We start from the raw sequence: 57,009 nt of genomic DNA on the forward strand, positions 1-57,009 counted from the left end.
GCGCGACGTCAACGCCGTCCAGCTGAACCGCCTGTGGGACGGCGAGATCCTCGGCACCGACACCCCGCAGGCGCGGCGGGTGAAGTCCGACGAGCGCATGGCGGCCGTGCTGCGGCGACGCGTCGAGAGCGCCTGCCGCCCCGAGGCACTCGACGACCTCACCACCGCACCCTCCTACGAGGGCGACGAGCCGTCCGTCGTCGTCACCGCCGGCAGTACGACGCTGCGCGTGCCGAAGTCCGAGGTCCTCGCGTTCCTCGACGAGGCACGCGGTGGCGACGGGCCCTACCGGCAGCGCCGCGACCGCTTCCGCAGCCTGTTCGTCGACCGTCTCCTGCAGGAACTGACCGCCGTCGCCCCGCGCCGCGGCCAGGACGGCACGATCCGCCGCGACCTCGAACGCAACCGCCGCGTCGAGCGGCTCGTCGAACGCCTCTGGCCGTCGCCCGGTGCGAGGGAGGCCCTGCGCAGCCTCTACGACTCGCCCGACCTCCTGCGCGCCTGCGCGGACGGCATCCTCGACGGCGACGAGCAGGCAGCACTCCACCGGCCACGAGCCGCCACCGCCGACGCCGATCCCTGGACCCTCGACGACCGCGTCTGCCTCGAAGAGCTCCGGTTCCTCATCGACGGGGAGACGCCCCGGCGCTACGGGCACATCGTCGTCGACGAGGCCCAGGACCTCACCCCGCTGCAGGCCCGCGCGCTGCGCCGCCGCTGCGCCGTCGGCGGCTCCATGACCGTCCTCGGCGACCTCGCCCAGGCCACCGGCCCTCACACCCACCTCAGCTGGGACCCTCTCGGCACCCTTCTGTCCGACCACGGGGACTGGCGGGTCGCCGAGCTGAACACCAGCTACCGGGTGCCGGCCGAGATCATGGAATTCGTCGCGCCCCTCGCCCGCGCGGTCGCTCCCGGACTGCCGTACCCGCAGGCCGTGCGAGAGGCGGGCGAGGACGCCGTACGGACCGTGGCGACCGAGCCGTGGAAGCTCCTCGACGACACCGTCGCCCACGCGACCCGCCTGGCCGGCACCAGCGACGGGAGCACCCGGCGCTCCGTCGCCGTCATCGTCCCCGACGACTCGCACTGGCTCGACGAGATCAGCCGCCACCTCGAGCAGGGCGACGACAGCACGGGCACCGACCGCGAATCGGTGTCCGTCCTGGCCGCCGCCCAGGCCAAGGGCATGGAGTACGACCACGTCCTGGTCATCGAGCCCGCCGTCATCGCCGACCGAGGCCCGGCCGGCCTGCGGCAGCTCTACGTCGCGCTGACCCGCAGCACACAGAGCCTGACCGTGCTGCACACCTCGCCGCTCCCGGAGGTGCTCACGAACACGGACACCGTCCCCCGACCCCCCTCCACCGAGACAGGATCCGGCACGGATGCGGACGACGTCCCCGAGATCGGCGCCGACATCCGCGTCCGGGTCCTCGGCCCCGGCCCGGGCGGCCGCTACAAGGTGAAGGCGCTCTCTCCGGAGACCGACCGCCCGCTCGTCCTGACCGTCAGGCACGGTTCCGCTCCTCCCCGCCCGGGCGACGAACTCGACTGCTGGGTCTTCGCCAACGAGACCGGCCACAGCGTGCTCACCGCCGACCGGCGGGGCCGCCAGCCCGTCTCGCCGAGGATGGCCGAACGCTACGCGGCAGCGCTCGGCGTACTCGACGACCTGGTGACCGGCGACGAAGACGTACTCGACGGCGCCCGCGCCCGGCTGTCGGACCTTCAGGGCATGGCCCACCGCGTCCTCCGCCGCGAGCTGGCGGACTGGGTGGACGTCCACCGCCTCCTCGGCTCCCCGGACCGGCAACGCCTCGGCATACTGCGCGACCTCGCGTCCCGCACCCACCGTGCGCTCAAGGACAGCACCCTGGACACCGGCCGGCTGCGGACCGAACTCGCGGAATCCGGCTGGACCGAGGCTCTGGCCGAAGCACGGCAGACGCTTCGCACCCGCCTCGCCGACGCCGCGGAAGAGGCCCCCGAGAACCCCACCGACCCCGCCGTCCATGAGCCCGAGCAGCCCGAGCACTTCGAGCAGAAGGAAACCGAACCCGTGACCACCGTCGAAGAAGCACCCGCCGGACCGGCCGTGACCACGAAGGAAGGCTTCCTGCGCGCCCTGGAGGCCTCGGCCGCCACCGACCGCACCTGCAAGAAGCACGAGGCGGTGCGCCACGCACTGAAGTCGGAGCTGCTGTGGGCGGACCTCCAGCCGGCCGACTCCCCGGTCGTCGACGTCTCCTGCGACACGGACCGAGGCCTGTTCGTCTACGAGGTCCTGGGCGCCGGCCGCTCCACCTACGAGGACCTCCGCTCGGGGGCGACCCGCCTCCTCGAGATCAAGCACACACTGTCCGCGCCGGCCCGCAGCCTCTACCTGGTCCTGTGCGAGCCGCCTGCCGAGGACTGGGCCGCCGACACCGTACGCGACGTCTTCGGCGTCCGTGTCCTGTGGCGGACTCCCGGCAGCTGGGGCGGCGACGACCCCGACACCGCCCTGGGCCGCCGCCCGGAGTGAGCACCTTCCGTCGTCCCCACGGGCGTGGGGTCAGTTCGTGGCGCCGTCCTTCGCCGCGAGCACGATCTGGGTCTGGGTGGTCTGTCCCACCAGTCGGTCCTCGTCGTCCCGCAGGTCGGTCTGCACGACGACGAGGGTGCCGCCGACGTGCAGGGGGCGGGCCGTGGCGTGGACCCGCCCGGAGGCCACTCCCCGCAGGAAGTTGGTCTTGGACTCGACCGTGGACGTCCCGGCGCCCGGCGGGAGGTTGAGGTAGGCGCAGACCGCGCCGACGGAGTCGGCCAGCGCCATCAGGGCTCCGCCATGCAGGACTCCGCCCGCGGTACAGGTTTCCGGAGACCAGGGCAGACTGCCTGTGGTCCGTTCGGGGGTGGCCTCGTGGAGTTCGATGCCCAGCTGCGTCGCGAAGGGCATGGCCGCCAGGAGGATGGCGGGGCTGAGGGCTGCCGTCTCGGAAGGGGGCATGGCGTGCTGCCTTTCGGGATCGGGGGAGTGCTCTCGGACACACGGTGAAGATCGTGCGACGTGCCAACCGTCAGTGTTACAGCATGCGTTGGGAAAACTGAACCAACGGACGAGGACGGGCCACGTCCGCGCCGCGGGCACCTCGTCCACCGCGCCCGGCCGGGGTGTTCCCCGTCCGGTCATACCCGGGCGCTCGCCAGGACGGCATTCCGACCTCCGAATCCGCAGGAGTTGCTGAGCGCCAGATCGAGAACGTTTTTCTTGGGCGACCGTGCCATCTCTCGGAGTAGCCCACCCACTCATGCTGAGGTGTCTCCGCCAGGTACATCAAGCCGTCGATTCCGGCGTGATCGTACTGACGCAAGGGCATCAGCTGGATCTCTACGTTCCGTCGAACGCTTTCCTTCAGCAGGTGGTCCAGCAGCTGACGCGCGACCTCTGGCCCGCCCATGTGCCGTTCAAGAAGAGCCTGTTCGATGACAAAGCTGAAGGCTGTGTTCGGCCGCTCGGTCAGAAGCTGTTGCCGTTCCAGGCGTGCGGTGACCTGGCGTTCGATCTGATCCTCCGCGAGGGGTGGCAGCCGCCGCTCGAAGATGGCCCTGATGTAGGGCTCAGGCTGCAACAGCCCCGGAATCGCCCGGCACTCGTACGCATACAGCGAGATGGCCTCCTCCTCGATCCCCGCCCACTGCCGGAACCAGGACGCCAGTCCCGCCCTGCGGGTCAAGCTCCGTGCCGATGCCGCCAGTACGCGTGCCGCAGTTGCGCCCAGGATCTCCTCCGACCGGTCCAGCAGGTCCCTGGGCGGGAAGCGCTTCCCCTGTTCGATCTTGGCGATGTACGCGGCGGAGTACCGCACCAACGGCGCGAACTGCTCCTGTGTCAGGCGGGCTTCCTCACGCAGGGCCTTGAGTACCGCGCCGAAGGTCTTCAAGCTGTCCGAGAGTTCCGGCTCGCAGTTCCCGCCTGCCGCCCCGCCGCCGTTGTCCGTCGCCATCGCAGTCGCCTTCCCCTGTGCCGCCGGGCCGTGTCCGTGCCGGGCCCGCACGCGTGCCGTGCCGTGTGCCGGGCGCGCTGCGCCACGCTCGGCACACTCATCGTCACGTACAGCGACCGATTCAGTCCAGCGCGTGAACCGATACAGCGTGAGCTGTATCGGCGGCGGGACTGCCGACGGGCCGTCAGCACCCAGCAGGCTGACCCCCATGTCAGCTCCTCACACTCCAACCCCGACCCCGGCCCGCTCCTTCGTGCAGCGCTTCTCCGCCACCCGGCGCGGTGCGCGCCTCGCACGGCTGCTCGCCGCGCGCCAACTCGCCGAGTGGGGCCTCCCGCACGGCACCGAAGCACACGACGCCGTCGTCCTCGTCGTCGGGGAGCTCGCCGCGAACGCGGTTCTGCACGGCCGCGTTCCGGGGCGGGACTTCGCCCTCCGTCTCGTCCGTGACGGTGGCAGGGCTCTGATCCGGGTCGAGGCGTCCGACACCCGTCCCGCCCTGCCGGCGCGCAGGGCCCCCGGCGAGGACGGAAGTCGTGGGCTGGTTCTCGTCGACGCGCTTGCCGTCGACTGGGGTGTACGCGACCGCCCGGGACCCGGAAAGACGGTATGGGCCGAGTGCGCGACGACACCCCGGAGTCTCACGTGGCTCTCGGCGCCTTACCCGGGGCCGCCGCGGGAAGGGGGGCCGGCTGGAGTGAGGGGAGGGTCAGGTGCCACCAGTCGGTGAGGCGGTCGGGGACGGTGGCCGCGCCCTCGAGCGCCTCGGTCAGGGAGCAGAGACCGAAGAACGCGCGGACCAGGGTGCGGGCGGTGCTGGCGGGGCGGACGTGGGGCGCCAGGTGGCCGGCGCTGCGCGCCTGGGCGAGGAGGCGGGTGGTGGCGGCGGTCCACAGGAGGAAGGGGTCGGGGAGCGCGGTGTTGACGGTCTCGCGTTCGGCCCACAGGCGTGCGCCCGCGCGCGTGACGGGGTCCCCGGCGAGGGCGTGGGCGATGTCGTAGCTCAGGGCGACGAGGCGGTCCAGCGGTGGGACCGTCTCGTCCGTGTACCGTGCGGCGAGGTCCGGCCAGGTGGCGAAACGGTCCTGGACCACGGCGAGGGCGATGCCCTCCTTGCTGGCGTAGTGGAAGTAGACCGAGCCGCTGGTCCGTCCCGACCTGGTGCTTATGTCGTTGACGCTGGTGCCCGTGTAACCGCGTTCGGCGAAGAGGGAGGCGGCTGCTTCCAGGAGTGTTCTGCGGGTTGCTCTGGCCCGTTCCTGCAACGTCCTGTCCACCTTCGCTCAATTTCTCCGACAACGACGAATGTAGTGCGCCCGCGTACGCCGGGAGCAAATAAGGGTCACGCTCACGCGGTAATTACGCATTTCTTTCGAGGGTGAACGCTGGCGAGTGGTAATGGGGCCGATTCGCCGTTGTCCCGGCCTCGCGCGGCGGGCGAGGGGGTCGGCTCCGCCGGAGCGGGTTGCCCAGTGAATATGACTCAACTTCCTTACGATGCAACCACGTTGATGGATCGTACTTCTGGCCGGCCCGGTCGGCGTCCCAGGGGCCATACACCCCGGCCACCCTTACCGTCGATAACTCCTTGCGGTCATTGCCGCACTCTCCGGAGCGTAAATAACGTAACGGTCGTGATGTTTCCGTTTGTTGCCGAACGTCGGGAATGCGCGCAATTCCGTATTCCGGTTGTGCCCTGACGTGCGCCGGCCTGCGGCGCGCCCGGCACGAGACACCGCCAGACCCGGTTCGCGGTCATGCCGCGTGTGACCGCCCGCCCCTTCAGGAGGCCGCTGTGACCACTCCGGTACACCCTCTGCTCGACTGGTCCCCCGAAGCAGTCGTCTTCGACTGCGACGGCACGCTGATGGACAGCGAACGCCACTGGCAGGAAGCCCGCCGCCTGGCCTTCCGGGGCTTCGGGCTCCAGGCCCCGCCGGGGTTCGCGGAGCAGGCCAAGGGCGTGCACTACGCCGACTGCGGGCGGCTGATGGCGGAGTCGGTGCGCAAGCCCGAGCTGACGGCCGACCTGACCGCGTCGCTCCTCGCGAACTTCCTGTCCCTCGTCGCCGACGACCCGGTGACGATGCCGGGCGCCGTCGAACTGGTGCGGCTGCTCTCCGGCCGGCTGCCCCTGGCGGTGGCCAGCAACTGCCCGCTGGAGGTGGTCGAGGAGAGCCTCGCCCGGGCCGGACTGCGGGAACGCTTCCGGCACGTCGTCGTTCCGTCCGGGACGCCGCGGGAGGCGGGCGGCCCGGGCGGGGCGCCCGCGGCGGAGGCGGTGCGGCCCAAGCCGTGGCCCGACGTCTACGCCGAGGCGGTCCGGCTGTGCGGGGTCCGCCCCGAGCGGGCGCTGGCGGTCGAGGACTCCCTGACCGGTGTGGAGGCGGCCCGCCGGGCCGGACTGCGGGTGCTCGGCGTCGGCCCCCGACCGGACGACGGGGACGAGGACGGAGCCGACCTGTGGGTGACCTCCCTGGACGACCCCGAGCTCCTGACGTGGGCCCGAACCTGGGTGACCGGGCCGGACCCGGAGACGGGAAGGGGGCAGGGTCCGTCGTGAAGGCCCCGTCCGACCCACGACGTCCGGCGAGGGGCCTCAGTCGGTGAGGCCCAGGGCGCCCGCCGCCTGGACGGCGAGCCACACCTCCGTCAGGGCGCCGGTGGAGGACAGGTCGCGGCCGGAGAGGACGCCGAAGCGGCGCAGGCGGTAGGCGAGCGTGTTCGGGTGGATGTGCAGCGCCGCCGCGGCGGTCTCGGTGCGGCGGTCGCGCTCCATCCAGGTGCGGACGGAGAGCAGCAGCTGGGAATCGTGGGCCGCGTCGTAGCGCAGCACCTCGCCGAGCACGTGGTCGACCAGCGCGTTCAGCACCGCGGGGTCCTCGGGCAGCCAGCGGCCCGTCGCGTCGGCGCCGTACCGGACCAGTGGGCGGGCCGACTCGACCGCCTTCGCCACCGCCCACAGGGCCTCGCGCTGGGCGACCTTCAGGGCCGCGCCCGGACGGAAGGGGCGGCTCATCCCGGCCGCCACGGCCGGCAGCCCGCCGATGGCGTCGGCCAGCTCCGGGGCGCCGAGCACGTAGCGGTCGCCGCCGCGGGTGAGCAGCAGGTGGGGGTGGTCCTCGAGGCAGTGCAGCAGCGCCTCGTCAGGTGCGTGCCGGACGACGAACAGGGCGGCGTCGCCCTCGATGGCGTGCCGGGCGAGCCTGCGGCGGGCGGCCGCCGGGTCGAGCACCTCCTGGAGCAGCTCCGCCAGGGTCTCGGCGCCCTCGCGGCGCAGCGTCTCGCGCTCGTTGCGCACCATCGCCACCCGCAGCGCCGCCACCGTGGCGATGTGCTGGACGACCGCCAGACCGGCGGGCTGGGCGCCCTGCCGCTCGTACGCCACCAGGAAGCCCGCCGGGCCGCCGGGCGCCGGCACGGGCAGGACGAAGCCGCCGGGGACGGTCGGCGGGGCGTCCACCGAGGAGGGCAGGACGCCCGGGTCGGGGGTGGGCACCCCGGGCAGCAGCGGGCGGCCCTGCGGGGTGCAGAGGTACACGTCGTACCCGGACAGACGCTCGAGGCGGCGCAGGAGCGACGGCGTGTCGAGGTCCTCGGCGACCAGCCAGCGCAGTGAGCCGAAGACCTGCAGCTGTGCGCCCAGCCGGTGCCGCGCGTCGTCCTGCACCGCGGCGGCGACCTCCTGGGAGACCGCGATGAACGGAACGGCGAGCGGCACCTCCAGCACCGGGAAGTCCCGTTCCTCGGCCGTCCGGAAGAACGCCTCGTGCAGCGGGGGCGTGTGCAACTGCGCCGACAGGGCCAGCGCGGAGACCCCGGCGTCGTCCAGCAGCTCCAGGAAGCGGCGCTGCCCGGCGGCGCTCCGGGGGATCGCGAGCCCCGTCGTCATGATGACCTCGGCCCCCAGCAGCCAGGGCGTCGGGTCGTCCAACTCGCATACGTGCGCCCAGGATACGGAGCGGCCGAGGCCGTTGCGGCCCGCCTTCACCGACAGCTGGAGGGCGGGGAAGGAGAGCAGATCCTCGACGGTGAGTTTGTTGGTGGCCACATATATGAGGCTATCTCTCTGTGATTGCCACCATTGTCGCCGGTCGGGGAGGGGCCCACACTGTGGAGCCGTCCCCGGTACGAACGGCAGGTGAAGAGCCCATGGCGACCTCGGTCACCGAAATCGAGACTCATGGTGTCGAGCAGATCCCGGACGAGGACCGTACGGCCCGTCCGCTCGACCTGTTCCGGCTCGCTTTCGGCGGCGCCAACACCTTCGCGACGTGCGTGCTGGGCTCCTTCCCCATCCTGTTCGGCCTCTCCTTCTGGCAAGGGCTCGCGGCCACCGTGCTCGGCCTGGTGGCGGGCGCCCTGCTGCTCGCGCCGATGGCGCTCTTCGGCCCCACCAACGGCACCAGCAACTCCGTCTCCTCCTCCGCCCACCTGGGGGTGCACGGAAGAGTCGTCGGCTCCTTCCTCGCGCTGCTCACCGCGGTCGCCTTCTTCTCGATCTCGGTGTGGTCCTCCGGCGACGCCCTGGTCGGCGGTGCGCACCGGATGCTGGGGGTGCCCGAGTCGACGCTGACGTACGCCGCGGCGTACGCGGTCTTCGCCGGCCTGGTGCTCGTGGTCTGCATCTACGGCTTCCGCTTCATGCTGCTGGTCAACAAGATCGCCGTGGTGGCGGCCTCGGCCCTGTTCGTGCTGGGCGCCTTCGCCTTCGCCGGCGACTTCGACCCCGGCTACGCGGGCGCCTTCGCCTCGACCGCCGACCCGCTGTTCTGGCCGTCGTTCATCGGCTCCGCGCTGATCGTGCTCTCCAACCCGGTCTCCTTCGGCGCGTTCCTCGGCGACTGGTCCCGCTACATCCCGGCCGCGACGCCCCGCCGGCGGGTGATGGGCGCCGCGTTCCTGGCCCAGATCGCCACCCTGCTGCCGTTCGTCTTCGGTCTGGCCACCGCGTCGGTCATCGCCACCCAGGCCGGGAAGTACTTCGACCCGGACGCGCCCAACTACGTCGGCGGCCTGCTCGCGATCGCGCCCGGCTGGTACTTCCTGCCGCTCTGCCTCATCGCGCTGATCGGCGGCCTGTCCACCGGCACGACCGCGCTGTACGGCACCGGACTGGACTTCTGCAGCGTCTTCACCCGCTTCAGCCGCGTCCAGGCGACGGTCCTCATCGGCGTCCTGTCCATCGGGTTCATCTTCGCCGGCCGGTTCTGGCTGAACCTCACGCAGTCGATCTCCACCTTCGCCACCCTGATCATCACCTGCACCGCGCCGTGGATGATCGTGATGGCCCTCGGCTACGTCACCCGCCGGGGCTGGTACGACCCGAAGGCGCTCCAGGTCTTCAACCAGCGCCGCACGGGCGGGCGCTACTGGTTCGACCACGGCTGGAACTGGCGCGGCCTGGCCACCTGGCTGGTCTCCGCCACGGTGGCCCTGCTCTTCACCAACCTGCCCGGCCAGTTCGTCGGACCGCTCGGCAACCTGGCCGACGGCATGGACATCTCGCTCCCGGTCGGCCTGGTCCTCGCGGCGGTGCTCTACCTGGCCCTCCTCACCCTGTTCCCCGAGCCGCGCGGGGTGTACGGGCCGGAGGGACCCCGCCTCGTGCGGGCCTCCGACGCCGAGGTCCTGCCGATCAGCGGCGACCCGCAGGAAACGCCGGAGACGCCGGAGGCTACGGCGGAGCCGGCGCCGGCCGGCTGACCCGTCCGGCAGCCTTCGGCGGTCTCTCCGACCGGCTGAGTCCCCGCACCGTGGATCACGGGGCGGGCCCGCGCGACGCGGGTCCGCCCCGTCGGCGTTCCGCGCGGCAGGCACGCCGCGGGCCGGCGGTTCACGGACGAGCGGCGGGAACGAGCCATCGAACCATCAGGGTCGAACAAACCCCGACAGCGTCATTGCTCGGATTGTGTTCGAGTCCTAGGGTGTCCCTGGCTCAGAGTTCACCCGCGTCACCTCCGTCATCACTCGTTGTGATCCGTTCCGACAGCGACGCACCCTCCGTCACGGTGTGCTGAGGGCCGGCCCCGAGGTGCCCTCGGTCCGCGCCCCGTCCGGGCATCCGTGCATCCCTGCCCCCGTGCGCGTGCGGCGGTGCGCTGTCGAACCGAGGAAGGCCACGGTCATGCCGCACTCCCACGTGTCTCCCACCGACCGGTCCGCCCACCCCGGCACCCGGCCGCCCGTCAGCCGTCGCCGGTTGCTGGAGGGGGGAGCCGCCCTCCTCGGAGCGTTCGCCCTGTCCGCGGCGCCCGCCGGCGCGCACGCCGCCGGACGGAGAGCCGCAGCCGACGGCGCGCCGGACGGCAGCCCGAGCGCGGACGCCGGACCGGAGTGGAACGGCAACATCGCCGTCTTCCGGGTCGGCACCGAGCCCCCGCACACCACCCTCATGCCGTACGCGGACCTGAAACAGGCCCTCGCCGCCGACCGCACCCGCTCGCCGTACCGTCTCAGCCTCGACGGCACCTGGAAGTTCGCCCACGCCGACCGCCCCGGCGACCGCGACCCCGACTTCCACCGCACCGACCTCGACGACAGCTCCTGGGACACCCTCCCCGTCCCCTCCTGCTGGCAACTCCACGGTCACGACAGCCCCGTCTACGTCAACATCACCTACCCCTGGTGGGGCCCCAACGGCCTGGGCGAGGACGCGCAGCCGCCCGCGGCCCCGACCCGCTACAACCCCGTCGGCCAGTACCGGCGCACCTTCACCGTGCCCCGCCACTGGGCGGGGCGGCGCACCTTCCTGCACTTCGAGGGCGTCAAGTCCGCCCACTACGTATGGATCAACGGCACGCTCGTGGGCTACCACGAGGACTCCTACACCCCCGCCGAGTACGACATCACCGAGCACCTGAAGCCCGGCGCCAACCAGATCGCCGTGGAGGTCTACCGCTACTCCGACGGCGACTGGCTGGAGGACCAGGACATGATCCGGCTGAGCGGCATCTTCCGCTCGGTCCACCTGTACTCCACCCCGGCCGTCCACCTGCGCGACTTCAAGCTGGACACCCCGCTCGGCGACGACCACAGGACCGCCGCGCTGAAGGTCACCGCCCAGGTGCGGGACTACTCGGGCGGAGCGGGCGCCGGGCGGTACACCGTCGAGACCCAGCTCTACGACGCCCGCGGGCAGGCCGTCTGGCGCCGGCCGCTGCAGCGCGGCGCCGACCTCGGCTCCGTACCGGCCGGCGAGGACGTGACCGTCGAGGCGTCCGCGGCCGTGCCCGATCCGAAGCTGTGGTCGGCCGAACACCCCTACCTCTACACCGCCGTGCTGCGGCTGCGCGACCCGTCCGGCACCGTGACCGAGACCCTCTCGCACCGGGTCGGCCTGCGCGAGTTCGCCCTCAGGGACGGTCTGATGCGCATCAACGGCCGCCCGGTCTCCTTCCGCGGCACCAACCGCCACGAGATGCACCCCGACCGCGGCATGGCGCTCACCCGCGCGGACATGGTGAAGGACATCGAGACCGTCAAGCGGCTGAACATCAACACCGTCCGCACCTCCCACTACCCCAACAACCCGCTCTGGCTGGAACTCGCCGACGCCTACGGCCTGTACCTCGTCGACGAGACCAACCTCGAGACCCACGCCATCCGCGGCGAGTACCCCGGGAACCACGCCGACTGGACCGAGGCGTGCGTGGCCCGCGCGCAGAACATGGTGCACCGGGACAAGAACCACCCCTCGGTGGTCATCTGGTCCCTGGGCAACGAGGCGGGCGGCGGCACCACCTTCAACGCCATGCACGACTGGATCCGCTCCTACGACCCCACCCGGGTCGTCCAGTACGAGGGCGACGACCGGCCCGGGATCAGTGACATCCGCTCCAAGATGTACGAGAGCCCCTCCCGCGTCGAGGCGAGAGCCGGGGACACCGGCGACACCCGGCCGTACGTGATGATCGAGTACTCGCACGCGATGGGGAACTCGTGCGGCAACTTCAAGAAGTACTGGGACGCCGTCCGACGCCACGACGTGCTCCAGGGCGGCTGGGTCTGGGACTTCGCCGACCAGGCCCTGCGATGGCCCACCCCCGCCCGCACGCTGCTCACCGAGTCCGGCCCCGCCGGGCTGCGCGGCGAGATCGTCAACCCCAGCGGCACCTTCAGCCGCACCGAGGGGATCTCCGGCGGCACCGTCTTCGCCCGGGACGACCGCCTCGACCTCACCGGGTCGCTGACCCTGGAGGCCTGGATCACCCCCGGGGTGACGGGCTACCACCAGCCGGTCATCGCCAAGGGCGACACCCAGTACGCGCTCAAACAGACCGACCACAGCCTCGAGTTCTTCATCCACGGCGGCGGCCAGTGGATCGCGGCGAGCTGGGGGCTGCCGGACGACTGGACCGGACGCGAGCACCATGTCGCCGGCGTCTTCGACGCGGACGCGGGAACACTGACCCTGTACGTCGACGGCACGGTGAGGGCCACCCGGAGCACCACCCGCCGCCCCGACGCCGTCACCGCGCCGCTGGCCCTCGCCACCGACGTCGACAACCCGACCCGGGAGTTCAGCGGCACCATCCGGCGCGCCCGGGTGTACGCGCGCGCCCTGAGCGCCGCCGAACTCGCCTCCGGCGGCCGCGGACCCGACGGTGACGGGGTGCGGTTCTGGTTCGACGCGGCCGACGCGGACGTCACCGAGGTGAAGCCCCGGGAGAAGACCTTCCTCGCCTACGGCGGGGACTGGGGCGACAACCCCAACGACGGCGCCTTCTCCGGGGACGGCATCGTCACCGCCGACCGCGCCCACACCGGAAAAGCCGCGGAGATCAAGCGGATCCACCAGGCGATCCACGCCACCCCGGCCTCCGGCGACACGCCCACCTCGGGACGCGTCACCCTCACCAACGAGTACCTGTTCACCAACCTCCGTGAGTTCGACGGCCATTGGTCCCTGGTCCTCGACGGCGAGGTCGTCCGGCGAGGCCGCCTCACCGGAGACCAACTGGACGTGCCCCCGCTGTCCGCCAAGGACGTCACCCTCCCGGTGCGGCTCCCGCGCGACCCGGCGCCCGGCAGCGAGTACTTCCTGCACCTCTCCTTCACCACCAGGGAACGCACGAAGTGGGCCGAGGCCGGCTTCGAGGTGGCCGCGCAGCAGCTCCCCGTCGACGTCGGCAGCGCGGCCCCGGCCCCCGTCCCGCTGGAGCGCGTCCCGGCGCTGCTGCGCCACGAGGACGGCGAAAGGGCCGTGACGGTCAAGGGCAGGGGCTTCTCGGTCACCGTGGACAAGGGCAGCGGCACCATCACCTCCTACGAGGCCGGCGGCCTGCGCCTGATCACCTCCGGCCCCGTACCGAACTTCTGGCGGGCCCCCACCGACAACGACCGGGGCAACGGCCAGCACCTCCGCAACCAGACCTGGCGCGACGCCGGCGCCCGGCGCACGGTGACCGGCGTACGGGTGCGCGCCCTGCGGGACCGTGCCGTCGAGATCACGGTCACCGGCACGCTGCCCACCACCACCGAGTCCGCGTACAGCATCACGTACACGGTCTTCGGCAACGGCGAGATCAAGGTCGGCAACACCCTGCGCCCGGGCGCGCCGAACCTGCCGTACCTTCCGGAGGTGGGCACCCTGCTGTTCCTGCCGCGCCGCCTGGACCGGCTGCACTACTACGGCCGGGGCCCCGAGGAGAACCAGTGGGACCGCAACCACGGCACCGACGTGGGCCGGTACACCGGGACCGTCTCCGGTCAGTGGAGCGGCTACCTGCGCCCGCAGGAGAACGGCAACAAGACGGACGTGCGCTGGGTCGCCCTGACCGACGGCGGCGGGCGCGGCCTGCTCGCCTGCGGCGAACCGCTCCTGGAGGTGAACGCCTCGCACTTCACCCCCGAGGACCTGTCGGCCGGAGCACGGCACGACTACCAGCTCACCCCGCGCGACGCGGTCGTGCTGCGGCTGAGCCACCGGCAGATGGGCGTGGGCGGTGACGACAGCTGGGGCGCGCACACCCACGACGAGTTCAAGCTCCTCGCCGACCGCGACTACGCGTACACCTACCGGCTGCGCCCACTGACCGACGTGGACGAGGCGACGGCCCTCTCACGGAGGCCCACGGCGGGGGAGTGATCCGCCGGGGCGGGGAGCGACGCCGACGGGACGTCACTCGGCGGCGTCGCTGATCCCCGGCCGCAGCTGCTCCACGTGGTACACGGCCCGGTCGAGCGGCTCGGCGGCATGGTGGTCGTGGAGCGCGTACACGACGCGGCGGCCCCGGCGTTCACCCACCACCAGGCCGAGGTTGCGCAGCAGCCGCAGCCGGTGCGAGCACGCCGACTGCTCCATGCCCACCTCCGTGGCCACCGCCGTGGCCGGCAGCGCTCCTTCGCGCAGCCGGGCCAGGATCAGCAGCCGGGACGGGGTGGACAGGGCCTGAAGCGTGGTGGCGACCTTCGCGACGTTGTCCGCGTCCAGACGGACGCGCTCGACGTCGCCCTGCGCGGGGACGACGGCTCCATGACCCACGCGGACATCCTGCTCAGCACACATGTGGACATGAACGAGTCTTCATGTGTCCCTGTGTGGTGCTGCGCGTGTCCGTGGCTCTCGTTCCCCCGCCCTGCCGGAGACCCGCTGGGCACCGACCGCGCTCCACGCCTTCCTGCTCGGCCTCGCACCCGATCTCGGCGGTGCGCCGGTCCGGGCGGGGGGACTCCCGTGCGCGGTCGCCCACGGGCGCGGCGGCCGGGCGCCGGCCCCCGAAGGAACCCGGGCGCCGCGCGAGTCGGCATGGCGGACCGGGGCGGCACGGACCGACCGAGGCCCACGGAGGTCCATGTCGGATTCCTGCGAGCCCTCGCCCGTCCCGTCCCCGATGCTGGACCCATGCAGAAGGGGATGCACACCGACACCGAACGCTGCGTGCGGGCCGTCCGGTCCAGGGACGCGCGGTTCGACGGCTGGTTCTTCACCGCCGTGCTGACCACCGGTATCTACTGCCGGCCCAGCTGCCCGGCGGTACCGCCCAAACCCGAGAACATGGTCTTCCAGCCGAGCGCGGCGGCCTGCCGGCAGGCGGGGTTCCGGGCCTGCAAGCGGTGCCGCCCCGACAGCAGCCCCGGATCCCCGGAGTGGAACCAGCGCGCCGACGCCGTGGCCCGCGCCATGCGGCTGATCGCCGACGGGACCGTGGACCGGGAGGGCGTGTCCGGCCTCGCCGCCCGGCTCGGCTACAGCACCCGGCAGGTGGAACGCCAACTGCTCGCCGAACTGGGCGCCGGCCCCCTCGCCCTCGCCCGGGCGCAGCGCGCCCAGACCGCGCGGCTGCTCATCGAGACGACGGCCCTGCCGATGACGGAGATCGCCTTCGCCGCCGGGTTCTCCTCCGTCCGCTCCTTCAACGGCACGGTGCGCGAGGTCTTCGCCCTCGCCCCGAGCGACCTGCGCGCCCGCGCGCCGCGGCAGACTCCCGGGACCCCCGCGAGCACCTCCGGCGGCACTCCCGGCGCGCTGTCCCTGCGCCTGCCGTTCCGCGCCCCGCTCAACCCCGACAACCTCTTCGGCCACCTCGCCGCGACCGCCGTACCCGGCGTGGAGGAGTGGCGGGACGGCGCCTACCGGCGCACACTGCGGCTGCCGTACGGGCACGGCGTCGTGGCCCTGGCCCCACGGCCCGACCACATCGCCTGCCGCCTCACCCTCACCGACCCGCGCGATCTCGCCGTCGCCATCAGCCGCTGCCGTCGGCTGCTCGACCTGGACGCCGACCCGGTGGCCGTCGACGACCGGCTGCGCACCGACCCGGTGCTCGCCCCGCTGGTCGACAAGGCGCCCGGCCGCCGGGTCCCGCGTACGGTCGACGAGGCGGAGTTCGCCGTGAGGGCCGTGCTCGGCCAGCAGGTCTCCACGGCCGCCGCCCGCACCCACGCGGCCCGCCTGGTCGCCGCGCACGGCGAGCCGGTGGACGACCCGGACCCCGAGGGCGGCCTCACCCACCTCTTCCCGTCCCCCGAGGCGCTCGCCGACCTGGACCCCGAGACCTTGGCCATGCCCCGCACCCGCAGGACCACCTTCACCACCCTGGCCCGCCGGCTCGCCGACGGCGACCTCCGGCTGGACGTCGGGAGCGACTGGCCCGAGACCCGCGAGAAGCTCCTGGCCCTCCCCGGCTTCGGCCCCTGGACGGCCGACGTCATCGCCATGCGCGCCCTGGGCGACCCCGACGCCTTCCTCCCCACCGACCTCGGCGTCCGCCGCGCCGCCCGCGACCTCGGCCTGCCGTCCACCCCGGCCGCGCTCACCGCACGCGCGGCGGCCTGGCGGCCCTGGCGGGCGTACGCGGTCCAGTACCTGTGGGCGACGGACAGCCACCCGATCAACTTCCTGCCGAGCTGAGGAAACCCTGAAGAACCTGAGGAAACCCCGAGGAAACCCCGAGGAAACCCCGAGGAAATCCCGAGGAAGAGGAAACAGAGAGTCACCGCCGATGAAACAGCACACCGTGACCGACAGCCCCTACGGCCCCCTGACGCTCGTCGCCGAGGACGGCGTCCTGTGCGGCCTCTACATGACCGACCAGCGCCACCGCCCCCAGGAGGAGACCTTCGGAGACCGCGACGACACCCTCTGCCCCGCGGCGAAGGAACAGCTGAACGCCTACTTCGCAGGCGAGTCGAAGGAGTTCACCCTCGAACTGCGCCTGCACGGCACCCCGTTCCAGCGCCGCGTCTGGGAGCAGCTGACGCGCATCCCGTACGGCGAGACCCGCTCCTACGGCCAGCTCGCCGACGCCCTCGGCACCCCCCGGGCATCCCGCGCGGTCGGCCTCGCCAACGGCCGCAACCCGATCGGCATCATCGTCCCCTGCCACCGCGTCATCGGCGCGAGCGGAAGCCTCACCGGCTACGGCGGCGGCCTGGCCCGCAAGCAGCGCCTGCTGGACTTCGAGCGGGGCACGGCCCTGTTCTGAACGGAGGTCCGGGCTATGCCGCGATCCGGCCGAGCAGCGCGGGCAGGGCCGTGCCGATCGGCTCCCGGATGATCTCGTCGGCGCGGTCGTCGTACGGCGTCGGCTCGGCGTTGACGATGACGAGCCGGGCGCCGTGGTCGGCGGCGACGCCCGCGAGGCCGGCGGCGGGATGGACCTGGAGGCTGGTGCCGACGGCGATGAAGACGGTGCAGGCCTTGCTGATCGAGAGCGCCTCACCGAGCACCACGGGGTCGAGCCGCTCGCCGAACATCACCGTCGCCGACTTGAGGATCCCGCCGCACACCAGGCACGGCGGATCCTCCTCACCGGCCTCGACCCGGGCGAGCGCGTCCTCCATGGGGCTTCGGGCACGGCACTCCGTGCACACCACACTGCGCACCGTGCCGTGCAGCTCGAGCACCTTGCGGGCCGGCATCCCGGCGAGCTGGTGCAGCCCGTCCACGTTCTGCGTGATCACCCGCACCGGCACCCCGGACCGCTCCAGCTCGGCCACGGCCCGGTGCGCGGCGTTCGGCTCGGCCGTGAGCGCGCGGTTCTTGCGCCGCATCTGCCAGGACCGGCGGCGGATGTCCGGGTCGCCCATGTAGTACGCGTACGTCACGAGCTTCTCGGCCTCCGGGTCCCGCCGCCACAGCCCGTTCGGGCCTCGGTAGTCGGGGATGCCGGAGTCGGTGCTGACGCCGGCACCGCTGAGAAGGGCGACGAGGGGCTTGCTCATGCAGCCGAGGGTAGGGGCCGCCGGCCGTGGCGGCGAGCCGATATCGGCGGGTGGGGCGGCGGGTGGGGTGGCGGGCGGGCACGGGTCAGTTCACCCGGTGTCCGTTCTCCAGCTCCGCGGTCTCCGAGCCCTCGGCGAGAACGTCCAGGGCGGCCGGCACCCGGCGTCCCAGGGCGCCCTGGAGATACTCGGCCAGCTCCTCGCGCGGCACGAGCCGCCAGGACAGCAGCTCCTCCTCCTGCAACCGGATCGCCGCGAGGTCGTCCGCGTCGAGCACCCCGCCGTCGTACAGGTACGCCGCCATCGGGGCCTGCCCGGGCCACTGCACCCAGTCCACCGCGAGCAGCCGCCCGAGCGGCCGGTCGAGCCCGATCTCCTCGGCCGTCTCGCGCCGCGCGCCCTGCCGCGGGGTCTCCCCGTCGTCCGACTCGATCGTGCCGCCGGGCAGCGTCCACCCCTCCCGGTAGTTCGGCTCGACGAGCAGCACCCGGCCCTCGCCGTCCCGGAAGAGGGCGGCCGCGCCGGCGAAGATCCGGGGGAGGGAGGCGAGGTAGGCGGCGAAATCCTGGGCTTCCTGCGTGGTGGTCATACCGGCAGGGTAATGGCGCCGGGGAACGCCGCCGTGGCCGACGGAGCGGCCCGGTCAGGGCGCACGGCAGCACACCCCGGTCCCGGGACCGGCACCGGACGGCGCACGCGCCGGGGCACACGAGCCACCGGCCGCACCACCCGTATCCCTTGTCCCTTGTTCCTTGTCCCCTGTCTCTGTTTCCCGTCCCGGCCTTCCGGAGCCGGGATCAGGCCGCCGTCCGCGCCAGCCGCAGGGTGCGCTCCGCCAGCTCGCTGATCCGCGCCCCGTCGAAGCCGAGGACCGCGCTGCGCACCGTGTCCTGGAGCGGGTCCTTCCACTGCCCCGGGACGGCCGACGCGCCGCACAGGACGCCGGCCACCGAGCCCGCCGTCGCCCCGTTGGAGTCGGTGTCCAGGCCGCCGCGGACGGTCAGGGCGACGGTGCGGGTGAAGTCACCGTCGCCGTACAGCAGACCGGCGGTGAGGACGGCGGCGTTCGGGACGGTGTGGATCCAGCCGAGGCCCCTCGTCTCCTCCTCGACGGTGGCGAGCGTCTCCTCCCAGGCCAGCCCGGTGTCGTGCAGGGCGCACACCCTGCGCACGGTGCGGGCCAGGCGGCAGCCCGCCGGGATCACCGCCAGCGCCTCGTCCACGGCACGGCGCACCGTGGACGCCGTGAACGCCGCCGAGATCAGCGCCGCCGCCCACATCGCGCCGTAGACCCTGTTGCCGGTGTGCGACAGCACCGCGTCCCGGCGGGCCAGCGAGGCCGCGCGGCGGGGGGCGCCGGGGGAGGTCCAGCCGTGGATGTCGGCGCGGATCAGGGCGCCGATCCACTCCTGGTACGGGTTGTCGTAGGTGGCCGTCAGCGGCGGCCTGCGGCCGTTCGCGAGGTTCCGGTACGCCACGCGTTCCGCGGTGAACGTCTGCAGGTACGGCAGCCGCAGCAGCCACAGGTCGCCCACCTGCTCGGTGCTGAAGCCGAAGCCGTGGGTCTCCAGCAGGTGCAGGCCGAGGATCGCGTAGTCGACGTCGTCGTCCCGGCAGCTGCCGTGGACGCGGCCGCGGACACAGGACCGCCACTCGGGACGCAGGTCGCGGCGGTCGCTCTCGGTGAGCGGTCCGGGCAGGTAGTCGTCGAGGGGGAGGGCCGCCGCCCGGCGCAGGTAGCGGTCGATGCGCTCACGGGTCCACACCTCGCCCTGCTCGACCGGCTTGCCCAGCATGTTGCCCGCGATCCGGCCCAGCCAGCCCCCGAGGACGCGGTCGGCGAGCCCCGGTTCCGTCTCCACAGCGGTCATGGGTCCGGTCTACCCGATTCCGGCCGCGACCGCGCCCTTCCCGGCCGGGTGTCCGCCGGTCCGGGGGGCGACGCCGCGGGCGCCCGCCGGTTAGGGTCGCAGGGGCGCGCGACCGGCCCCGACACGGGTACGGGATCCGGGGAATCCGGAGAACCCGGAGAGCAAGGGGATTGCGGAAGTGGCGGACGCTGCAGTGAGCGGTACTCGAACAGCACGGTCAGCACGGTCGGCGCGGCGGGTGCTCGTCGCCGCGGACAAGTTCAAGGGGTCGCTGACGGCCGTGCAGGTCGCCGAGCGGGTGACGGCCGGACTGCGCAGGGTGGTGCGGGACCTCGAGGTCGAGGCGCTGCCCGTGGCCGACGGCGGTGACGGCACGGTGGCGGCGGCGATCGCGGCCGGTTTCGACCGGCAGGAGGTACGGGTCACCGGCCCCGTCGGCGACGAGGTGACGGCGGTGTTCGCGCTGCGCGGCGACACCGCCGTGGTGGAGATGGCGGAGGCCAGCGGGCTCCAGCGGCTTCCGGGCGGAGTGCTCGCACCGCTGACGGCGTCCACGTACGGGTCCGGCGAGCTGCTGCGGGCCGCGCTGGACGCGGGCGCGCGGACCCTGGTGTTCGGGGTCGGGGGCAGCGCCACCACGGACGGCGGCGCCGGCATGCTGGCCGCGCTGGGCGCCCGCTTCCTGAAGGCCGACGGTGAGCCGGTGGCGCCGGGCGGCGGCGGTCTCGCCGAACTGGCCTCGGCCGACCTGTCGGGCCTGGACCCGCGTCTGGGCCGGGTCGGGTTCGTGCTCGCCAGCGACGTCGACAACCCGCTGACCGGCCCGAAGGGCGCCCCGGCGGTCTACGGGCCGCAGAAGGGCGCCTCGCCGCAGGACGTGGAGCGGCTGGACGCGGCGCTCGGGCACTTCGTGCGGGTGCTGGAGGAGTCGGCCGGGGTGGGGGCCGCCGCGGAGCTCGCCGGTTCGGCGGGCGCGGGTGCGGCCGGCGGCATCGGGTTCGGCGCCCTGCTCCTCGGGGCCGGGTTCCGGCCCGGTATCGAGGTGATGCTGGACGTCCTCGGTTTCGCGCCCGCGCTGGAGCGGGCCGACCTGGTGATCACCGGAGAGGGCTCGCTGGACGAGCAGACCCTGCACGGCAAGGCCCCGGCGGGCGTCGCCACCGCGGCACGCGCCGCCGGCAAGGAGGTCGTCGCGGTGTGCGGGCGGCTCACCCTGCCGCCGGAGGCGCTGGGGCGGGCGGGGATCCGGCGGGCGTACGCGCTGACGGACCTCGAGCCGGACGTGGCGACGTGCATCGCGCAGGCGGGGCCGATCCTGGAGCGGACCGCGGAGCGGATCGCCCGGGACTTCCTGAGCTGAGACCGCCCGGTCGCGCCGAAAAGCGAAGGGCCCCGAACCCGGCTTCGGGTTCGGGGCCCTTCGCGGCACCGTCACGACTGCGCGGCTCGCGCCTCGCGGCGGTTGTCGCGGAAGTTGTTCACCCGGCGGGCCGTGGCGAACAGCGGGATCACCGCGCCCAGCACCAGCTGCAGCGCGCACCCCGTCTGCAGCAGCAGCTGGCCGCTGGGGGCGTCGAAGGCCCACGCCGTCAGCATCCCCATGGTCAGCACGATCCAGGTCAGCATCGCCACCGCGAGGGGCCCCCGCGGCTTCGGGTACTCGACCCGGCTCACCATCAGCCAGGCGGTGCCCAGGATCGCCAGTACCGTCGCCACGAACGGCAGCTCCAGCAGCACGATCGAGACGACGGTCAGCGCGCCGAACGGCGACGGCATGCCCTGGAAGGTGCCGTCCTTGACCGTGACGCAGGAGAACCTCGCCAGCCTCAGCACCACCGCCAGCAGCACCACGATCGCGCCGACCGCGGCCACTCTCTGGTGCGCGTCGTCCGCGACCATGCCGTACACGAGGACGAAGTACGCCGGCGCCAGACCGAAGCTGATCAGGTCCGAGAGGTTGTCCAGTTCCGCGCCCATCGGGGAGGAGCGCAGCTTCCGGGCCACCAGGCCGTCGAACAGGTCGAAGACGGCCGCGCACAGCATCAGGATCACGGCGGTGGCCGCGCTGTGACGGGCCATGCCGGACTCCTGGCTGCCCGTGAGGTGCGGGATCAGGATGCCGGTGGTGGTGAAGTACACGGCCATGAAGCCGCAGGTGGCGTTGCCGAGGGTGAGGGTGTCCGCTATCGACAGGCGGAGCGAGAGAGGCATCTCCTCCTCGTCGTCCTCCTCGTCGGCGTCGGGCACCCAGCCGGCCTGTGTCTCAGGATCAATCACGGTCAATTCGAGTCACCCCTGCCACGGTCTTCTGACCCACCTCGACGTCGATCTCGACGCCCTCGGGCAGGTAGAGGTCGACCCGGGAGCCGAACCGGATGAGACCGATCCGCTCGCCCTGCTCGACCTTGGTGCCCTCGGGCACGTAGGGCACGATGCGGCGGGCCACCGCGCCGGCGATCTGGATCATCTCGATGTCGCCGAGCTCGGTGTCGAAGTGCCAGACCACCCGCTCGTTGTTCTCGCTCTCCTTGTTGAAGGCGGGAACGAAGCCACCGGGGACGTGCTCGACCGACGTCACCGTGCCGGCCAGCGGCGCCCGGTTGACATGGACGTTGAGCGGGCTCATGAAGATCGCGACACGGGTCCGGCCGTCCTTCCACGGCATGATGCTCTGCACCACACCGTCGGCGGGCGAGATGACCCGGCCCCGGGTGATCTCGCGCTCGGGGTCGCGGAAGAACCACAGCATCCCCGCCGCGAGAGCGGTGGCGGGGACGGCTACGGCCTTGGCGGCACCCGAGCGGCGGGCGCGGACCAGGCTGACGGCTGCGGTGGCGACGGTCGGCAGAAGCCACGGCGACGCTCCGCGCGCGAGGCGTACACCGGAGAGGCTGTCGCGAGATGCAGAGGTTTTGCTGTGGGGCATGGATGACCTTCGTAGCGGATAGTGCCGCGCACTGACGGGGGACGGCGGCTTTCCGGCGATCGTAGCGGCTCCGGGTGACAACTGGGTAAGCCAGGCAGTCGAGTCGACAGCCGGAGAGTGTTGACGGGGTGTGATCCACTATTCCGAGAAAACACCCCGTATCCGGACATTCAGCCCTGGAATCGATACTCTTCGAGCAGTCGACGGCCGATGATCATTTTCTGGATCTCGGCGGTGCCCTCTCCGATCAGCAGCATCGGGGCCTCCCGGTAGAGGCGCTCGATCTCGTACTCCTTGGAGAAGCCGTATCCGCCGTGGATCCGGAAGGCGTCCTCGACGACCTCCTTGCAGTACTCGGACGCGAGGTACTTGGCCATCCCCGCTTCCAGGTCGTTTCGTTCGCCGGAGTCCTTTTTGCGTGCGGCGTTCACCATCATCGCATGCGCGGCCTCCACCTTGGTGGCCATCTCCGCGAGCTTGAACTGAATGGCCTGATGCTGGGCGATCTGCTTGCCGAAAGTGTGACGCTGCTGGGCGTACCGGACACCGAGTTCGAAGGCACGCTGGGCGACGCCGCAGCCACGCGCCGCCACATTGACGCGGCCGACCTCCACGCCGTCCATCATTTGGTAAAAACCGCGGCCGGTGACCCCGCCGAGCACCCGGTCCGCCGGAATCCGCAGGCCGTCCATGATGAGCTCGGTGGTGTCGACCCCCTTGTAGCCCATCTTGTCGATCTTGCCGGGGACGGTGAGCCCGGGGCGGACCTCGCCGAAGCCGGGCTCCTTCTCCACCAGGAAGGTCGTCATCGACTTGTGGGGGGCCGTTCCCTCGGGGTGTCCTTCGTCACTCCGGACCAGAACCGCCACCAGGGACGACGTACCGCCGTTGGTCAGCCACATCTTCTGGCCGTTCAGGACGTACGAGTCGCCGTCCTTGACCGCCTTCGAGGTGATCGCCGACACGTCCGAGCCCAGGGCCGGCTCCGACATGGAGAAGGCGCCGCGGATGTCGCCGGCCGCCATGCGCGGCAGGAAGTGGTCCTTCTGCTCCTGCGTGCCGTGCTGCTTGAGCATGTACGCCACGATGAAGTGCGTGTTGATGATGCCGGACACCGACATCCAGCCGCGGGCGATCTCCTCCACGCACAGCGCGTAGGTCAGCAGCGACTCGCCCAGACCCCCGTACTCCTCGGGGATCATCAGTCCGAACAGGCCGAGTTCCTTCAGGCCGTCGACGATCTGCTGCGGGTACTCGTCGCGGTGCTCCAGCTCGGTGGCGACCGGGATGATCTCCTTGTCCACGAAGTCGCGGACGGTGGAGAGGATCTCCTGCTGGACGTCGGTCAGACCGGCGGTCTGGGCGAGACGGCTCATCTACTTCCCCTGTTCCTTCAGCTCGGGGCGGCCCGGCTGCTCGCCGCCGCGCTTCTTGATGTACGTCTCGGTCGGCACCATCACCTTGCGGCGGAAGACGCAGACGAGGGTGCCGTCCTGCTTGTAGCCCTTGGTCTCGACGTGCACGATCCCGCGGTCGTTCTTCGACTTCGACGGCCACTTGTCGAGCACGGTCGTCTCGCCGTAGATCGTGTCGCCGTGGAAGGTCGGCGCCACGTGCCTGAGCGACTCGATCTCCAGGTTGGCGATCGCCTTGCCGGAGACGTCCGGGACGGACATGCCGAGCAGCAGCGAGTAGACGTAGTTGCCGACCACCACGTTCTTGCCGAAGTCCGTCGTCCTCTCGGCGTAGTTGGCGTCCATGTGGAGCGGGTGGTGGTTCATGGTGAGCAGGCAGAACAGGTGGTCGTCGTACTCGGTGACCGTCTTGCCCGGCCAGTGCCTGTACACCGCGCCGACCTCGAACTCCTCGTAGGTGCGTCCGAACTGCATGGCCGTCACGCCTCCGGGATCTCGAACGTGCTGGTGCGCTGCATGCCGGCGGCGCGTCCCTTGCCGGAGATGACCAGGGCCATCTTGCGGCTGGCCTCGTCGATCATCTCGTCGCCGAGCATCGCGGAGCCCTTCTTGCCGCCCGCCTCGGAGGTGTAGTAGTCGTACGCGTCCAGGATCAGCTCGGCGTGGTCGTAGTCCTCCTGGGAGGGCGAGAAGATCTCGTTGGACGCCTCGACCTGGCCCGGGTGCAGCACCCACTTGCCGTCGAAGCCGAGGGCGGCGGCGCGCTGCGCGACCTCGCGGTAGCCGTCCACGTTGCGGATCTGCAGGTAGGGGCCGTCGATCGCCTGGAGGTTGTTGGCGCGGGCGGCCATCAGGATCTTCATCAGGATGTAGTGGTAGGCGTCCGCCGGGTAGCCGGGCGGCTGCTCGCCCACGACCAGCGACTTCATGTTGATCGACGCCATGAAGTCGGCCGGGCCGAAGATGATCGTCTCCACGCGCGGGGACGCCTGCGCGATCTCGTTGACGTTGTTCAGGCCCTGCGCGTTCTCGATCTGCGCCTCGATGCCGATGCGGCCGACCTCGAAGCCCATCGTCTTCTCGATCTGGGTGAGCAGCAGGTCCAGGGCCACGACCTGCTGCGCGTCCTGCACCTTCGGCAGCATGATGCAGTCCAGGTTCGGGCCCGCGCCCTCGACGACGGTGACGACGTCCCGGTACGTCCACTCGGTCGTCCAGTCGTTGACGCGCACGACGCGGGTCTTGCCGGTCCAGTCGCCCTCGTTGAGGAACTTGACGATGGTGTGCCGCGCCTCGGGCTTGGCCAGCGGCGCGCACGCGTCCTCCAGGTCCAGGAAGACCTGGTCGGCCGGGAGGCCCTGGGCCTTCTCCAGGAAGCGTGGGTTCGAGCCCGGTACGGCCAGGCAGGAGCGCCGGGGGCGAAGGCGGTTGACCGTGGTCATGCGGGGACCTCCAGGGGGTCGAGCTTGTTCGCGTTCCGGATCTCGTCGACGATCCGGCCGATGATGCCGGTGATGTCGAAGTCCTTCGGGGTGAAGACCGCGGCGACTCCCGCGGCCCGCAGTTCTTCGGCGTCACCGTTCGGGATGATGCCACCGGCGATCACCGGTATATCTGTGGCACCGGCCACACGGAGGCGTTCCAGCACGTCCGGGACGAGCTGGGCGTGCGAGCCGGACAGGATGGACAGGCCCACCGCGTGCACGTCCTCGGCGAGGGCGGCGTCCACGATCTGCTCCGGGGTGAGCCGGATGCCCTGGTAGACCACCTCGAACCCGGCGTCGCGGGCCCGCACCGCGATCTGCTCGGCGCCGTTGGAGTGGCCGTCCAGGCCGGGCTTGCCGACCAGGAAGCGCAGCTTGCCGACGCCGAGGTCCTCGGCCGTCAGTTCCACCTTGCGGCGGACCTCCGACAGGGGCGAGCCGGCCTCGGCGGCGACCGCCACCGGGGCGGACGAGACACCGGTCGGCGCGCGGAACTCGCCGAACACCTCGCGCAGGGCACCGGCCCACTCGCCGGTCGTGGCGCCGGCGCGGGCGCACTCCAGGGTGGCCTCCATGAGGTTGGCGTCGGTGGCGGCTGCCTCACGCAGCCGCCCCAACGCCCTGCATCGCCGCGAATGGTTGAAGGGCGGCTGTTGGCTTCCTCGCTCGTCCGAAGGCGGGCGATTCCGGTCCGTACCTCGGCTGGGTACCACCTTGGGTTCCTGCTTCACGGGCTTCTGCCGCTCCCCGAAGGGCGCGGTCTTACACAAGCCTCCACAGGCGTCACTTTCCGCCTGCCCGGCGGTAGGCCCGCCAACTCCGTTGTCGGACAAGGCGACTTTATCAGCATTGCGACGCCATTCGTGCAGGGCTTGCACAACCTGTGCCTCCACCGCCGGGTCGACCGTCTGGATCGCGGTGTCCAGGTCGGCGGTCAGCGGGTTCGGCTCGGTGCCCTCGAAGGCGTTGACGCCGATGATCTTCTCCTGGCCCGACTCGATCCGGGCCCGGCGCTCGGCGTGCGAGGCGACCAGCTGCGACTTCAGGTAGCCGGACTCGACGGCGGCCATCGCGCCGCCCATCTCCTGGATGCGCTCGATCTCCGCGAACGCCGACTCGACCAGCTCGCCGACCTTCGCCTCGATCACCTTCGAGCCCTCGAAGATGTCCTCGTACTCCAGCAGGTCGCTCTCGTGCGCCAGCACCTGCTGGATGCGCAGCGACCACTGCTGGTCCCAGGGCCGGGGCAGGCCCAGCGCCTCGTTCCAGGCCGGCAGCTGCACGGCACGCGCGCGGGCGTCCTTGGAGAGGGTGACCGCCAGCATCTCCAGCACGATCCGCTGGACGTTGTTCTCCGGCTGCGCCTCGGTCAGGCCCAGGGAGTTGACCTGGACGCCGTAGCGGAAGCGGCGGTGCTTGGGGTTCTCGATGCCGTACCGCTCACGGGTGATGCGGTCCCAGATCCGGCCGAAGGCGCGCATCTTGCACATCTCCTCGACGAAGCGGACGCCCGCGTTCACGAAGAAGGAGATGCGGCCGACGACGTCGCCCATGCGCTCCTGCGGCACCTGGCCGCTGTCGCGCACCGCGTCCAGCACGGCGATCGCGGTGGACATCGCGTACGCGATCTCCTGCACCGGCGTGGCGCCCGCCTCCTGCAGGTGGTAGCTGCAGATGTTGATCGGGTTCCACTTGGGCATGTGGGAGACCGTGTACGCGATCATGTCCGTCGTCAGGCGGAGCGAGGGCCCGGGCGGGAAGACGTGCGTCCCCCGGGACAGGTACTCCTTGACGATGTCGTTCTGGGTCGTGCCCTGGAGCTTGCTGACGTCCGCGCCCTGCTCCTCCGCGACGACCTGGTAGAGCGCCAGCAGCCACATGGCCGTGGCGTTGATCGTCATCGAGGTGTTCATCTGCTCCAGGGGGATGTCCTGGAACAGCCGGCGCATGTCACCGAGGTGGGCGATCGGCACGCCGACCCGGCCGACCTCGCCGCGGGCGAGGACGTGGTCGGAGTCGTACCCGGTCTGGGTCGGCAGGTCGAAGGCGACCGACAGGCCCGTCTGCCCCTTGGCGAGGTTGCGCCGGTACAGCTCGTTGGACGCCTCGGCCGTGGAGTGACCGGCGTACGTGCGCATGAGCCACGGCCGGTCCCGTTCCCTTCGCGCCTGCGGCGCGCTCTGACGCTCTGTCATCCGACGGCCCTCAGACGTTCCGGAAGCGGTTGATGGCGTCGACGTGCCGCGCGCGCATCTCCTCGTCGCGCACGCCCAGGCCCTCCTCGGGGGCCAGGCACAGCACGCCGACCTTGCCCTGGTGCAGGTTGCGGTGCACGTCGTACGCGGCCTGGCCGGTGTCCTCCAGGGAGTACACCTTGGAGAGCGTCGGGTGGATCTTGCCCTTGGCGATGAGGCGGTTGGCCTCCCAGGCCTCGCGGTAGTTGGCGAAGTGGGAGCCGATGATCCGCTTCAGCGACATCCACAGGTAGCGGTTGTCGTACTGGTGGTCGTAGCCGGAGGTCGACGCGCAGGTGACGATGGTGCCGCCCTTGCGCGTGACGTACACGGAGGCGCCGAAGGTCTCGCGGCCCGGGTGCTCGAAGACGATGTCGACGTCCTCGCCGCCGGTGAGTTCGCGGATGCGCTTGCCGAGGCGCTTCCACTCGCGCGGGTTCTGGGTGTGCTCGTCCGACCAGAACTTGTAGTCCTCGGCGCTGCGGTCGATGATCAGCTCGGCGCCCATCCTCCGGCAGATCTCGGCCTTCTGCTCGCTGGAGACGACGCAGATCGGGGTGGCGCCGCCGGCCAGCGCGAACTGGGTGGCGTACGAGCCCAGGCCGCCGCTCGCGCCCCAGATCAGCACGTTGTCGCCCTGCTTCATCTGGGCGCCGTTGCGGGAGACCAGCTGGCGGTAGGCGGTGGAGTTGACCAGGCCCGGGGCGGCGGCCTCCTCCCAGCTGAGGTGGCCCGGCTTGGGCATCAGCTGGTTGGACTTGACCAGGGCGATCTCGGCGAGGCCGCCGAAGTTGGTCTCGAAGCCCCAGATGCGCTGCTCGGGGTCGAGCATCGTGTCGTTGTGTCCGTCGGAGGACTCCAGCTCGACGGAGAGGCAGTGCGCGACGACCTCGTCGCCGGGCCGCCAGGCGTTGACGCCGGGGCCGGTGCGCAGGACGACGCCCGCGAGGTCGGAGCCGATGACGTGGTACGGCAGGTCGTGGCGCCTGGTGAGCTCGCTGACCTTGCCGTAGCGCTCCAGGAAGCCGAACGTCGACATCGGCTCGAAGATCGAGGTCCACACCGAGTTGTAGTTGACCGAGGAGGCCATGACGGCCACCAGGGCCTCACCCGGGCCGAGTTCGGGCACGGGCACGTCGTCGAGGTGGATCGACTTGCGGGGGTCCTTGTCGCGGGTGGCGAGCCCGGAGAACATCTCCGTCTCGTCCTTGTGCACGGTGATCGCACGGTACGACTCGGGCAGCGGCAGGGCGGCGAAGTCCTCCGACGTGGAGTCGGGCGACTGGATCGCGGCCAGGATGTCCTTGACGGTCACGGTGTTGCCTCCGGCGATGAGCGGCCCTGTTGAGGGAGGGGGCGCTGAGGGTTACGTCGGTGCTGCTGAGGGTTCGAGGGGGTGCCGTCGGTTCGGCGGGGGTGGTGCTTCGACAGCGCTTTGTGGCGCGGGAGGTGCCTGTGACGCAGGCGTCCGGGCGGGCAGGCCTGGGAGAGGCTTGCTGGGACAGCCGGCGCACGTATGGTCTCTGCGCGCCGGCCGCCCGGACACCTTCAACGTATGGCACGGCGTGACAGGGCGCAAGGCACTGGGTGCCAGTAATCGGTCTCAGATGAAATCTTTACGTGACAAATGAGCGATGATCGATCGAATGGTGTGCGGAGGGGACGTCAAAAGGGGCTCCGACATGGCAAAACGGCCACCCCGTGGGGTGGCCGTCATCACAAGCGGAGAGAGGCGCTCAGCGGGCGCCGCGGGGCCCTCGGCGCCCGCTCGGTGCTCCCTCAGTGCTCCTTCAGGGCCTGTTCGATGGTCCGCATCACCTCGTCGAGAGGGGCGTCGGTACGGGCGACCGTCACCAGCACCTCACCCCGGTCGGAGACCGACGCGGCGGGCGGCTTCGGCGGCGCGGCGCGGCGGCCCGCCAGGATCCCGCTCCCGAACGTCCTGCGCACGATCGAGAAGGCGTGGTCGAGCTCCGCCTCCACATCGCCCTGGCCGTCCGCCCTGAGCCAGCGCCGGAGCACGTGGTTGTGCGCGGTGACCACGGCGGACGCCGCGACCTCCGCCAACAGCGGCTCGTCGCCGGTGTCCTCGTCGTTCGCGTGCTCGTCGAAGTGGCCGAGCAGATAGCGGGTGAAGAGACGCTCGTAACGGGCCACCGAGGCGATCTCGGCCTCGCGCAGCGTGGGCACCTCGCGCGTCAACCGGTAGCGGGCGACCGAGATCTCCGGCCGCGCCGCGTACATCCGCATGACCTCCTTGATGCCGCGGCACACCGTGTCGAGCGGATGCTCGTGGGCCGGCGCGGCGTTGAGCACCGCCTCGGCGCGCACCAGGGTGTCGTCGTGGTCCGGGAAGATCGCCTCTTCCTTGGAGCGGAAGTGCCGGAAGAAGGTGCGGCGGGCGACCCCGGCCGCGGCCGCGATCTCGTCGACGGTGGTGGCCTCGTACCCCTTGGTCGCGAACAGCTCCATCGCGGCGGCCGCCAGTTCCCGGCGCATCTTGAGCCGCTGGGCGGCTGCGCGACTGCCTGCGGAACGCTCCGGCGGCTCGGTCGTGGCTGGTGTACGGGCGGACTTGGCGGGCTGGGACATGCCCCGAACGTACTGCATGGGCGCGGCCCCGCGCGCGGGACCTGCGGCTTCCCCGCCCTTCGGGGGCGGGGAAGCCGTGCGGCCCGTGGGCCGCGCGAACCGGCCGGGATCCAGCAGCCCGCCCCACTGGGCGGCACCGCGGAACCAGTCGTCCAGGCGGGGCTGCTCAGCGCTTGGCATGTTCGCGGAAGCCTCGGCCGGTCTTGCGGCCGAGGCAGCCCGCGGCCACCAGGTGCTCCAGCAGCGGCGCCGGGGCGAGCCCCGGGTCGCGGAACTCGCGGTGCAGGACCTTCTCGATCGCGAGCGAGACGTCCAGCCCGACGACGTCCAGCAGCTCGAAGGGGCCCATCGGATAGCCGCCGCCCAGCTTCATCGCGGCGTCGATGTCGTCCAGGGAGGCGTAGTGCTCCTGCACCATCTTGACCGCGTTGTTGAGATACGGGAACAGCAGCGCGTTGACGATGAACCCGGCCCGGTCGCCGCAGTCCACGGCGTGTTTGCGGATCGTCCGGCAGACCTCGTGCACCGTCGCGTGGACGTCGTCGGCGGTCAGCACCGTGCGGACCACCTCGACCAGCTTCATGGCCGGCGCCGGGTTGAAGAAGTGCATGCCGATCACGTCCTGCGGACGCGAGGTGGCCCGGGCACAGGCGATCACGGGCAGGGACGAGGTGGTGGTGGCGAGCACCGCGCCCGGCTTGCAGACCTTGTCCAGCGCGGCGAACAGCTGCTGCTTGACCTCCAGTTCCTCGGCGACCGCCTCGACCGCCAGGTCCACGTCGGCGAAGTCGTCGTAGGTGCCCGTCGGCCGGATGCGCTCGAGGGCCCGGGCGGCGGCCTCGGCGGTCATCCGCCCCTTGTCGACGGAGCGCGCCAGGGACGTGCCGACACGCGCCTTGGCACCCTGTGCCTTCTCGTCGCTGCGGGCGGCCAGGACCACCTCGTAACCGGCCTTCGCGAACACCTCGGCGATACCGGAGGCCATGGTGCCCGAACCCGCCACCCCCACCGAGCGGACCGGCCGGCCCGCGACGGGGGAACCGCCCGTCAGGGGGGTCAGCGCGTCCCGCACGACGACGGCACTGCCCGGTTCCTCGTACGTGTAGAAACCGCGCCCGGCCTTGCGGCCCGTCAGCCCCGCCTCGCTCAGCTGCTTGAGGATCGGGGCCGGTGCGTGCAACCGGTCGTGGGACTCCGCGTACATGGCCTCCAGGACCGTACGCGCGGTGTCCACGCCGATCAGGTCGAGCAGCGCCAGCGGACCCATGGGCAGACCGCAGCCCAGCCGCATCGCCGCGTCGATGTCCTCGCGGGAGGCGTAGTGCGCCTCGTACATCGTGGCGGCCTGGTTGAGATAGCCGAACAGCAGCCCGTCGGCGACGAATCCGGGCCGGTCGCCCACCGCGACGGGCTCCTTGCCCAGGTCCAGCGCGAGGTCGGTGACCGCGGTGACCGCCTCCGGCGCGGTCAGCACCGAGGAGACGACCTCCACCAGCTTCATCGCCGGGGCGGGGTTGAAGAAGTGCAGGCCCAGCACCCGCTCGGGGCGGGCCGATTCGGCGGCCAGGCGGGTGACCGACAGGGCGTTGGTGCCGGTCGCCAGAATCGTCTCCGGCCGCACGACGGCGTCGAGTTCACGGAAGACCTGCTGCTTGATCCCGTACGACTCCGGCACCACCTCGATCACCAGGTCGGCGTCGGCCGCCGCGGTGAGGTCGGTCGAGGTGGTCACGCGGGCGAGGAGGTCCGTGCGCTCCTGCGCGGTGAGCCGTCCGCGCTCCACGGCGCGGGCGGTCGAGGACTCCAGTGCGGCGACGCACCGCGCGGCCTGGGCCGCACTGATGTCGACGCCGACGACCGTACGGCCGGTCTTGGCCAGGACCTCGGCGATGCCGGTGCCCATGGTGCCGAGGCCGACGACGGCGACGGTGCTGAACGGGGACGCGGGAGCGCCGGAACGGGGGGACAGGGGAGTGGCCATCGAGGGACTCCAGAAAAGAGGGTGACGACGGAAACCGCGCCCGGATGCGCCGAGGGCGCACGGGGTGCGTGCGGAGTGCGGGTGATGCCGGGCTGCTGGCGCACACGCCCGGTGCCGTCGCGGCGGGCGCGTGCACGCCCGGAAACGGCGGTCCGACCGGCCCTGTCCCGGGGCCGAGCCGTACTGCGGTACACGAGTACCGAACCGACTGCGCTCACCGTGGCCGCGTCACCGGACCACCGTGAGGAGAAACAGAAACACGAGCGGGTCACTCGCTCTTCTGAGCTTAACTTGCGGGTAACGAGCGCGCCAGCCCCCGGTGTTTGTGATGTACGTCCCGGCCGGCCCTCCCGACCCCTAACCTCTGGTGCATGGACGAAGAGTTGCGTTCGCTCACGGAGCGCTTACGGGCCGAGGCGTCCGGCCCGGCGGCCCTCGACCGGCTCCTGGCGGTCGAGGACCCCGACGCCCTGGCCGCCGTGCTCACCGAACCCGGACAACCGCTGTGGACCAGGGAACTGGCCGCCTTCCGGCTGGGGTTGGCGGGGGACCGGCGGGCCTTCGAGTCCCTGGTGCTCCTCCTCAACCACCGCGACCCCCCGCGCTGCGCCACCGCCGCGTACGCGCTGGCCCGGCTCGGCGATCCGCGCACCGCCCGCGCCGCCGCCGCGCTCGCCACCAACGAACTCCGTGTCGCCTACGCCCTGCACCCGGTACGCCTGCTGGTCGAACTGCGCGCCCCGGAGGCGGTGCCCGCCCTGATCACCACCCTGCGGCGCCGGCTGCGCCCCCACGACCCGTACCGCCGGGTCGCCCTCGCGTGTGTGGACGGACTGGGCGAACTCGGCGACGCCCGCGCCGAACCCGTCCTGAACGAGGCCCTCGCCCACCCGGCGCTGGCCGAGGCGGCGGTCCACGCCCTGGCCCGGATCCCCCGGCGGCGCCGGGCCCCCGGACCGCGCATTCCCGGCCAGGGGTAGCGGGCCGACCGAGGGGCGCCGACATCGACGCGGCCCGGCCCGGTCGGCCCGTCGGCTGCTCGTCTGCTCCGCGGCTCTGCGACTCCGCGGCTCAGCGATTCTGCGGCTCAGCGGCTCAGCGGCTCAGCGGCGGAAGCCGAGCAGGCCGTGCAGGGTCGCTCCGCGTGCCGTGCTCGGCGTCGCCTTCGACGTCCGCGGCGTCGGATCGGGCAGGGCGGCGCACACCGCGTCGGCCCGACCGGAACCGCGTGGCACGGTCCCGTCGGTCAGATACGCCGCCAGATGCCCGTCGAGGCAGGCGCTGCCGCTCAGCGTGATGCCGTGGTTGCCGCCGCCCTCCTCGACCACCAGGCTGGAACGGGCGAGCAGCCGGTGGACCGTCGCACCGCCCCGGTACGGGGTGGCCGCGTCGTCGGTGGCCTGGAACAGCAGCGCCGGGGGCAGCTTCCCGTTGGCGATGTCCACCGGCCGCAGCGACCCGGCCGGCCAGAACGCGCACGGTGCGTTGTACCAGGCGTTGTTCCAGGTCATGAACGGCGCCTCCTCGTGCACTTCCCAGGTGTCCTTGCGCCACTGCCGCCAGTCCCGCGGCCAGGACGCGTCCCGGCACTCGACCGCCGTGTAGACGCTGTAGCCGTTGTCGCCGGCGGCGTCGACCGCGCCGAAGGCCTCGTGGGTCCGGATCAGCGGCTCGGCGTCGCCCTCGTTCGCATACGCCGCGAACGCCTCCGCCAGGTAGGGCCAGTAGCCGTTGTAGTAGCCGCCCGGGAGGAAGGTGTCCTCCAGCTCGGCGGCGCCCACCTTGCCGTCGGCGGGTTCCTCGGCCAGGGCCGCGCGCATCGCGTACCACTCGGCCTCGATCTTCCGCGCGTCGGTGCCGAGCCCGTACGTGGCGTCGTGCTCGGCGATCCAGTCCATGAGGGCGCGGTGGCGCTCGTCGAAGGCGCGGTCCTGGTTCAGGTTGGAGTCGTACCACACCTCGGTGGGGTCGACGATCGAGTCCAGGACCAGGCGCCGCACCCGCTCCGGGAACAGCTTGGCGTACACGGCGCCCAGGTAGGTGCCGTAGGAGTAGCCGAAGTAACTGATCTGCTGCGCGTCCAGCGCCTGACGGATCACGTCCAGGTCGCGGGCCGCGCTGACCGTGTTCACGTGCGGCAGCAGATCCGCGTGCTTCTTGCCGCAGGCGTCGGCGAACGACTTCACGCGCTCGAGGTTGGCCAGCTCCACCGCGGGTGTGCTCGGCACCGGGTTCGGCCGCACCGGGCCGAAGTGGCCCGGCGCGCAGTCCAGCGCGGGCTCGCTCGCTCCCACACCGCGCGGGTCGAAGCCGATCACGTCGTACTGGGCGGCCACCTCCTTCGGCAGCGAGGCCGCGACGAACCCGGCGAGCGTCAGCCCGCTGCCGCCGGGGCCGCCCGGGTTCACCAGGAGAGGCCCCTGGTACGTCTTCGCGGTGTGCGGTACGCGGGACAGCGCGAGCGTGATCCTCCGCCCGTCGGGGCGGGCGTGGTCGAGCGGCACTTCGACGGACGCGCACTGCAGCGTCGGATGGCTCTTGGTGCCGCACTCCTTCCACACCGGCTTCACCGCGCGGAACGCGTCGGCGCCGCTCGGTGCGGCCGCTTCGGCGGGCAGGGCCGTCAGGCTCCCGGCCACGACGGCGGCGGCACTGCACAGCACTGCTGCGCGCTTCCTCATGGGGCCTCCCAGGGCGGGGGGTCGGTGGACCGCGGACTCGCGGTCCACGCGGCATCGTCCCGGAATGCGCCCCCGGATGAACGCGTTCTCCCGACTCCTGACCCGATCGGGTTGCCCGATGCCCTCGAACGCGTCTGAAGGAGGGAGAGTCGGGTCGGGCCGGTCCCGGGGGAGCCGGGGAGCGGCGGTTCGGCCGTCCCGGTGGGCCGGACGCGGTGGGGCAGCTCCGTGCGGGCGGGGCCGATGCCGTACTCCCGGGCCAGGTCGTGCAGCTGACGGGTGACCCGGCGCTGGTACCACTTCGGGGCGTAGGCGCCCGCCGCGTACAGCCGCTCGTACCGGCTCACCAGGTGCGGGTGGTGCTGCCCGAGCCAGGACGTGAACCACTCGCGGGCGCCCGGCCGCAGGTGCAGCACCAGCGGTGTGACGGCGGTGGCGCCCGACGCGGCGATCGCCCGCACGGTGGCCCGCAGTTGCTCCGGGCGGTCACCCAGGAACGGGATCACCGGCGCCATCAGGACCCCGCAGCCGATACCGTGCACGGTGAGCGTCCGCACGACCTCCAGCCTGCGTTCCGGTGCGGGCGTGCCCGGCTCCACCGTGCGCCACAGCTCGGCGTCGGTGAAGCCCACGGAGACCGGGACGCCGATGTCGGTGGCCCGGGCCGCCTGCCGCAGCAGCTCCAGGTCGCGCAGCGCGGCGAGGATGCCCGGCATCAGCCGGTAACGGCCCTCCGCGCGCTGGTAGCAGTCGACGTTCGTGCCCATCGCTATGGGCTCGCCCTGCCGGCGCCGGGCGGCGAGCCGGCGGCGCAGCACCTCGGGCGCGTTCACCTTGACCACGATCTGGCTGTCGAAGCCGACGCCCGTGTCGAGGTCCGGATAGCTGTGTGACGTGCGCGCGAAGCAGTACACGCACGTGCATGCGAGCCAGGAGGGGGTGCGCGGTCCGTTCGAAGGGCACGCGGGAGGCTCCGGGCACCCGGTTGAGGACCGAGCGGGCGCGGATCTCGTGGAACGTGATCCCGGCGAACTCCGGTGTGTCGAAGGGACGGGTGGTCACCGCCTCCGCGCCGAACAGCGCGGCGCCGGCCCGGCCGTCCCCGGAGCCCGGTGCGAGGTTCTCCCGGCGCATGACGCCTCCTCGGTAGCACTGGCCCACGAAATGGAGCAAGTGTTCCCTTGATCGGGTGAGTGACATCTTCGGTCACCCTCCCGATCAGTTCCGGACTTCCGATTTGGGGGGCCGGGTGAGGGGGTGATTGGCTTGCCCCGACCCTTTGAGCACCCTGAGAACTCATGTCCTGGAGGAAATCGATGGCGCAGGTCGAAGCCACTACGGAGCGGATCGTCGGGGCGGACGCGGAGACGGTGTTCGACGCCATCGCCGACTACAGCGGCACGCGCGCGAGGCTGCTGCCCGAGCAGTTCAGCGAGTACGAGGTCCGGGAGGGCGGCGACGGGGAGGGCAGCCTTGTCCACTGGAAGCTCCAGGCCACCAGCAAGCGTGTCCGCGACTGCCTCCTGGAGGTCACCGAGCCGAGCGACGGCGAGCTGGTCGAGAAGGACCGCAACTCCTCCATGGTCACCGTCTGGCGCGTCACCCCGGCCGGAGAGGGCAGGTCCCGGGTCGTCGTGACCACCACCTGGACGGGTGCGGGCGGCATCGGCGGCTTCTTCGAGAGGACCTTCGCGCCCAAGGGACTCGGACGCATCTACGACGCGCTGCTCGCCAAGCTGGCCGCCGAGGTCGAGAAGTAGCCGTCGCTCCAAGAAGCCGGTGGTGAGGGGAGGTTGGCTCCCGAGGCGCTCTCCTCACCGGTTCGGGTGATCTCCGCGCCGGCCCTCCGTGTGCCGTAACTCGTCGCGCTTGCTCGTAGTTGTCGCTTTTACGCGGGAATCGTGGGGCAGCGCGACGAGGGGAGCGGCACGTGGGCGGTACCGGCGGGATCACTCTGACGCAGGACGAACCGGTCGCGGCGGCGATCCCGTCGGCCGAGCGCCCGCCTCCGGAGCGGGCCCACGGGCCGGGCCCGGAGCCGGCCGTGGAGTACGGCGCGGACCACGGCGCGGACCACGGTCCGGAGTACAGCGCGGAGCACGGCCCGGACGACGACGCGGCACCCGGTGCAAAGCCCGAACAGGGTTCGGCGGGAACGGCGTTGAGTCGGCGCAGGGTGCGGCTGGTGTTCTTCGCGCTGATGTCGGCGCTGCTGCTCGCCGCCCTCGAGCAGATGATCGTCGCCACCGCCCTGCCGAAGATCGTCGGCGAACTGCACGGCCTGGACCGGATGTCCTGGGCGATCACCGCCTATCTGCTCACCGCCACCATCGGACTGCCGATCTACGGCAAACTCGGCGACCTGTTCGGCCGCAAGGGCGTCTTCCAGTTCGCGATCGTCGTCTTCGTCGTCGGCTCCGCGCTCGCGGGCCGGGCACAGACCATGGACCAGCTGATCGCCTGCCGCGCGGTGCAGGGCGTCGGCGCGGGCGGACTGATGATCGGCGTCCAGACGATCATCGCGGACATCGTGCCAGCACGGGAACGCGGCCGGTTCATGGGCCTGATCGGCGCCGCCTTCGGCCTCGCCTCGGTCGCCGGGCCGCTGCTCGGCGGCTACTTCACCGACCATCTGTCATGGCGCTGGTGCTTCTACTTCAACGTGCCCTTCGGCGCGCTGACCCTGCTCGTCGTCGCCCTGGTGCTGAAACTCCCCAAGCCCTCCGTCAGGCCCCGGCTGGACGTCCTCGGCGCACTGCTGCTGGCCGCGGCCTCCACCTGCCTGGTGCTGCTCACCAGTTGGGGCGGGACCGAGTACGCCTGGGACTCGCGCGTCGTCCTCGGCCTCGGCGCGGGCGGCGCGGCGGCCACCGTGCTCTTCCTCGTCGTCGAGCGCTTCACCGCCGAACCCCTCATCCCGCTCCGGCTGTTCAAGGACTCCGTCTTCAACGTCACCGCCCTGGTGGGGCTGGTGATCGGCGTCGCCCTGTTCGGCGCGGCCAGCTACCTGCCGACGTACCTGCAGATGGTCGACGGGGCCACGGCCACCGAGTCGGGCCTGCTGATGCTGCCCATGATGGCCGGCATCGTCGGCGCCTCCATCGTCTCGGGGCAGCTCATCAGCCGGACCGGCCGCTACCGGAGCCACCCCCTGCTCGGCGGCGTCCTCTCCATCGCCGGCATGTGGCTGCTGTCCCGCCTCGAACCCGACACGCCCCGGCTGCACTACAGCATCTGGATGGCCGTCCTCGGCGCCGGCATCGGCATGGTGATGCCCGTACTGGTCCTCGCCGTGCAGAACTCCGTGCGCCCCGGCGACCTCGGCACCGCCACCAGCGCCAACAACTACTTCCGGCAGATCGGCGGCAGCGTCGGCGCCGCGGTCTTCGGCACCCTCTTCGCCGGCCGGCTCACCGACGCGCTCGCCGAGCGGCTCCCGGCGGGGGAGGGGGCGGGGCTGCCCGACGCCGAGTCGATCACCCCGCAGCTCGTGCACGCGCTGCCGCCCGCCCTGCGCGACCTCTACGTCCAGGCCTACGCCGACGCCATGCCGCGCATCTTCCTCTACCTGGTGCCGGTGCTCGTCCTCGGTCTGTTCATCACCTTCTTCCTCAAGGAGAAACCCCTGGTGTCCCACTACGCCCCCACCGCCGACCCGACAGTGCAAGCGCCGCACACGACGGCGCCGGTACCGCCGGCCAGGTCGCCGCACGCCGCGGGCATCGCCGTCTGCGGCACCGTCCAGCATCCGGACGGGACCGTGGTGCCGCGCGCCGCGCTCACCCTCATCGACGTCGCCGGGCAGCAGATCGGGCGGGGCGCGAGCGGCGCCGACGGACGGTACGCGCTGGCCACCCCAGGCCCGGGCGCGTACGTCCTGATCGCCGCGGCGGGCGGGCACCAGCCGCAGGCGGTCTCGGTGACCGTCGGCGAACGGCCCGTCGAGCTGGACGTCGTCCTCGGCGGCGCGGGCCGCCTCGCCGGCTGTGTGCTCACCGCCGACGGTTCACCCGTGCGGGACGCCATCGTGACCCTGACCAACGTCCACGGCGAGGTCGTCGCCACCACCCGCAGCGGCCGGGAGGGCGGCTACGAGATCACCGAGCTGGTGGCCGGTGAGTACACCCTCGCCGCGAGTGCGCCCGCGTTCCGCCCGGCCGCCCTCCCCGTCACCGTCCAGGCCGCCCGGGAGACCCGTCAGGACGTCGAACTGGCCGGTGGCGCCGTGCTGCGCGGCACCGTGCGGGCCGGCGGCGGACGGGCCGTGGAGGACGCGCGCGTGACCCTGCTGGACGCGGCGGGCAACGTGGTCGACACCCTCACCACCGGGCCGGACGGAACCTTCCGCTTCGTCGACCTGTCGTCCGGCGAGTACACCGTCATCGCCGCCGGCTATCCGCCGGTCGCCACCGTGCTCCAGGTCGCCGGCGGCGGCCGCACCGAACGGGACCTGCAACTGGGCCACGAGGACTGACAGTGAGGGCTGACCACGAGGGCTGACCACGAGGGCTGACCACGGGCCGTGGCACCGAGCGGGGCGACGGATTCCCGTTCCGCCATTGGTCTGGCCCGGTGAGAGTTTTCCACAGGCCTGGCTGCGCTTCGGCACCACGACGTAGCGTGAGCGCATGAAGATCCTCATCAGCGCGGACATGGAGGGCGCCACCGGCGTCACCTGGCCCGCCGACGTGCTGCCGGGCACACCGCAGTGGGAGCGCTGCCGGGCCATGTTCACCTCCGACGTCGACGCCGCCGTGCGGGGCTTCTTCGACGGCGGCGCCGACGAGGTGCTGATCAACGAGGCCCACTGGAGCATGCGCAACCTGCTCCTGGAGCGGCTCGACGAGCGGGCCGAGATGCTCACCGGGCGGCACAAGTCGCTGTCCATGGTGGAGGGCGTGCAGCACGGCGACGTGGACGGCATCGCGTTCATCGGCTACCACGCGGGAGCCGGCATGGAGGGCGTCCTCGCGCACACCTACCTCGCCAACTCCATCACCGGAGTGTGGCTGAACGGCGAACGGGCCAGCGAGGGCCTGCTCAACGCGGCCGTCGTCGCCGAGTACGGGGTACCGGTCGTCCTGGTCACCGGCGACGACGTGGCCTGCGAGGACGCCCTCGGCTACGCGCCGGAGGCGCTGAAGGTCGCGGTCAAGGACCATGTGTCGCGGTACGCGGCCGTGTGCCGCACACCCGCCAGGACGGCCGCCGACATCCGGGCCGCGGCGAAGGAGGCCGCCGCGCTGGCCGGCCGCCGGGAGCCGGTGGCGGCCGGTCCCTTCACCGTCGAGGTGGAGTTCGACGCGGAGCACCTGGCGATGGCCGTCACCGTGGTGCCGGGCGTGGTCCGCGCCGGTGAGCGGAAGGTGGCGTACACGAGCGGGACCATGCACGAGGGGATCCGCACCTTCAAGGCGGTCACCACGATCGCCTCGGCCGCGGTGGAGGAGCAGTATGGCTGACGAACGCGCTCTGGACGAGGTCGTGACGTTCACCTCCGAACTCATCCGGATCGACACCACCAACAGGGGCGGGGGCGACTGCCGGGAGCGGCCCGCCGCCGAGTACGCGGCGGAGCGGCTCGCCGGGGCGGGCCTGGAGCCGGTGCTGCTGGAGCGCACCCCGGGCCGGACCAACGTCGTCGCGCGCCTGGCAGGCACCGACCCGACGGCCGACGCGCTCCTCGTCCACGGCCACCTCGACGTCGTACCGGCCGAGGCCGCCGACTGGAGCGTGCACCCGTTCTCCGGCGAGGTGCGCGACGGGGTGGTCTGGGGCCGCGGCGCCGTCGACATGAAGAACATGGACGCGATGATTCTCGCCGTGGTGCGGGCCTGGGCGCGGCAGGGCGTGCGGCCCCGGCGCGACATCGTGATCGCCTTCACCGCGGACGAGGAGGACAGTGCCGAGGACGGCTCCGGGTTCCTCGCCGACCGGCACGCGGCGCTCTTCGAGGGCTGCACCGAGGGGATCAGCGAATCGGGCGCCTACACCGTCCACGACGGCGCCGGCCGGCAGCTCTACCCGATAGCCGCGGGGGAGCGCGGTACGGCCTGGCTGAAGCTGACCGCGCGCGGGCGGGCCGGACACGGCTCCAAGGTCAACCGGGAGAACGCGGTGACCCGTCTGGCCGCCGCCGTCACCCGCATCGGCGAGCACGAGTGGCCACTGCGGCTCACCCCGACGGTCAGTGCGGCGCTCACCGAACTGGCCGCCCTGTACGGGGTCGACCCCGACCTGTCCGACGCGGACATGCTGCTCGCCAAGCTGGGCCCGGCCGCGAAACTCGTCGAGCACACCCTCCGCAACAGCAGCAACCCGACGATGCTGAACGCCGGTTACAAGCTCAACGTGATCCCCGGGCAGGCCGTGGCCTACGTCGACGGACGGTATCTGCCCGGCTGGGAGGACGAGTTCCGCACCACCATGGACCGGCTCACCGGGCCGGACGTGGACTGGGAGTTCGAGCACCGCGAGCCGGCCCTCACGGCGCCGGTGGACTCGACGACGTTCGCCCGGATGCGGGCCGCCGTGCAGGAGTTCGCGCCCGAGGGGCACCCCGTGCCGTACTGCATGTCCGGCGGCACGGACGCCAAGCAGTTCTCCCGCCTCGGCATCACCGGCTACGGGTTCGCCCCGCTGAAACTGCCGGAGGGCTTCGACTACCAGGCCCTCTTCCACGGAGTCGACGAGCGGGTCCCGGTCGAGGCGCTCCACTTCGGGGTCCGCGTCCTCGACCGGTTCCTGCGGACGGTCTGAGCGACATGGGGGAAACGGTGCAGACCCTGCCCTACGGCGAGTGGCCCTCGCCCATCGACGCGGCCACGGCCGCGGCGCACGACGGAAGACCCGAGTTCGTGGGGTTCGTCGGGGACGAGGTGTGGTGGACCGAGCCCCGGCCCGCCGAGGGCGGCCGGCGCACCCTGGTGCGCCGGCACTCCGACGGTACGGAGGAGACCGTGCTGCCGGAGCCGTGGAACGTGCGCAGCCGGGTCGTCGAGTACGGCGGACGACCCTGGGCCGGGTCCGTACGGGACGACGACCCTCTCGTGGTCTTCGTGAACTTCGCCGACCAGCGCCTCTACCGCTGCGAGCCCGGCGACGAGCCGCGTCCGCTGACCCCGCTCTCCCCGGTGGGGCAGGGGCTGCGCTGGGCCGAGCCGACGCTGCTGCCGGACCGCGACGAGGTGTGGTGCGTCCTGGAGGAGTTCACCGGCGACGGACCGAGCGAGGTGCGCCGCGTCCTGGCCGCCGTACCGCTGGACGGATCGGCCGCCGAGGACCGCGGCGCCGTCCGTGAACTCACCGACGACCGGCACCGGTTCGTCACCGGGCCGCGGCTGTCACCCGACGGACGGCGCGTCGCCTGGCTGGCCTGGGACCATCCGCGCATGCCGTGGGACGGCACCGAACTGCGTCTCGCCGAGGTCGCACCCGACGGCACCCTGCACCACGCCCGCACCGTGGCGGGCGGCCCCGGCGAGTCCGTCGCCCAGGCCGACTGGACGCACGACGGCCGGCTGCTGCACACGAGCGACCGCACCGGCTGGTGGAACCTTTACCTCGACGGCGAACCGGTCGGCCCGCGCGAGGAGGAGTTCGGCGGACCGCTGTGGCAGCCGGGGTCGCGCTGGTTCACCCCGCTGGACGGCGGTCTGATCGCCGTCGTGCACGGCCGGGGCGCCGCCGCGCTCGGCATACTCGACCCCGAGACGGGCGAGGTCGTCGACGCGGCCGGGCCCTGGACCGAGTTCGCGCCCACGCTCGCGGCGCACGGCGAGCGAAGCGAGATGGGGGTCCCCCCGCCCGGAGGGTGGGGGAGGGTCGTCGCCGTCGGCGCCGGGCCCCGCAGCGCCCCCGAGGTGGTGGAACTGGACACCGGCACCGGCAGGACCCGGGTGATCGGCGCCCCGCACAAGGACGCCGTGGACCCCGCCCACTACCCCGACCCGCAGGTCCGCACCTTCACCGGTCCGGGCGGCCGGGAGATCCACGCCCATGTGTACCCGCCGCACCACCCCGACTGCGTCGCGCCCGAGGGCCGACTGCCGCCGTACGTGATCCGGGCGCACGGCGGGCCCACCGGCCGGGCGTCCCTCGTGCTCGACCTGGGGATCGCCTACTTCACCTCACGCGGCATCGGTGTCGTGGAGGTCAACTACGGCGGCTCCACCGGATACGGACGCGCCTACCGCGAGCGGCTGCGCGAGCAGTGGGGCGTGGTCGACGTCGAGGACTGCGCGGCCGTCGCGCTCGCCCTCGCCGACGAGGGCACCGCCGACCGCGACCGGCTCGCGATCCGCGGCGGCAGCGCCGGCGGCTGGACCGCGGCCGTCTCCCTCACCACGACCGACGTCTACGCCTGCGGCACCATCCTCTACCCGGTGCTGGACCTGACCGGCTGGGGCCCGGGGGAGACCCACGACCTCGAGTCCGAGTACCTCGAGAGCCTCATCGGCCCGCGCGCCGGGGTCCCCGAGCGGTACGCCGAACGCTCGCCCGTCGCGCACGCCGACCGGCTCACCGCCCCCTTCCTGCTGCTTCAGGGCCTGGACGACGTCATCTGCCCTCCCGTGCAGTGCGAGCGGTTCCTGGCCCGGCTGGAGGGCAGGAAGGTGCCGCACGCGTACATCGCCTTCGAGGGCGAGGGACACGGCTTCCGGCGCACGGACACCATGGTGCGGGCCCTGGAGGCGGAACTGTCGTTGTACGCACAGGTATTCGGCCTGGATGTGCCGGAGGTGCCGGTACTGGAGCTCACCGGATGAGCCGGGTCGAGCCGTTGCTTCGGCCGCCCCGGCCCGGTCCCGGTGCCCGGGTGGCCGTCGTCGCGCCCAGCGGGCCCGTGCCGGAGGAGCGGCTCCAGGCCGGTCTCGACGTGCTGCGCGGCTGGGACCTCGACCCGGTGGTCGCCCCCCATGTCCTGGGCCGGCACCGCGACCTCGACTACCTGGCCGGCACGGACGCCGAGCGGGCCGCCGACCTGCAGTCCGCCTGGTGCGACCCCGCCGTGGACGTGGTGATGTGCGCCCGGGGCGGCTACGGCGCGCAGCGCATCGCCGACCTGCTCGACTGGACGGCGATGCGGGCCGCCGGTCCGAAGGTGTTCGTCGGGTTCAGCGACATCACCGCCCTGCACGAGGCGTTCGCCACCCGGCTCGGCCTGGTCACCCTGCACGGGCCGATGGCGGCGGGCATCGACTTCGTCAAGAACGCACGCGCACAGGAGCACCTGAGGGCGACCCTCCTCGCCCCGGAGACCGTCCGCACCATCACCTCCCCCGGCGGCACCGCGCTGGTCCCCGGGCGGGCGCGGGGCGTCACCCTCGGCGGCTGCCTCGCCCTGCTCGCCGCCGACCTCGGCACCCCGCACGCCAGGGGCTCCGCGCGCGGCGGGCTGCTGTGCCTGGAGGACGTGGGGGAGGAGCCGTACCGGCTCGACCGGTACCTCACCCAACTCCTGCGGGCCGGGTGGTTCGACGGGGTGTCGGGGCTGCTGCTCGGCTCCTGGACGCAGTGCGAGCCGTACGAGACGGTGCGGGCCCTGCTCGCCGACCGGCTCGGCGGCCTGGGCGTGCCCGTGGCCGAGCGGTTCGGGTTCGGCCACTGCGACGGGGCGCTCACCCTCCCCTTCGGCGTCCCGGCCGAACTCGACGCGGAGGCGGGCACCCTGACACTCGACGAACCGGCACTGAGCTGAGCCCGCCCGGCACCGGTACGGGCACCTCGGGCGGGCGTACCGGGCGGGCCGGCACGCCGACCGGGCGCGTCCGGCGCGCAGGCACGTCCGGCGTGCCCGGCGTAGGGTGGCGCCGTGCCGCACACCGCCTCCCGTCACCTCGCCGAGGGCCCCCGCGTGGGGATACGGCACTTCACCCACGCGGACAGTGCGGAGTTCACCGCCCGTGCCCGGGAGAGCAGGGACCTGCACCGTCCCTGGCTGTTCCCGCCGGAGAACGCCGCGGCGTTCTCCGCGTACGCGGAGCAGCTGATCCGGGACCCCGCCAAGGCCGGTTTCCTGGTCTGCGAGAAGGCCGACGGCTCCATCGCCGGGTTCATCAACATCAACAACATCGTCCACGGCGCGTTCCAGAGCGGTGTCCTCGGCTACGGCGCGTTCGCGCACGCGGCGGGGCGCGGCCTGATGCGCGAAGGGCTGGACCTCGTCGTGCGGCACGCGTTCGGGCCGATGCGGCTGCACCGGCTGGAGATCAACGTGCAGCCCGCCAACGCCGCCTCCATCGCCCTGGCCCGCAGCTGCGGGTTCCGCCTGGAGGGCTTCTCTCCGGACATGCTCTTCATCGACGGGGCCTGGCGCGACCACGAACGCTGGGCGCTCACCCAGGAGATGCGCGGCCCCCGCTGACCCGCCGTCCGCGCCGCCGTCCTCCCGGCCGGTGCGCCCCGCTTTTTCGTCGCCGCGTCCCGCCCCTGTCCGGGACGGGCGACCGAGGCTTCCGTGGAGGACCGTGACGACGATCCGGCGTGCTGCGAGGAGCCGGCCCGCCGCGCACTGGGTCCGGACGATTCCCTGCCCGCCCGGCGCCCCTCGACGGGGCGCACCGCATCGAGGACCGCGACAAGGAGGACCTGCCGCGCTGCACGGCCCGGCGGGTCGGCATGCGCCCCACACCGTGACCGCGTGATGCAGACCGCGGGACGCGGACCGCATGACGTGGACCGCGTGGCTCAGACGGTGGCGCGGCGGTCCGCGTACTCGTAGACCGCCCCGTCCGGGTGCCGTGCGATGAGGTTGCGGCCCACCGGGGTGGGGAGCGGGCCCGCGACGATGTCCGCGCCCATCTCCGCGAGCACCCGGCCGGCCTCCTCGACGTCCTGCACCGCGATGGTCGCCGCCACCTTGCGCAGCACGTCCAGTTCGGCCGCCGGACCGCTCAACAGCAGGAAACAGCCGACCGCGGCCACCTGGACACCGGCCCGCTCGAAGCGGAGCGCCGTGCCTCCCGCCAGCCGTTCGTAGAAGGGGATCGCGGTCTCGATGTCGTCGACGCAGACGCGCAGCGTGGCACCCAGTATCTCCATGGGACGAGCCTAGGGTCTTCCGTCCGGATCACGCCGGACTTCCGGGGGCCGGAAAGCGCCGGAGGCGCGGGGGTGCGGGCCGGCGGACGTTTGGCCGTCGCGGCGGGGGAAACGCGGAAGTCTCCCGAGCCATGTGACGACAGCGCTGGAGGCGAACCGTGAGTCGACCCCGCATCGTGATCGTCGGTGCCGGCTTCGCCGGATACCGCACGGCCCGCACCCTGTCCCGGCTCGCCCGGGGGAGGGCCGAGATCACCCTGCTGAATCCGACCGACTACTTTCTGTACCTGCCCCTGCTGCCCCAGGTCGCCGCCGGCATCCTGGAACCGCGTCGGGTCACCGTCTCCCTCTCCGGCACGCTGCCGCACGTACGCCTGGTGCTGGGCGAGGCCGACGGCATCGACCTCGACCGGCGGACCGTGCGCTACACCGGCCCCGAGGGGGACCGCGGCACCCTCTCCTACGACCGGCTGGTGCTGGCCGCCGGCAGCGTCAACAAGCTGCTGCCGATCCCCGGCGTCGCCGAGCACGCCCACGGCTTCCGCGGTCTGCCCGAGGCGCTGTACCTGCGCGACCACGTGACCCGGCAGATGGAACTCGCGGCCGCCACCGACGACCCCGCGAACTGCGCCGCCCGGTGCACCTTCGTCGTGGTCGGCGCCGGTTACACCGGAACCGAAGTCGCCGCGCACGGAAAGCTGTTCAGCGACGCACAGGTGCACAAGCACCCCCTGCGGACGGACATGCGACCGCGCTGGCTGCTGCTGGACATCGCCGACCGCGTCCTGCCCGAACTCGACGAACGGCTCTCCTCCACCGCCGACCGGGTGCTGCGCGAACGGGGGGTGGAAGTGCGGATGGGGACCTCCGTGAAGGAGGCCACGCAGGACGGAGTGCTGCTGACCGACGGCGAGTTCGTCGACACGCGGACGCTGGTGTGGTGCGTGGGAGTGCGGCCCGATCCGCTCGCCGAGTCGTTGGGCCTGTCCATGGAACGCGGGCGGCTGCTGGTGGACCCGCACCTGCGGGTGCCGGGGCGGCCCGAGGTGTTCGCCTGCGGTGACGCGGCGGCGGTGCCCGATCTGGAGAAGCCCGGCCAGTACACCCCGATGACCGCGCAGCACGCCTGGCGGCAGGGCAAGGTCTGCGCGCACAACATCGCCGCCTCCCTCGGCGACGGTGAGTCGCGCGCCTACCGTCACCGCGAGCTGGGGTTCGTGGTGGACCTGGGGGGCGTCAAGGCGGCGGCCAACCCGTTCGGCGTCAATCTGTCCGGACCGGTGGCCGGAGCGGTCGCCCGCGGTTACCACCTCGCGGCGATGCCCGGCAACCGGGTGCGCGTCGCCGCCGACTGGCTGCTGGACGCCGTGCTGCCGCGTCAGGCGGTGCAGTTGGGGCTCGTACGGTCCTGGTCGGTGCCGCTGGACACGGCGTCCCCGGAACTCGCCCGGATGCCGTCCGGCCCGGAGCGGAAGCGGTCCGGCGACGAGACCGACGAGCCGGGCGGGAGCCGGCCGGGCGGGGAAGCGGCGAAGAGCCGGCCGGGCGGGGAGCCGGCGAAGAACCAGCCCGGAGGCGAGCCCGCGAAGAACCAGCCCGGCCCCCGGCCGCCCGCCGGCTCCCACGCCTCCCCCGGCCCCGTCAAGCGCACCGACTACCCAGCCGACCCCGCCGATCCCCGTGATCCGGCCGAAGGAGACTCATGAAAACCGGTGAACTCGTCGAGCTCGGACAGCAGTTGCGAGTGGACAGCGTCCGCGCGGCAGCCGCCGCGGGCTCCGGGCACCCCACGTCCTCGATGTCCGCGGCCGACCTGATGGCCGTCCTGCTGGCACGCCACCTCCGCTACGACTTCGACCACCCCGACCACCCGGGCAACGACCGTCTCGTCCTCTCCAAGGGACACGCCTCGCCCCTGATGTACGCCGCCTTCAAGGCCGCCGGGGCCATCGACGACGAGGAGCTGCTCACCTTCCGCAAGCTCGGCAGCCGTCTCGAAGGGCATCCCACGCCCAGGCGGCTGCCCTGGGTCGAGACGGCCACCGGGTCGCTCGGCCAGGGACTGCCGGTCGGCGTCGGTATCGCACTGGCCGGGAAGCGGCTCGACCGGTCCGGCTACCGGGTGTGGGTGCTGTGCGGGGACAGCGAACTGGCGGAGGGCTCCGTGTGGGAGGCCGCCGAGCACGCCGGGTACGAGAACCTCGACAACCTCACCGCCGTCGTGGACGTCAACCGGCTCGGCCAGCGCGGCCCCACCCGGCACGGTCACGACCTCGACGCCTACGCCCGCCGCTTCGCGGCCTTCGGCTGGCACACGGTGGAGGTGGACGGCCACGACATCGACGCCGTCGACCGCGCCTACGGCGAGGCGGCCTCCACCAAGGGCCGGCCGACCGTGATCCTCGCCCGCACCCTCAAGGGCAAGGGGGTCGAGGCCGTCCAGGACCGCGAGGGCCTGCACGGCAAACCGCTGCCCGACGCCGACGAGGCGATCGCCGAACTCGGCGGCCCGCGCGACCTGCGGCTGAGGGTGCGGGAGCCGGCCGACGCCCGCGCGCTGCACGCCGTGCACACCGGACAGGCCGAACCGCCCCGGTGGGACAAGGGCGAGGAGGTGGCCACGCGCAACGCCTTCGGCGAGGCGCTGGCCGCCCTCGGCACCGTGCGCGGGGACATCGTGGCCCTGGACGGCGAGGTCGGCGACTCCACACGGGCGGAGTTCTTCGCCAAGGAGCACCCCGAACGCTACGTCGAGTGCTACATCGCCGAGCAGCAGCTGGTCGCCGCGGCGGTCGGCGTGGCGACACGCGGCTGGGTGCCGTACGCGGCCACGTTCGCCGCCTTCCTCACCCGCGCCCACGACTTCATCCGCATGGCGTCGATCAGCGGTTCCGGCATCAACCTGGTCGGCTCGCACGCCGGTGTCGCCATCGGCCAGGACGGGCCCAGCCAGATGGGTCTGGAGGACCTGGCGATGATGCGGGCGGTGCACGGCTCGACCGTGCTGTACCCCTGCGACGCCAACCAGACCGCACGCCTGGTCACCGCCATGGCGGACCTCGACGGCATCCGCTACCTGCGCACCTCGCGCGGTGAGGGCCCCGTCCTCTATGGCCCCGACGAGGAGTTCCCCGTCGGCGGCAGCAAGGTGCTGCGCTCCTCGGCCGAGGACCGGCTGACCCTGCTCGCGGCGGGCGTCACGGTGCCCGAGGCCCTGGCCGCCGCGGACGTCCTGGCGGGCGAGGGCATCGCGGTACGGGTGATCGACCTGTACTCGGTCAAGCCCGTCGACCGGGACACGCTGCGCCGGGCGGCGGAGGAGACCGGCTGCCTGGTGACGGTGGAGGACCACCACCCGGAGGGCGGGCTCGGGGACGCGGTCCTCGACGCCTTCACCGACGGGCGGCCCGTTCCGCGCCTGGTGCGGCTCGCCGTCCGCGACATGCCGGGGTCGGCCTCCCCCGAGGAGCAGTTGCGCGCCGCCGGCATCGACGCCGAGTCGATCGCGGTGGCCGGGCGGCTGCTGGTGGAGGGGGCGATCGTGCCGTGAACGACGGGAGGGAGAAGAGGGAGAAGGAGGAGAGGGAGAAGAGGGAGAAGGAGGAGAGGGAGGAGAGGGAGGGGAGGAACACACCGTGAGCGACGACGACGGGGTGCGGCCGGTACGGGCCGGCCGCCGCACCGTGCGGATCCGCCGGCCGGGGAAGGTGCTCTTCCCCGGCGGTGAGGGCGCCGGGGAGTACACCAAGGGCGACCTCGTCGACTACCACCGGGCCGCGGCCCCGTTCATGCTGCCGCATCTGCGGGGCCGCCCGCTGATGCTGGACCGGCGCCCGGACGGCCTCGACGGGCCCATGTTCATGCAGAAGAACACCCCCGGGAGCTATCCGGAATGGATCACCCGCGTCGAGGTCGCCAAGGAGGGCGGCGCGGTGTGCCACACCGTGTGCGACGACACGGCGACCCTGCTGTACCTCGTCGACCAGGCGAGCATCACATTCCACCGCTGGCTCTCCCGCGCCGTCCCGGTCGACCGGATCGACCGTCCGGACCGGCTGGTCTTCGACCTCGACCCCGCCGGGGACGATTTCGAGACGGTGCGGGAGGCGGCGCGGCTGCTGGGGGAGCTCCTGGACGAGCTGAAGCTGCCCACGGCGCTGATGACCACCGGCTCCCGGGGCCTCCATGTGATCGTTCCGCTGAAGGGCGACGACGACTTCGACGACGTGCGCGCCTTCGCCCGCGAGGTCGCCGACACCCTCGCCGACGCCCACCCCGACCGGCTCACCACCGCCGCGCGCAAGAAGGAGCGCGGCGACCGGCTCTACCTGGACGTGCAGCGCAACGCCTACGCGCAGACCGCGGTCGCGCCCGGCACCGTCCGGGCCCTGCCCGGAGCCCCCGTCGCGGCCCCCGTCTCCTGGGACCAGTTGGACGACCCGGGGCTGCACGCCCGCCGCTGGACCGTCGCCGACGCCGTCGAACAGCTGCGGACCGATCCCTGGGCCGGACTGCCGCGCCGGGGCCGCGCCCTGGGCCCGGCCCGCCGGCGGCTGGCCGCGCTGCGCGACTGAGGCAATCGGGTGGCCCCCGGAGGTTTGGCGAAGGGACTTGCGGCCACACGGAGGAGGAGGTGCTCATGACGAACGCAAGGAACACCGGAGACTCCAAGGGTTCACAGGAACCACAGGATGCTCACGCACCCCGCAAGTCCACGGAAAACACCAGAGCGGCCGAACGGCCGAGCCCCATGGAGGTGCTGCGCCAGGCGCGCGGACAGCTCGCGGAGCTCACCGGTATGGAAGCCGAGTCCGTGTCGTCCTTCGAGCAGACGGAGGAGGGCTGGGCGCTGGAGGTCGAGGTCCTCGAGCTCGAGCGTGTGCCCGACACGATGAGCCTGATGGCGAGTTACCAGGTGGAGCTGGGGCCCGACGGGGAGCTCACCGGTTACCGGCGGGTCCGCCGCTATGAGCGGGGACGGTCCGACGCGCGCAGGTCCGGCGGCCGGTAGGCCGCCCGGCCGGGCCCTTCCGGCCCGTCGGCGAGATGGACGAGGCGCGCAAGGTGGGAAATCAGACGAATCAGACAAGGAGGGTCAATCGGTATGACAGTAGTACCGGCACAGCAATCCGGTGGTGGAGGCGGCAGCAGCGGTCTCTACGACGTGCTCGAGCTCGTCCTGGACAGGGGGCTCGTCATCGACGCATTCGTGCGCGTGTCCCTGGTCGGCATCGAGATCCTCAAGATCGATGTCCGTGTCGTCGTCGCCAGCGTCGACACCTACCTGCGCTTCGCCGAGGCGTGCAACCGGCTCGACCTGGAGGCCGGGCCCCGCAAGAGCCCGGGCCTGCCCGACGTGGTCGGCCAGGTCACCGAGTCCGGCGCCCGCGGCAAGTCCAAGGGGGCACTGTCCGGCGCCGCCGAGACCATCTCCAACGCCTTCCAGCAGGCGCGCGACGAGGGATCCGAGGGTGAGAGCCAGTCCCGTCCGCGGGCCCGCAAGAGCACCTCGGCACGCCGGAAGGAGGAGCAGGAGTGAGCACCTACGTCTACGGCATCACGGCGAGCACGTATTCCGGTCTCCCCGAGCACATGAGCGGTGTGGGCGAGCCGGCGGGTCCGGTGCGGATCCTGAAGGAGGGCGAGCTGGCGGCCGTCGTCAGTGACGCCCCCGAGGACCTGCGTCCCAAGCGCAGGGAACTGCTCGCCCACCAGAACGTGCTCGCCGAGGTCGGCGCGGCCGGCTGCGTGCTGCCGATGCGGTTCGGCAGCGTCGCCCCCGACGACGACTCCGTCACCGCCGTGCTGGCCGAGCGTGCCGAGCACTACAAGGAGCGCCTGCGGGCGCTGGACGGCCGGGTCGAGTACAACGTCAAGGCCAATCACGACGAGGAGGCCGTACTCCACCACGTGATGGCCAGCGATCCGGAGCTCCGCGCTCTCGCGGAAGCCAACCGGCAGGCCGGCGGTGGAAGCTACGACGACAAGATCCGCCTGGGCGAGATGGTCGCCGAGGCGGTCAGGGCCCAGGAGGCCGAGGACGGTGTCGCCGTGCGGCAGGCCCTGGAACCGGCGGCCGACGCCGTGAGCGTGGGCCCCGAGTCCACGGGCTGGCTCGCCAACGTCTCCTTCCTGGTGCCGCGCGACGCGGCCGGAAAGTTCATGGCCGCCCTGGACCGCGTCCGCGAGGACATGCCGCACCTGGAGGTGCGGCTCAACGGCCCGCTGCCCCCGTACAGCTTCGTGGAGCCCGGACCGGCCGAACCGGCGGGCGCCACGGCGGGTGGGGCGGACGCCGGAATGGGGTGACGACATGGGCCTGATCTCGGAAGTGCTGCTGCTGCCGCTGGCCCCGGCGCGCGGCAGCGGCTGGGTCATCCAGCAGGTGCTGCGCGAGGCGGAGCGCATCTACTACGACCCCGCCGCGATCCGTGCCGAACTGGCGCGGCTCGAGGAGCAGCTGGAGGCCGGAGAGATCACCGAGGAGGAGTTCGACCGGCAGGAGGACGAACTCCTCGACCGATTGGAGACCGCGATGCACAGCAGCTCCACAGGGGACGGGACGGCACCACGATGAACCGGACAGCGCTCGGCCTCGCGATAGGGGCCGGATACCTCCTTGGACGAACGAAGAAGCTGAAGGCGGCGGTCGCCGTCGGCGGGCTGGTGGCCGGCAAGAAGCTGAACCTCGGACCGCGGATGATCACGGACCTGGTCTCCACGCAACTGCGGAACAACCCGCAGTTCAAGGAGCTGGGGGATCAGCTGCGCGGCGATCTGCGCGGCGCCGGCAAGGCGGCCTCCGGGGCACTCGTCGAGCGGCAGCTCAACTCCCTCGCCGACAGGCTGCACGGCCGTACCGCCGAGATGCGCGAGCAGCTGGCCGGTTCGGGCAGCCCGGACCGCGAGGGCGACGGGGACGACAGGGGCGACGCGGACGCCAAGGACGACACCGAGGAGGAACCGGAGGGCGAGGAGCCGGAACCGGAATCCGAGCGGCCGGCGAAGAAGGCCTCGTCGAAGAGGGCGCCGTCGAAGGAGACCGCCAAGAAGGCCGCCAAGAAGGCGCCACCCGCGAAGAAGGCCGCTCCGGCGAAGAAGGCGGCCGCCAAGAAGACCGCCGCCGCGCGGACGGGCTCGTCCCGGGGCGCCCGTTCACGCAGGTCGAAGGGAGACGGTGAGGAATGACCGAGACACTCGGATCGGCCGCCTCCGCCGCGCGCGACGCAGGGCGCGAGGGGACGAAGAACCCGCTTGCCGACCTGGCCCACAGCGAGGCCGCCGACCACCTCAAGGCGGAGCTGCAGGACTACCTCGCGGCCCAGGCCACCCGCCTGCTAACCGGCGTCGGCCGCAAGCTGGGCGAGACGACCGGCAAACTCACCGACATCGCCGAGGGCAACAGTCCGGGGTTCGCCAAGCTCGCACTCGACGGCGGACGCAAACTCGCCGAGGGCAAGAGCCCCCTGCGCAGCGCCGTCGAACTGGGAGCCTCACGCGCCAAGGACAACGTGATGGGTGCCCTGAAGGGGCTGGGCGGCGGTGGCAAGAGCAAGCGCAAGCGCTCCGCGGGCAAGAAGCCCACCGTCATCATGGAGCACATCGACGTCGGCGTCCCGCTGCGCACGGCCTACGACCAGTGGACCCAGTACCAGGACTTCAGCACCTTCGCCAAGGGCGTCAAGAGCGCCAACAAGTCCGACGACACCACCTCGGACTGGCAGGTCAAGGTCCTGTGGTCCAACCGCAGCTGGAAGGCGAAGACCACCGAGCAGATCGCCGACGACCGCATCGCCTGGTCCTCCGAGGGGGCCAAGGGCACGACGAAGGGCGTCGTCTCCTTCCACAGCCTCGGCGACAAACTCACCCGGGTGCTGCTGGTCATCGAGTACTACCCCTCGGGTTTCTTCGAGAAGACCGGCAACATCTGGCGTGCCCAGGGCCGCCGGGCCCGGCTCGACCTGAAGAACTTCGCCCGCTTCATCACGTTCAAGGGCGAGGCCGAGGACAGCTGGCGCGGCGAGATCCAGGACGGTGAGGTCGTCCGCAGCCACGAGGACGCCGTCGCCGAAGAGGAGGAGGAGCAGCAGCAGCCGCCCGGGGACGAGGAGCCGGAGGACGAGTACGACACCGAGGACGCCGAGGACGCCGAGGACGAGTACGACGAGGACGAGGCGGAGGAGCCGGCCGAGGGCGGCTACGAGGACGAGAACGAGGACGCCTACGAGGAAGAGGACGAAGGCGAGGGTGAGGGCGCGGACGAGGACGAGGACGAGTACGCGGACGAGGACGAGTATGAGCCCGAGGACGAGCCCGAGTACGCCGAGGGTGGGAGCCGTCGATGACGACGCCCCGTCGGCTCCCCGAGCCCTACGGGCAGGGTGGCGGCGCCAATCTCGCCGACATCCTCGAGCGGGTGCTCGACAAGGGCATCGTCATCGCGGGTGACATCCGCATCAACCTGCTCGACATCGAACTGCTCACCATCAAGCTGCGGCTCATCGTCGCCTCCGTCGACAAGGCGAAGGAGATGGGGATCGACTGGTGGGAGACCGACCCAGCGCTGTCCTCCCGCGCCCGTCGCTCCGAACTGGCCAGGGAGAACGCAGAGCTGCGTGAGCGGCTGGCCGCGCTGGAGGGTGACCGTCCCCTGGAGGCCGGTCGTTCCTCGGACACGGACCGTCCGCTGGAGGCCGGTCGTTCCTCGGACACGGACCGTCCGTTGGAGGCCGGCCGCCGGCGGAGGACCGGCCGGCCGCAGGAGACCGGCCGCCACCGGGAGACCGAGCGGCCGCAGGAGGAGGGCCCGTGACCGGACTGCGGTACGTCTACGCCGTATGCCGTCCCTTCGGCGCACCGCTCCAGGCGCAGCTGACCGGTGTGGCGGGTGATCCGCCCCGGCTGCTGACCCATCACGGCCTGGTGGCCGTCGTCAGCCATGTGCCGGAGGCGGACTTCGCCGAGGAGCCCTTCCACGAGCATCTGGAGGACCTCGACTGGCTGACCGCGGTCGCCCGCGCCCACCAGGGCGTCATCGACGCGCTCACCACCGTCACCACGCCGCTGCCGCTGCGGCTCGGCACCGTGTTCCGTGACGACAGCGGCGTACGGACGATGATGGAGGCACGCGAGGAGGGCTTCCTGCGGACGCTGGACCGCTTGGACGGCCGGGTGGAATGGGGCGTGAAGGTCTTCGTCGAGGCGGAACGGCCGGCGGACACCGCCGCCCCGCCGGCGCAGAAACCCGTGTCGGGCCGGGACTACCTGCGTCAACGACGCATGGCGACGAAATCGCACGACGATCTGTGGCAGCGGGCCGAGACCTTTTCGACCCGGCTGCACGAGACGCTTTCCGGCTGTGCCGAGGATTCCCGGCTGCACGCTCCGCAGAATCCCACGCTCTCCGGTGCGTCGGGCCGCAACGTGCTGAATGCGGCTTACCTCGTACCGCGAGCGGAATCCGAGAAATTCGTGGAGAGGGTGGAGCGGACGAAGGACGGGACGCCCGGGGTACGCGTCGAACTCACCGGCCCCTGGGCGGCCTACTCGTTCGCCGGAGAGGAAACGGCCGGAGAGGAACCGGCCGCGGGGGAGGGGTCATGACCGTGGTCGAGCGCCGGGAGATAGCCCTGGTGGATCTGCTCGACCGGCTCCTGGCCGGCGGAGTCGTCATCACCGGCGACATCACGCTGCGCATCGCGGACGTCGATCTGGTCCGTATCGACCTCAACGCGCTCATCAGCTCGGTGAACGCGAACGTTCCGTCGCCCTTCGAGGAGTCGCCTTGACGGCCGGCCCCGACGACCGCCACGGCGAGCCGCACGAGGGCCGGCGCGAGGGGCACGGCCGGCGCAACCGGCTCGACCTGGAGCCGGACACGGTCGAACGCGATCTGGTCAAACTGGTGCTCACCGTCGTGGAACTGCTGCGCCAGCTCATGGAACGCCAGGCGGTGCGCAGGTTCGACGAGGGAGACCTGACGGAGGAGCAGGAGGAGCGCATCGGACTCACCCTGATGCTGCTCGAGGAGCGGATGACGGAACTGCGTGACCGGTACGGACTGCGGCCCGAGGACCTGAATCTGGACCTCGGGCCGCTCGGACCGCTGCTGCCGCGGGACTGATCCCCCGTCGGCCCGGTGACGGGAGATCCCGTCACCGGGCCGACGGCCGTCTCACCACCTGTACCAGCGGCCCCTGCCGCCGCTCGCCGACGTGCTGCGCATGAAGAATCCCAGCAGCCATATGACGAGAACCGCCACCGCGATCCACCAGAGCGCCTTCACCGCGAAACCGGCGCCGAAAAGAAGCAGGGCCAGAAGCAGAACGAGAAGAATGGGAACCATAGTGTCAACCTCCTGTCGTTCTGATTGCCCGGAATTCTCTTTTCAGGCTTCCTTGCGGCAGAGAATTTCTCCGTGCAGCACGCTGAACCACCCGTCCTCCCGCGTGCCCCACTCCCGCCACGCCGCGGACACCTGCCGCAGCTGCCCGTCGGTGGCGTGACCCCCCTCGACGGCCCGCTCGGCGTAGGCCGACGCCACGGTGCGGTCCGCCCACAGGCCGCTCCACCAGGCCCTCTCCCCGGGCGTCGAGAAGGTCCAGGTCGCCGAGGTCGCCGTGATGTCGGTGAAGCCCGCGGCGAGCGCCCAGGACTTCAGCCGGCGCCCGGCGTCCGGTTCGCCGCCGTTGGCCCGGGCCACCCGCCGGTACAGGTCCAGCCAGTCGTCCATGCCCGGGGAGAGGGGGTACCAGGTCATCGCCGCGTAGTCCGAGTCCCGGACGGCGACGAACCCGCCGGGCCTGGTCACCCGCTTCATCTCGCGCAGCGCCTGCACCGGGTCCCCCACGTGCTGGAGCACCTGGTGGGCGTGGACCACGCCGAACGTGTCGTCCGGGAAGTCCAGCGCGTGCACGTCGCCCGTCGCGAAGGCGGTGTTCGTCAGTCCCCGTTCACCGGCCACCGTCCGGGCCTGCTCGAGGATCCCCGGCTCCCGGTCGAGACCGGTGACGTGCCCGTCCGGGACCAGTGCCGCCAGGTCGGCGGTGATGGTTCCGGGCCCGCACCCGATGTCCAGGATCCGCAGGTGCGGCTCGAGCACCCCGAGGAGGTACCCCGCGGAGTT

General features: G+C 72.0%; 49 protein-coding genes and 3 pseudogenes (2 of these 52 running past the window's edge). 29 read left to right on the forward strand and 23 right to left on the reverse strand.

Annotated elements, in window-relative coordinates; all coding sequences use genetic code 11:
* Nucleotides 1–2,527, forward strand: partial view of an AAA family ATPase gene (locus ACWEQO_RS07280; protein WP_452979867.1) — the 3' portion only. It extends 917 nt beyond the left edge of the window; only the last 2,527 of its 3,444 coding nucleotides appear in the window; its start codon lies beyond the left edge, outside the window; it ends in the stop codon at nt 2,525–2,527.
* 30 nt (nt 2,528–2,557) lie between these two features.
* Here ACWEQO_RS07280 and ACWEQO_RS07285 read toward each other — a convergent pair whose 3' ends face one another.
* Nucleotides 2,558–2,992, reverse strand: coding sequence for a PaaI family thioesterase (locus tag ACWEQO_RS07285; RefSeq protein WP_452979870.1), 435 nt, complete (start codon nt 2,990–2,992; stop codon nt 2,558–2,560).
* A 76-nt stretch (nt 2,993–3,068) separates the two neighbouring features.
* Nucleotides 3,069–3,989, reverse strand: a complete 921-nt coding sequence (locus tag ACWEQO_RS07290; RefSeq protein ID WP_452980262.1) for a helix-turn-helix domain-containing protein — start codon at nt 3,987–3,989, stop codon at nt 3,069–3,071.
* A gap of 208 nt (nt 3,990–4,197) precedes the next feature.
* Between ACWEQO_RS07290 and ACWEQO_RS07295 the strand changes: the two genes are divergently transcribed.
* Nucleotides 4,198–4,719, forward strand: coding sequence for an ATP-binding protein (locus ACWEQO_RS07295; protein ID WP_361457502.1), 522 nt, complete (start codon nt 4,198–4,200; stop codon nt 4,717–4,719).
* On the opposite strand, the gene ACWEQO_RS07300 is transcribed toward ACWEQO_RS07295, so the two are convergent.
* Entirely contained in the window at nt 4,631–5,266 is a 636-nt protein-coding gene (locus ACWEQO_RS07300; RefSeq protein ID WP_361457499.1) for a ScbR family autoregulator-binding transcription factor, read from the reverse strand. The genes ACWEQO_RS07295 and ACWEQO_RS07300 overlap by 89 nt on opposite strands.
* Before the next feature lie 518 nt (nt 5,267–5,784).
* Here ACWEQO_RS07300 and ACWEQO_RS07305 point away from each other — a divergent pair.
* The gene (locus ACWEQO_RS07305) at nt 5,785–6,552 is read left to right on the forward strand and encodes an HAD family hydrolase (RefSeq protein WP_361457496.1); all 768 of its coding nucleotides are present in this window, start codon (nt 5,785–5,787) and stop codon (nt 6,550–6,552) included.
* 36 nt (nt 6,553–6,588) lie between these two features.
* On the opposite strand, the gene ACWEQO_RS07310 is transcribed toward ACWEQO_RS07305, so the two are convergent.
* Nucleotides 6,589–8,040 (reverse strand): PucR family transcriptional regulator, encoded by a 1,452-nt coding sequence (locus tag ACWEQO_RS07310; protein ID WP_452979874.1) that lies wholly within the window; start codon nt 8,038–8,040, stop codon nt 6,589–6,591.
* Nucleotides 8,041–8,141: 101 nt separating this feature from the next.
* Between ACWEQO_RS07310 and ACWEQO_RS07315 the strand changes: the two genes are divergently transcribed.
* Both ACWEQO_RS07315 and ACWEQO_RS07320 read left to right on the forward strand, forming a co-directional pair.
* Nucleotides 8,142–9,695, forward strand: coding sequence for a purine-cytosine permease family protein (locus tag ACWEQO_RS07315; RefSeq protein WP_452979877.1), 1,554 nt, complete (start codon nt 8,142–8,144; stop codon nt 9,693–9,695).
* A 421-nt stretch (nt 9,696–10,116) separates the two neighbouring features.
* Nucleotides 10,117–14,079: a glycoside hydrolase family 2 TIM barrel-domain containing protein gene (locus ACWEQO_RS07320; protein ID WP_452979880.1), complete on the forward strand. Its 3,963-nt coding sequence runs from the start codon at nt 10,117–10,119 to the stop codon at nt 14,077–14,079.
* 33 nt (nt 14,080–14,112) lie between these two features.
* On the opposite strand, the gene ACWEQO_RS07325 is transcribed toward ACWEQO_RS07320, so the two are convergent.
* The gene (locus ACWEQO_RS07325; protein WP_452979883.1) at nt 14,113–14,475 is read right to left on the reverse strand and encodes an ArsR/SmtB family transcription factor; all 363 of its coding nucleotides are present in this window, start codon (nt 14,473–14,475) and stop codon (nt 14,113–14,115) included.
* Nucleotides 14,476–14,835: 360 nt separating this feature from the next.
* Between ACWEQO_RS07325 and ACWEQO_RS07330 the strand changes: the two genes are divergently transcribed.
* Together ACWEQO_RS07330 and ACWEQO_RS07335 are read left to right on the forward strand one after the other, a co-directional pair.
* A complete protein-coding gene (locus ACWEQO_RS07330; RefSeq protein ID WP_452979886.1) occupies nt 14,836–16,344 on the forward strand; it encodes an AlkA N-terminal domain-containing protein in 1,509 nt (502 codons plus the stop codon).
* 91 nt (nt 16,345–16,435) lie between these two features.
* Nucleotides 16,436–16,918, forward strand: a complete 483-nt coding sequence (locus ACWEQO_RS07335; RefSeq protein WP_452979889.1) for a methylated-DNA--[protein]-cysteine S-methyltransferase — start codon at nt 16,436–16,438, stop codon at nt 16,916–16,918.
* A 13-nt stretch (nt 16,919–16,931) separates the two neighbouring features.
* On the opposite strand, the gene ACWEQO_RS07340 is transcribed toward ACWEQO_RS07335, so the two are convergent.
* The 3 genes from ACWEQO_RS07340 to ACWEQO_RS07350 form a co-directional block, all read right to left on the reverse strand.
* Entirely contained in the window at nt 16,932–17,657 is a 726-nt protein-coding gene (locus ACWEQO_RS07340; RefSeq protein ID WP_452979892.1) for an SIR2 family NAD-dependent protein deacylase, read from the reverse strand.
* Between the two features lie 85 nt (nt 17,658–17,742).
* Entirely contained in the window at nt 17,743–18,246 is a 504-nt protein-coding gene (locus ACWEQO_RS07345; RefSeq protein ID WP_361457472.1) for an NUDIX hydrolase, read from the reverse strand.
* Between the two features lie 208 nt (nt 18,247–18,454).
* Complete coding sequence (locus ACWEQO_RS07350; protein WP_452979895.1) at nt 18,455–19,528, reverse strand: ADP-ribosylglycohydrolase family protein; 1,074 nt, start codon at nt 19,526–19,528, stop codon at nt 18,455–18,457.
* Between the two features lie 178 nt (nt 19,529–19,706).
* On the opposite strand from ACWEQO_RS07350, the gene ACWEQO_RS07355 reads away from it, so the two are divergent.
* A complete protein-coding gene (locus tag ACWEQO_RS07355; protein ID WP_452979898.1) occupies nt 19,707–20,888 on the forward strand; it encodes a glycerate kinase in 1,182 nt (393 codons plus the stop codon).
* Between the two features lie 71 nt (nt 20,889–20,959).
* Here ACWEQO_RS07355 and pssA read toward each other — a convergent pair whose 3' ends face one another.
* The 10 genes and pseudogenes from pssA to ACWEQO_RS07405 form a co-directional block, all read right to left on the reverse strand.
* Nucleotides 20,960–21,775 (reverse strand): CDP-diacylglycerol--serine O-phosphatidyltransferase, encoded by an 816-nt coding sequence (pssA, locus tag ACWEQO_RS07360; protein ID WP_361457614.1) that lies wholly within the window; start codon nt 21,773–21,775, stop codon nt 20,960–20,962.
* Between the two features lie 22 nt (nt 21,776–21,797).
* Nucleotides 21,798–22,454, reverse strand: a complete 657-nt coding sequence (locus ACWEQO_RS07365; RefSeq protein WP_361457463.1) for a phosphatidylserine decarboxylase — start codon at nt 22,452–22,454, stop codon at nt 21,798–21,800.
* Between the two features lie 170 nt (nt 22,455–22,624).
* Nucleotides 22,625–23,830 carry an acyl-CoA dehydrogenase family protein gene (locus ACWEQO_RS07370; protein WP_361457460.1) on the reverse strand — a complete coding sequence of 402 codons (1,206 nt, stop codon included), beginning with the start codon at nt 23,828–23,830 and terminating at the stop codon, nt 22,625–22,627.
* Nucleotides 23,831–24,343 (reverse strand): MaoC family dehydratase, encoded by a 513-nt coding sequence (locus ACWEQO_RS07375; RefSeq protein WP_361457457.1) that lies wholly within the window; start codon nt 24,341–24,343, stop codon nt 23,831–23,833.
* 5 nt (nt 24,344–24,348) lie between these two features.
* Nucleotides 24,349–25,311 (reverse strand): HpcH/HpaI aldolase/citrate lyase family protein, encoded by a 963-nt coding sequence (locus tag ACWEQO_RS07380; protein WP_361457454.1) that lies wholly within the window; start codon nt 25,309–25,311, stop codon nt 24,349–24,351.
* Nucleotides 25,308–26,024: pseudogene (locus tag ACWEQO_RS07385) on the reverse strand (cobalamin-dependent protein); the annotation flags it as partial. The gene ACWEQO_RS07380 and the pseudogene ACWEQO_RS07385, both read right to left, overlap by 4 nt.
* Before the next feature lie 174 nt (nt 26,025–26,198).
* A pseudogene (locus tag ACWEQO_RS07390) lies at nt 26,199–27,548 on the reverse strand (methylmalonyl-CoA mutase family protein); the annotation flags it as partial.
* A gap of 10 nt (nt 27,549–27,558) precedes the next feature.
* A complete protein-coding gene (gene ccrA, locus ACWEQO_RS07395; RefSeq protein WP_361457448.1) occupies nt 27,559–28,902 on the reverse strand; it encodes a crotonyl-CoA carboxylase/reductase in 1,344 nt (447 codons plus the stop codon).
* Nucleotides 28,903–29,366: 464 nt separating this feature from the next.
* Nucleotides 29,367–30,197 (reverse strand): TetR family transcriptional regulator, encoded by an 831-nt coding sequence (locus ACWEQO_RS07400; RefSeq protein WP_361457611.1) that lies wholly within the window; start codon nt 30,195–30,197, stop codon nt 29,367–29,369.
* 148 nt (nt 30,198–30,345) lie between these two features.
* Entirely contained in the window at nt 30,346–32,160 is a 1,815-nt protein-coding gene (locus tag ACWEQO_RS07405; protein WP_452979904.1) for a 3-hydroxyacyl-CoA dehydrogenase family protein, read from the reverse strand.
* Nucleotides 32,161–32,531: 371 nt separating this feature from the next.
* Between ACWEQO_RS07405 and ACWEQO_RS07410 the strand changes: the two genes are divergently transcribed.
* Entirely contained in the window at nt 32,532–33,140 is a 609-nt protein-coding gene (locus ACWEQO_RS07410) for an adenylosuccinate lyase (RefSeq protein ID WP_452979907.1), read from the forward strand.
* A gap of 123 nt (nt 33,141–33,263) precedes the next feature.
* Here ACWEQO_RS07410 and ACWEQO_RS07415 read toward each other — a convergent pair whose 3' ends face one another.
* Together ACWEQO_RS07415 and ACWEQO_RS07420 are read right to left on the reverse strand one after the other, a co-directional pair.
* Entirely contained in the window at nt 33,264–34,841 is a 1,578-nt protein-coding gene (locus tag ACWEQO_RS07415) for an alpha/beta hydrolase (RefSeq protein WP_452979910.1), read from the reverse strand.
* A 137-nt stretch (nt 34,842–34,978) separates the two neighbouring features.
* Nucleotides 34,979–35,975: pseudogene (locus ACWEQO_RS07420) on the reverse strand (Rv2578c family radical SAM protein); the annotation flags it as partial.
* A gap of 182 nt (nt 35,976–36,157) precedes the next feature.
* Between ACWEQO_RS07420 and ACWEQO_RS07425 the strand changes: the two are divergent.
* The 7 genes from ACWEQO_RS07425 to ACWEQO_RS07455 all read left to right on the forward strand — a co-directional run bounded on the left by ACWEQO_RS07425 (nt 36,158) and on the right by ACWEQO_RS07455 (nt 45,207).
* On the forward strand, nt 36,158–36,601 hold the full coding sequence (locus tag ACWEQO_RS07425) for an SRPBCC family protein (protein WP_361457436.1): 444 nt from the start codon (nt 36,158–36,160) through the stop codon (nt 36,599–36,601).
* A 170-nt stretch (nt 36,602–36,771) separates the two neighbouring features.
* Nucleotides 36,772–39,315 carry an MFS transporter gene (locus ACWEQO_RS07430; protein ID WP_452979914.1) on the forward strand — a complete coding sequence of 848 codons (2,544 nt, stop codon included), beginning with the start codon at nt 36,772–36,774 and terminating at the stop codon, nt 39,313–39,315.
* Nucleotides 39,316–39,469: 154 nt separating this feature from the next.
* Entirely contained in the window at nt 39,470–40,303 is an 834-nt protein-coding gene (locus ACWEQO_RS07435; protein ID WP_361457430.1) for a M55 family metallopeptidase, read from the forward strand.
* Entirely contained in the window at nt 40,296–41,600 is a 1,305-nt protein-coding gene (locus ACWEQO_RS07440) for a M20/M25/M40 family metallo-hydrolase (RefSeq protein WP_452979918.1), read from the forward strand. Before ACWEQO_RS07435 ends, ACWEQO_RS07440 begins: the two co-directional genes overlap by 8 nt.
* Nucleotides 41,601–41,605: 5 nt before the next feature.
* A complete protein-coding gene (locus tag ACWEQO_RS07445; protein WP_452979921.1) occupies nt 41,606–43,609 on the forward strand; it encodes a dipeptidyl-peptidase 5 in 2,004 nt (667 codons plus the stop codon).
* Entirely contained in the window at nt 43,606–44,541 is a 936-nt protein-coding gene (locus tag ACWEQO_RS07450) for a S66 peptidase family protein (protein ID WP_361457421.1), read from the forward strand. The genes ACWEQO_RS07445 and ACWEQO_RS07450 overlap by 4 nt, the downstream gene beginning before the upstream one ends.
* A gap of 114 nt (nt 44,542–44,655) precedes the next feature.
* Nucleotides 44,656–45,207, forward strand: a complete 552-nt coding sequence (locus tag ACWEQO_RS07455; RefSeq protein WP_452979925.1) for a GNAT family N-acetyltransferase — start codon at nt 44,656–44,658, stop codon at nt 45,205–45,207.
* A 323-nt stretch (nt 45,208–45,530) separates the two neighbouring features.
* Here ACWEQO_RS07455 and ACWEQO_RS07460 read toward each other — a convergent pair whose 3' ends face one another.
* Nucleotides 45,531–45,884 carry a VOC family protein gene (locus tag ACWEQO_RS07460; protein ID WP_361457415.1) on the reverse strand — a complete coding sequence of 118 codons (354 nt, stop codon included), beginning with the start codon at nt 45,882–45,884 and terminating at the stop codon, nt 45,531–45,533.
* 158 nt (nt 45,885–46,042) lie between these two features.
* On the opposite strand from ACWEQO_RS07460, the gene ACWEQO_RS07465 reads away from it, so the two are divergent.
* The 13 genes from ACWEQO_RS07465 (at nt 46,043) to ACWEQO_RS07525 (ending at nt 56,007) form a co-directional block, all read left to right on the forward strand.
* Nucleotides 46,043–47,590, forward strand: coding sequence for an NAD(P)/FAD-dependent oxidoreductase (locus ACWEQO_RS07465; RefSeq protein ID WP_361457412.1), 1,548 nt, complete (start codon nt 46,043–46,045; stop codon nt 47,588–47,590).
* Complete coding sequence (locus ACWEQO_RS07470; RefSeq protein ID WP_361457409.1) at nt 47,587–49,434, forward strand: transketolase; 1,848 nt, start codon at nt 47,587–47,589, stop codon at nt 49,432–49,434. The genes ACWEQO_RS07465 and ACWEQO_RS07470 overlap by 4 nt, the downstream gene beginning before the upstream one ends.
* An 85-nt stretch (nt 49,435–49,519) precedes the next feature.
* Nucleotides 49,520–50,458, forward strand: a complete 939-nt coding sequence (gene ligD, locus ACWEQO_RS07475; RefSeq protein ID WP_361457406.1) for a non-homologous end-joining DNA ligase — start codon at nt 49,520–49,522, stop codon at nt 50,456–50,458.
* Between the two features lie 65 nt (nt 50,459–50,523).
* On the forward strand, nt 50,524–50,895 hold the full coding sequence (locus ACWEQO_RS07480; RefSeq protein ID WP_361457403.1) for a gas vesicle protein GvpO: 372 nt from the start codon (nt 50,524–50,526) through the stop codon (nt 50,893–50,895).
* 93 nt (nt 50,896–50,988) lie between these two features.
* Complete coding sequence (locus ACWEQO_RS07485; RefSeq protein ID WP_361457400.1) at nt 50,989–51,423, forward strand: gas vesicle structural protein GvpA; 435 nt, start codon at nt 50,989–50,991, stop codon at nt 51,421–51,423.
* On the forward strand, nt 51,420–52,193 hold the full coding sequence (locus ACWEQO_RS07490) for a GvpL/GvpF family gas vesicle protein (protein WP_452979932.1): 774 nt from the start codon (nt 51,420–51,422) through the stop codon (nt 52,191–52,193). The genes ACWEQO_RS07485 and ACWEQO_RS07490 overlap by 4 nt, the downstream gene beginning before the upstream one ends.
* A gap of 4 nt (nt 52,194–52,197) precedes the next feature.
* Complete coding sequence (locus tag ACWEQO_RS07495) at nt 52,198–52,461, forward strand: gas vesicle protein GvpG (RefSeq protein ID WP_452979935.1); 264 nt, start codon at nt 52,198–52,200, stop codon at nt 52,459–52,461.
* Nucleotides 52,458–53,072, forward strand: coding sequence for a DNA primase (locus tag ACWEQO_RS07500; protein ID WP_361457391.1), 615 nt, complete (start codon nt 52,458–52,460; stop codon nt 53,070–53,072). Before ACWEQO_RS07495 ends, ACWEQO_RS07500 begins: the two co-directional genes overlap by 4 nt.
* Nucleotides 53,069–54,229, forward strand: a complete 1,161-nt coding sequence (locus tag ACWEQO_RS07505; protein ID WP_452979938.1) for an SRPBCC family protein — start codon at nt 53,069–53,071, stop codon at nt 54,227–54,229. The genes ACWEQO_RS07500 and ACWEQO_RS07505 overlap by 4 nt, the downstream gene beginning before the upstream one ends.
* Nucleotides 54,226–54,696: a gas vesicle protein gene (locus ACWEQO_RS07510; RefSeq protein WP_361457385.1), complete on the forward strand. Its 471-nt coding sequence runs from the start codon at nt 54,226–54,228 to the stop codon at nt 54,694–54,696. The genes ACWEQO_RS07505 and ACWEQO_RS07510 overlap by 4 nt, the downstream gene beginning before the upstream one ends.
* Nucleotides 54,693–55,487, forward strand: coding sequence for a GvpL/GvpF family gas vesicle protein (locus ACWEQO_RS07515; protein WP_452979942.1), 795 nt, complete (start codon nt 54,693–54,695; stop codon nt 55,485–55,487). Before ACWEQO_RS07510 ends, ACWEQO_RS07515 begins: the two co-directional genes overlap by 4 nt.
* Nucleotides 55,484–55,672 (forward strand): gas vesicle protein, encoded by a 189-nt coding sequence (locus ACWEQO_RS07520; RefSeq protein ID WP_361457379.1) that lies wholly within the window; start codon nt 55,484–55,486, stop codon nt 55,670–55,672. Before ACWEQO_RS07515 ends, ACWEQO_RS07520 begins: the two co-directional genes overlap by 4 nt.
* 77 nt (nt 55,673–55,749) lie before the next feature.
* The gene (locus ACWEQO_RS07525) at nt 55,750–56,007 is read left to right on the forward strand and encodes a gas vesicle protein K (RefSeq protein ID WP_109376648.1); all 258 of its coding nucleotides are present in this window, start codon (nt 55,750–55,752) and stop codon (nt 56,005–56,007) included.
* A 51-nt stretch (nt 56,008–56,058) separates the two neighbouring features.
* Here the strand turns inward: ACWEQO_RS07525 and ACWEQO_RS07530 are convergent, their stop codons facing one another.
* Nucleotides 56,059–56,229, reverse strand: coding sequence for a hydrophobic protein (locus ACWEQO_RS07530; RefSeq protein WP_361462483.1), 171 nt, complete (start codon nt 56,227–56,229; stop codon nt 56,059–56,061).
* 42 nt (nt 56,230–56,271) lie between these two features.
* On the reverse strand, nt 56,272–57,009 hold the 3' portion of the coding sequence (locus tag ACWEQO_RS07535) for a methyltransferase domain-containing protein (RefSeq protein ID WP_452979947.1). Its footprint extends 84 nt past the window's final position; only the last 738 of its 822 coding nucleotides appear in the window; its start codon lies off the right edge, out of view — the gene reads right to left on this strand; the stop codon is at nt 56,272–56,274.

This window comes from Streptomyces sp. NPDC004051 (assembly GCF_053604275.1).

What these genes read in the sequence shown, in the direction of transcription:
- ACWEQO_RS07285 (WP_452979870.1), bottom strand. Translation starts at nt 2,992, where the DNA reads ATGCCCCCTTCCGAGACGGCAGCCCTCAGCCCCGCCATCCTCCTGGCG.
- ACWEQO_RS07290 (WP_452980262.1), bottom strand. Translation starts at nt 3,989, where the DNA reads ATGGCGACGGACAACGGCGGCGGGGCGGCAGGCGGGAACTGCGAGCCG.
- ACWEQO_RS07295 (WP_361457502.1), top strand. Translation starts at nt 4,198, where the DNA reads ATGTCAGCTCCTCACACTCCAACCCCGACCCCGGCCCGCTCCTTCGTG.
- ACWEQO_RS07315 (WP_452979877.1), top strand. Translation starts at nt 8,142, where the DNA reads ATGGCGACCTCGGTCACCGAAATCGAGACTCATGGTGTCGAGCAGATC.
- ACWEQO_RS07320 (WP_452979880.1), top strand. Translation starts at nt 10,117, where the DNA reads ATGCCGCACTCCCACGTGTCTCCCACCGACCGGTCCGCCCACCCCGGC.
- ACWEQO_RS07330 (WP_452979886.1), top strand. Translation starts at nt 14,836, where the DNA reads ATGCAGAAGGGGATGCACACCGACACCGAACGCTGCGTGCGGGCCGTC.
- ACWEQO_RS07335 (WP_452979889.1), top strand. Translation starts at nt 16,436, where the DNA reads ATGAAACAGCACACCGTGACCGACAGCCCCTACGGCCCCCTGACGCTC.
- ACWEQO_RS07340 (WP_452979892.1), bottom strand. Translation starts at nt 17,657, where the DNA reads ATGAGCAAGCCCCTCGTCGCCCTTCTCAGCGGTGCCGGCGTCAGCACC.
- ACWEQO_RS07345 (WP_361457472.1), bottom strand. Translation starts at nt 18,246, where the DNA reads ATGACCACCACGCAGGAAGCCCAGGATTTCGCCGCCTACCTCGCCTCC.
- ACWEQO_RS07350 (WP_452979895.1), bottom strand. Translation starts at nt 19,528, where the DNA reads ATGACCGCTGTGGAGACGGAACCGGGGCTCGCCGACCGCGTCCTCGGG.
- ACWEQO_RS07365 (WP_361457463.1), bottom strand. Translation starts at nt 22,454, where the DNA reads ATGCCCCACAGCAAAACCTCTGCATCTCGCGACAGCCTCTCCGGTGTA.
- ACWEQO_RS07370 (WP_361457460.1), bottom strand. Translation starts at nt 23,830, where the DNA reads ATGAGCCGTCTCGCCCAGACCGCCGGTCTGACCGACGTCCAGCAGGAG.
- ACWEQO_RS07375 (WP_361457457.1), bottom strand. Translation starts at nt 24,343, where the DNA reads ATGCAGTTCGGACGCACCTACGAGGAGTTCGAGGTCGGCGCGGTGTAC.
- ACWEQO_RS07380 (WP_361457454.1), bottom strand. Translation starts at nt 25,311, where the DNA reads ATGACCACGGTCAACCGCCTTCGCCCCCGGCGCTCCTGCCTGGCCGTA.
- ACWEQO_RS07400 (WP_361457611.1), bottom strand. Translation starts at nt 30,197, where the DNA reads ATGCAGTACGTTCGGGGCATGTCCCAGCCCGCCAAGTCCGCCCGTACA.
- ACWEQO_RS07405 (WP_452979904.1), bottom strand. Translation starts at nt 32,160, where the DNA reads ATGGCCACTCCCCTGTCCCCCCGTTCCGGCGCTCCCGCGTCCCCGTTC.
- ACWEQO_RS07410 (WP_452979907.1), top strand. Translation starts at nt 32,532, where the DNA reads ATGGACGAAGAGTTGCGTTCGCTCACGGAGCGCTTACGGGCCGAGGCG.
- ACWEQO_RS07415 (WP_452979910.1), bottom strand. Translation starts at nt 34,841, where the DNA reads ATGAGGAAGCGCGCAGCAGTGCTGTGCAGTGCCGCCGCCGTCGTGGCC.
- ACWEQO_RS07425 (WP_361457436.1), top strand. Translation starts at nt 36,158, where the DNA reads ATGGCGCAGGTCGAAGCCACTACGGAGCGGATCGTCGGGGCGGACGCG.
- ACWEQO_RS07435 (WP_361457430.1), top strand. Translation starts at nt 39,470, where the DNA reads ATGAAGATCCTCATCAGCGCGGACATGGAGGGCGCCACCGGCGTCACC.
- ACWEQO_RS07440 (WP_452979918.1), top strand. Translation starts at nt 40,296, where the DNA reads ATGGCTGACGAACGCGCTCTGGACGAGGTCGTGACGTTCACCTCCGAA.
- ACWEQO_RS07445 (WP_452979921.1), top strand. Translation starts at nt 41,606, where the DNA reads ATGGGGGAAACGGTGCAGACCCTGCCCTACGGCGAGTGGCCCTCGCCC.
- ACWEQO_RS07450 (WP_361457421.1), top strand. Translation starts at nt 43,606, where the DNA reads ATGAGCCGGGTCGAGCCGTTGCTTCGGCCGCCCCGGCCCGGTCCCGGT.
- ACWEQO_RS07460 (WP_361457415.1), bottom strand. Translation starts at nt 45,884, where the DNA reads ATGGAGATACTGGGTGCCACGCTGCGCGTCTGCGTCGACGACATCGAG.
- ACWEQO_RS07470 (WP_361457409.1), top strand. Translation starts at nt 47,587, where the DNA reads ATGAAAACCGGTGAACTCGTCGAGCTCGGACAGCAGTTGCGAGTGGAC.
- ACWEQO_RS07480 (WP_361457403.1), top strand. Translation starts at nt 50,524, where the DNA reads ATGACGAACGCAAGGAACACCGGAGACTCCAAGGGTTCACAGGAACCA.
- ACWEQO_RS07485 (WP_361457400.1), top strand. Translation starts at nt 50,989, where the DNA reads ATGACAGTAGTACCGGCACAGCAATCCGGTGGTGGAGGCGGCAGCAGC.
- ACWEQO_RS07495 (WP_452979935.1), top strand. Translation starts at nt 52,198, where the DNA reads ATGGGCCTGATCTCGGAAGTGCTGCTGCTGCCGCTGGCCCCGGCGCGC.
- ACWEQO_RS07500 (WP_361457391.1), top strand. Translation starts at nt 52,458, where the DNA reads ATGAACCGGACAGCGCTCGGCCTCGCGATAGGGGCCGGATACCTCCTT.
- ACWEQO_RS07505 (WP_452979938.1), top strand. Translation starts at nt 53,069, where the DNA reads ATGACCGAGACACTCGGATCGGCCGCCTCCGCCGCGCGCGACGCAGGG.
- ACWEQO_RS07510 (WP_361457385.1), top strand. Translation starts at nt 54,226, where the DNA reads ATGACGACGCCCCGTCGGCTCCCCGAGCCCTACGGGCAGGGTGGCGGC.
- ACWEQO_RS07520 (WP_361457379.1), top strand. Translation starts at nt 55,484, where the DNA reads ATGACCGTGGTCGAGCGCCGGGAGATAGCCCTGGTGGATCTGCTCGAC.
- ACWEQO_RS07530 (WP_361462483.1), bottom strand. Translation starts at nt 56,229, where the DNA reads ATGGTTCCCATTCTTCTCGTTCTGCTTCTGGCCCTGCTTCTTTTCGGC.